Here is a 54367-nt window from a genome sequence, read left to right as displayed (position 1 = left end):
CGGCTGGGAGGCCTGGCGCTGGATGTTCCTCGTGGCGGTCGTCCCTGCCGCCGTCTACGGCATCCTCGCGCTGCGTATCCCCGAATCGCCCCGCTACCTCGCGGCCAACGGGCGCGACGACGAGGCACGCGCGGTCCTGACCAGCGTGCTCGGTCCCGACGAGGACGTCGACGACCGTCTCGTCCAGATCCACCGCAGCATCGCGATCGACGAGGCCAACGCGTCCCAGGGCTCGCTCCGCGGCAGCGCTCTGGGCCTCAAGCCGATCGTCTGGGTGGGCATCCTGCTGTCGGTCTTCCAGCAGTTCGTCGGCATCAACGTGATCTTCTACTACTCGACGACGCTGTGGCAGGCCGTCGGGTTCGACGAGAGCCAGGCGTTCCTGGTCTCCACCATCACCGCCGTCACGAACGTCGCGGTCACCTTCATCGCGATCGCCCTCATCGACAAGGTGGGCCGCCGTCCGCTGCTGCTGATCGGCTCCGCCGGCATGACGGTGTCGCTGGGCCTCATGGCCATCGCCTTCACGCAGGCCACCGGCTCCGGCAGCGACATCTCGCTCAGCGGGCCCTGGGGCGTGATCGCGCTGATCTGCGCCAACGCTTTCGTGGTCTTCTTCGGCGCCTCGTGGGGGCCGCTCGTGTGGGTGCTGCTCGGCGAGATGTTCCCCAACCGCATCCGGGCGGCAGCCCTCGGGGTCGCCGCGGCGATGCAGTGGATCGCCAACTTCGCCATCACCATGACGTTCCCGCCCATGCTGGCCACCTTCGGCGCCAGCGTGCCGTACCTCATGTACGCGGCCTTCGCGGCGCTGAGCTTCTTCTTCGTGCTGACGAAGGTGCCGGAGACCAAGGGCATGGAGCTCGAGGACATGGGCGAGAAGAGCCGCACCAAGGCCTGACCAGCATCGCGCCCTACGCAGCACGGCGTCGCCCCGTACCAGGGGGCGACGCCGTTCGCGTGTGCGACGGCGCGCCGAGCAGCCGCCGTGTCGTGTCGTGTCGCAGAGGTCACAGGGCCCGCCTCGAATCCGCCGCCCGAGAATCCTTGCATTCAGCAACCATCGAGATATAGTTGCTCTAAGCAATCAATCGCGAGGCATGATGACTTCCCACCTGAGCCGGACCTCGTCCGGTACCGAAGCACCCGCCGTCGCCCTGGTCTCCGCGCTCCAGAGTCTTTCGCGCGCCCAACGGGAGGCGGCGGCCCACATCGCCCAGGAGCTCGACTGGCCCCGGTCCGGCGTGACCGTGCTGCACCTGCTCACCAGGTGCGGCCCGGTCTCCCTGACGGACGTCGCGGCGCACCTGCGCATCGACCTCTCCGTCGCGAGCCGTCAGGTGAGCACGCTGGCCGACGCCGGATACGTCGTCCGCACCGTCGACGCCGAGGACCGCCGGGTCCGCACGGTCGAGCTGACCGAGGCCGGCCGGACGCTCGCGGCCGAAGCCTCCGGGGCGTACACGGGCCTGATCGACCGGGCGTTCGCCGCCTGGTCGCCCGAAGACGTCGCCGAGGCGACGCGCACGCTGAACCGCCTCACCGACACCATCAGTGCGGACACCACGCACCGGAGAACGCCCCAGAACCAGCAGGAGTTTGCATGACCAGCCCCAACACCCAGCCGCTCGTGGCAGAACCCGAACACCTCCAGGGCGAACCACCCGCCATGACCCACCCAGAGGTCCTCCGGGCACTGTCCGGGATCCTCCTCGGCATGTTCGTCTCGGTCCTGGCGATGTCGGTCGTGTCGTCGTCGCTGCCGAAGATCATCACCGACCTGGGTGGCAACCAGTCCGCCTTCACCTGGGTCGTGACGGCAACCCTGCTGACCTCGACGATCTCCACCCCGATCTGGGGCAAGCTCGCCGACCTCACCAACCGCAAGACGCTGATCCAGATCGCGCTGATCATCTCCGTGCTGTCCGCGGCTGCCGCGGGGTTCGCGCAGGACGCCGGCCAGCTCATCACGTTCCGTGCCTTCCAGGGGATCGGCGCCGGCGGCCTGCAGGCCCTGTCCGCGATCCTGATCGCCGACATCATCAGCCCGCGGCAGCGCGGCCGGTACATGGGCCTCATGGGCTCGATCATGGGTATCGGGATGGTCGGCGGCCCGGTCCTCGGCGGGTTCCTCACCGACGCCATCAACTGGCGCTGGAACTTCTTCGTGGGGCTGCCGTTCGCCGTCGCGTCGATCATCGTGCTGCAGATGACGCTCAAGCTGCCGAAGCGACCGCGCGGCACCGAGAAGCTGGACATCGCCGGTGCCTCGCTGATCTCCGTCGGAATCGCCGCCCTGCTCCTGTGGATCACGTTCGCAGGCACCGAGTTCGACTGGATCTCCTGGCAGACGGCGGCCCTGGCCGGTGGCGCCCTGGTGGTCCTCGCGATCGCCGTGCTCGTCGAGCTGCGGGTCAAGACCCCGCTCATCCCGATGTACCTGTTCAAGAACCGGACGCTGGTGCTCGCCGTCATCGGCTCGGTCGCCGTCGGCGTCGCGATGTTCGGTTCGTCGGTGTTCCTCAGCCAGTACATGCAGCTCTCCCGCGGCAAGACGCCTACGGAGTCCGGCCTGTACACCATCCCGATGGTCGTCGGCCTGTTCCTGTCGTCGACGGTCGGTGGACAGCTCATCTCGAAGACCGGCAGGTACAAGCCCTACATGATCGGCGGCGCGGTGTCCCTGACGGCCGGCCTGCTGCTCCTGTCGACGCTCGACTACCGCACCTCGTTCGTGCTCGTGTCGATCTACCTGTTCATCCTGGGCGCCGGGGTCGGCCTGCTGATGCAGAACATGGTGCTCGCCACGCAGAACACCCTGCACATCAAGGACTCGGGCAGCGGCACGTCCACGGTGACGTTCTTCCGGTCGCTCGGCGGTGCCATCGGTGTCTCGGCGCTCGGTGCCATCCTCGGGCACAGCGTGCAGGGCAGCCTGAAGGAGGGCATCACCGAGATCGCACCGCAGCTGGCGGAGCAGGGCATCGACCCGTCCGCGCTGCAGTCGGGGGGCGGCGCGCTGCCGGACCTGTCGGCGCTCCCGCCCATCCTGGTCGAGGTGATCGAGAAGGCCTACGCGAACGGCATCGCAGAGATCTTCCTCGCCGCGGTCCCGCTCGCCGTGATCGCACTGATCTGCGTGTGCCTCATCAAGGAGGTCCCTCTGGACCACCGTTCGGGGATCGATCAGCTCAAGGAGCTGGAACCCGCTGAGGCGTAAGTCCGCCTCCCGCCGGCGGCAGGCGGGGGATTTCGTGGCCCTGGGCTGTGTTCAGAGCGCTTGACGCGTCATCATGGGCCCATGCTTCCGAGTACAGGCAGGTCCAGCACGGACACGTCCGACGACCAGGTCCCCGGCAACGGTGCCGGGGACGAGGTGGTCGACGACAGCACGGCCGACCCAGGCCCGTTCGAGGGCCTGGAACGTGAGATCAGGTTGCTCATCCGCCGGGCCCAGTCGTCCGGCGCGTCGATCGCCCGGCGAGTCCATCCGGAGCTCGACGCCAGTGCCTACCCACTCCTCGCGCACATCGCCGAACGGCCCGGTGCACGCGGATCGGATCTCGCGACCTTCTTCGGTGTCGGGCGCGCCACCGTGTCACGACAGCTCAGCCGCCTGGCCGAGCTCGGCCTCGTCGAGCGCACCGTCGACCCGGAGGACAGCCGCGGCCAGCGCATCACGCTGACGCCCGACGGCGCCGCCCGGTTCGACCAGGCGCGCACCAGCCGGGTCGCCATGCTGGAGGGAGCCCTGGCCACCTGGGAGACGGAGGACGTCGCCCAGCTGGCCAGGCTCCTCAACCGCTACTCGACGGACATCGTGGCGTGGAAGCAGAGCGGTCGCTGAACCGGTCTGCCGATCCTCAGCTCTCCTCGAACGTGAGGCTCACCGAGTTCATGCAGAACCGGTCGCCGGTCGGCGTCTGCGGCGCGTCGTCGAAGACGTGCCCCAGGTGGGAGCCGCAGGCGGCGCAGCGCACCTCGGTGCGCACCATGCCGAGCGAACGGTCCTCGATCAGCTCGACGGAGTCGCCCGCGAGCGGGCTGTAGAACGACGGCCAGCCGCAGTGCGAGTCGAACTTGGTGTCCGACCGGAACAGCTCGGCCGAACACGCACGACACCGGTAGACGCCGGCGCGCTTCTCGTCGAGCAGCTCGCCCGTCCATGCCCGCTCGGTCCCCGCCTGCCGCAGCACGGCATATTCCTGGGACGAGAGCTGCTCACGCCACTCCTGGTCGGACTTCGAGATCTTGTACGTCATAAAGACACCTCCGCGCATACCAACCTTGTGCCGGTCCACAGTGTTCCCGTCCCGGGACGGGCCGGGAACGAGTCAGGCCCGCAGTTCACCGGAGTGACCTGCGGGCCTGACCTGTCGTACCGCTAGCTCGCGGCCGAGACGTTCGTGCCGGCGCCGCGTCCACGACCACCGCGCCGACGACGGCGGGGCGCTGCTGCGCCGTCCGTCCTCGGGAAGTGGTCAGCGGCCCGCGCGCTGCCGCCCGACGCCGGGCGACCGCCCCCGCGCTGCCCGGCAGCCTGACCCGTGCCCTGGCTGCGCGGCTGGCCCTGGCGACCGCCGCCGGCGCTCTGGCCGGCCTGGCTCGCGCCCTGGCCCGAGCCCTGGCCGCCGGAGCGCGAGCGCCCACCCTGCTTCCTGGGCTGACCCTGACGGCCCTGCGGCTGCGGGGCCGGCGGCACGTACTCCACGTACGGCGCGACCTCGCCGACCAGGCTGGTCACTGTCGCATCGCCGGGGCGGACGTCCTGGGGGCGGGCGGTGATCTTCGCCTTGCGGGTCAGGTCACGCACGTCGCCGCGCTCCTCCGGCAGCATGATGGTCACGACGTCGCCGCCGGACCCGGCGCGCGCCGTCCGCCCGGAGCGGTGGAGGTACGCCTTGTGCTCGGCGGGCGGGTCCACGTGCACAACGAGCTCGATGTCGTCCACGTGGATGCCGCGTGCGGCGATGTCCGTCGCCACCAGCACCCGGACGTCACCCGACGAGAACGCTGCGAGGTTACGCTCGCGCGCGCCCTGACCGAGGTTGCCGTGCAGGTCGACGGCGGGTACGCCCGCGGCGGTGAGCTGCTTGGCGAGCTTCTTCGCCTGGTGCTTGGTCCGCATGAACAGCACGCGGCGGCCGGTGCCCTGCGCGAGCTGGTGCACCACGTTCTTCTTCACGTCCTTGTCGGCCACGGCGAGGATGTGGTGGGTCATCAGCGGCGGCGGCGCGGCGGCGTCGTCCACCGAGTGGGTGACCGGCTGGTTCAGGTAGCGCTTGACGAGCACGTCGACGCCGTTGTCCAACGTCGCCGAGAACAGCAGGCGCTGGGTCCGCGAGGACGTACGGTCGAGGATGCGCTTCACGCCGGGCAGGAACCCGAGGTCGGCCATGTGGTCGGCCTCGTCGAGCACGGTGATCTCGACGTCGTCGAGCGCGAGGTGGCGCTGGCCGAGGAGGTCCTCGAGCCGGCCGGGGCAGGCGATGACGATGTCGACGCCCGCGTTGAGCGCGGTGACCTGGCGCGACTGCGCCACGCCGCCGAAGATCGTGGTGGTCTTCAGGCCGAGGGCTTGCGCCAGCGGCTCGATCGACGCGTCGATCTGGTTCGCGAGCTCACGAGTGGGAGCAAGGATCAGCGCGCGAGGGCGGCCCGCCGCACGGCGCTGCTGTCCCGACGCGGCGGACCGCGCCACGGACGTCGCGAGACGCGTCACGACCGGCAGGGCGAACGCGAGCGTCTTGCCGGAGCCGGTGCGGCCGCGGCCGAGCACGTCACGACCGGCGAGGGAGTCCGGCAGGGATGCCGTCTGGATAGGGAACGGCGAGGTGATGCCGCGGTCTGTCAAAACGCGCAGAACGGGCGCGGGCAGACCGAGGTCGGCAAAGGTAGTCAAAGGGATGGGCCTCTCGGGCTCGGTGGCGGCGCGTATCGCGCCGGTGGTCCGCCGTGCTCACACCGGCGGCTGGGGTGCTAACCCGGGCCGGGGCCACGACGTCGGGCAGCTAAAACCGCCCACGACCGCCCAGTCTCTCACGTCCGCCGGGACCGTGGCTGCGGCACACGTCACGTTCGGTGTGGTTCTATGTGGCGCATGATTCCCGCAGCGACCAGCTCCGCCGGACCGTTCGCCGCCATCGGCGACGTGCTCGGCACCATCTGGACCAACGCGGTCACCCCTGTCGAAGCACCGTCGCAGCTCATGGTGCTCGGCATGTGCGCGGTCGCCCTGGTCGTCGTGCTGTTCCGGCCCCTGTGGCACGTGACCCGGCACGTCATCACCATCGCCCACGAGGCGTCGCACGGCCTCGGCGCGCTGCTCACGGGCCGCAAGCTCGAGGGCATCCGGTTGCACTCCGACACCTCCGGCCTCACGGTGTCGCGCGGCAAGCCTCGCGGCCCCGGCATGGTCATCACGGCATTCGCCGGCTACGTGGGGCCAGGCATCATCGGCCTCGGTGCCGCGTGGCTCCTCAAGCTCGGCTACGCCGTCGGGCTGCTGTGGCTGCTCGTCGTCCTCCTCGCCCTGCTCCTCCTGCAGATCCGGAACTGGTTCGGGCTCTGGTCGATCCTGATCAGCGGTACCGCGCTCGTGTTCGTCACCTGGTTCCTCGAACCCACCGTGCAGAGCGCCGTCGCCTACGCCGTCACGTGGTTCCTCCTGCTCGGTGCCGTACGGCCCGTGTTCGAGCTGCAGGTGCAGCGCTCCCGTGGCCGGGCCCGGACGTCCGACGCTGACATGCTCGCCCGGCTGACCGGCGTCGCGGGCCTGTTCTGGGTGGCGATGTTCCTGCTGGTCACGCTGGGTGCGCTGGCGCTCGGCGGCGCGTGGATCCTCGGCGTCGCGCTGTAGCCTCCCGGGACGACGAAGCCCCCGAGATGCTGCCAGGCCGGCAGCGTCTCGGGGGCTCGTCGAATACGTCGGCGCCCGGTCAAGGACGCCAGGAGTCACGCCTTGGGCGTGAGCACGAAACCTGGGCCCTCGGCACCGGGGTCGGTGTCCAGGGTCAGCGTCTCCAGAGCAGGGGCCGCCTGCGCCTCGACGAACACGTTGGTGGCACCCGAGGCGTCGACGACCTGGTCGTCGGGCTGCGGGGCCGGAACCAGCGCGAGCTCGAAGTTGCCCGGCTGGCCGGACGCCTGCGCGATGCGCAGCCCGCCCTCGACCGGAACGCCAGCCTGCTGAGCGAGGTCCTGGACGGCCGTACGGGCATTGTCGGTCACGGTGAGCACGTTGAGCTCCTCACATTGGTTCTCCGCGGTCTCGTCCACCGAACCAAGCCCACCACCACACCGCAAGCGTGAGACGCATTTAGCCCGATATCTCCCGGTGGGTGAGACAGCGCGTGACAGGCAGCGGCAGAAGCCGTACGGTGCCCCGCTGGCCCAGACCTGCGGCGTCAACGGAGCGGACCGGTAGGCTTTCCTCTCGCGCCGCCCGCAAGCTGGGCACGCGGGCCTCTAGCTCAATTGGCAGAGCAGCGGACTTTTAATCCGCGGGTTCCGGGTTCGATCCCCGGGGGGCCCACATTCTTAGTGCCGTGACCAGCGCGTTTATCGGCGCGCTGACCGAGCGGGACGTACGACCGGCCAAGATGTGCGACGAGATGTGCGACGCCGCTATCCCGCTCATGCTGACTTCCCGACGTCGTCGCCGTCCGCTACCTGGGGAAACAGCCCATCCAACGGGCTCTGCACAGCACCCATGATCCGACGGCCCATGTACACGTCCTGCGTCATGGACGGGCGAGCGTGGCCGAGCTGATCCGCAATCGTGCGAGCACTCAGGCCTTGACCATCCATGAGCGTTGCGACCGTACGACGGGCCGTGTGGGACTTGACCCAGGCGAAGTCATCGCCCCGCACCTTGCGCAGCATTTTGCCCGTGTTCCCGACGTCGCGAAGTCGGCCGACCGAGTTCGGAAAGACCAGCGAGTCAGGCGCGATGTCGTTGTGCCTCCTGCGCAGCAGCTCCACACACCAGTCCGGCAGCCGCAGCGTCCGTTCCGAGGTCTCTGTCTTGACCTTGTCCCGGATGAGACCCAGCCCCCGGACCCTGGAGACCGTCCAGTCGATCTGCACCACGCGGTTGTCGAGGTCCACGTCCCGCCATTCGAGCGCCAGCGCCTCCCCGATCCGGACCCCCGTGGCCAGCAGGAACCGCATCAGGTCGGGCAGGTCGTTTCGCCGTGCGTACTCGCTTCCGTCGAGCAGAGCGAGGAACCGCAGCGCCTCTTCCTTCGTCAGCGCACGAGGTGGCTTACGTCGGCCTTGCTCCAGTCGCCCGACATCACGCACCGGGTTAGAGGGCAGAAGATCCCGGCGAGCCAGCATGCGGCATGTCCCGCTCAGGACCGAGCGAACCACCTTCGCCGTCGCAAACCCCTTGCGCTCATACAGGCCCGACAGGAAGACGTCCAGTCGTCCCGTAGTCAGCTCGGTGAACCGAAGCCGTCCGATCACCGGGAAGATCTCGACACGGGCGTAGCGCTCGTACTGGTCGTACGTTGCCCGCTTCCGACGCCCGTTGTCGGCCATGCTCCGGAACGACTTCAGCCAGACCCGCACAGCATCTTCCAGCGTGGCACCCGGCCCGAACGTGTCATCCGTACGCATCGCCGCATCGATGTTCCGAGTTGCCGCCTCACGAGCCGCCTTCTTCGTAGGCCCGACCCCGGAACCACGGCGACGGTCCCCGCTGTTGTTCCGGTAGTACTGGAACGCGCGGAAGCTCCCCGCCTTGCCCGTGTACTGGAACTCGCCACGCTCCCCCGGCTCCAGACGCCGGCTCATGACGCCATCCCGACCGGCAGGGCCGCGAACCAGGAGCGGACGTCCTCAGGCCGGTAGCGCACGTACTTGCCAATTCGGCGCGAGTCCGGCCCCTTGCCCTCCGACCGCCAGGCATACAGCGTTCCGACTGGCACGCCAAGGAATGCCGAGACGTCCTGCACCGACCACAACCGGTCAGTGATGCTCGTTGTGTTGCTGTTCATCAGTGATCCCTCCCCGTCAGGTCCTGTGTCATCCGGCGTGCCGCTGTGCTGCCTTCCACTGGGCGTATTCGCGGGCTCGAGCTGCGGCAGCCTCAGCGAGTTCCTTCTCGCCGTTGGTCGGCCAGCCGGTCCCGACGTAGGACCACGAGCCCTCGACAACGAGGGTTGTCTCTTCGTCGTCAGCCAGCAGCCGGCGTTCCAGGTCGGCCACGTCGAGCGGTTCGCCGGAGCGTTGGGCGTCGGCCTGGAGGCGGGCGAAGCGTGCCCGGGCGGTGCGTAGCCGGCCCAGGGTCACGGAATAGCGCCGGCTCTTGGTCGAGAAGTGGCCTCGGAAGCCGAGCATGTGCGCCCACTTGGCCAGCAGCCGGTACGGCGACTCAGCACACGTCCCGCACACGCACCCGTCCTCGTCCTCTTCCGGTTCCCAGCCGTCTATCCGGCAGGCGGTGGCGGCGCGGTCGGCCAGGCGCCGGCATTCCCGGGTCAGGCGGGACAGGTGCGGCCGGGGTGAGGCGGGGTCGACGTCGGTCGACTTCGTGGCGTACTTGGCGAGGTAGCCGGCGACCTGTTCGGGCACGAGGGTGTCGGAGGAGCGGGCGTCGTCGGTGGGGCTGTCCGGTAGGCCAGTGCGGACGGTCCGCGCGTCGAGCTGGGACCCGAAGGCCAGCTTGCGCGGCACGTCTGCACCATCGACCGGGGGAGCCTCCACGCTGACACCGCGTGCCGCCTTCTCGATCAGCCCAGCGAGGGTGACGCCGTTGATCGGGGCGGACGTGCCGGGACCGTCAGGGCCGTCGAGGCGGACCAGGGCGTGGAAGTGGATCAAGCCGCGGGCCTGGTACTCCCCGACCTTGGCGTACTGCACCGACGCCGACCGCTTCAGCTCCGAGTCCGTCAGCCCGAGGTAGCCGGCCAGGGCACGGCGCAGCGCGATCGTGAAGCGCCGCCAGAGCTCCGGGGCGTGCCACTGCCACACGACGGCGCTAGTCCAGTCGTAGCAGTCCCAGCACAGCGGCGACCCCACCACGGGGTCGGTTTCTGTGTGGGCGCGCATGCAGGACTTCGAGCGGCCGTGCTCGCAGGTCTTGGCGCGGTCGTAGGGGCGGCACATCCCGCCGGCCTTGTGTCCGTCCTTGGAGCGGATGCCGTGGACGTGCCCGAACGAGGGAGCGGTCAGGGTCGCGAACACGAGCGGGTTGTCCGCCACCGACTCGGGCACCGTCTTACCGCCGAGGAGGCCGGATCGGATCATCGCGAACGTGTCGCGGGCGTAGACGCGGGAGCAGGCCGGGCAGATGTCCTCGCGCCGGTTCCCGCACGGGCGATACAGGAGGCCCATGGGTGCGTCGTCAGACGAGTACTGCCCGACCACCTCACCGGTGGTGGTGTCGATCGTCATGGAGGAGCCGTGGAGCTTGACCGGGTGCGAGCAGTACCCGACCGCTGCGGCGGTGTCGGAGAAGGCTTGCAGGGCACCGCGGAAGGACCGGCCCCGAGCTGTCTGGGTAGCGAACCCCAGAGCACCGGGACCAACCTCCAACGGTGCGTGATCCCCGAACCCCGGGAACGCGCTCAGCGGTTCCGTGCTCATGCCGCAGTCCCGAGTTCGAGACCCGGCAGGGTGTCCTGCACTGTCGTGGGCTCGCGCCACGTGGTGCGGTCGTGGCCGGCCCAAAAGCCCGCCGTGGTCGTCGTGGTGGCCGCTTCGAGGGCGCAGGTGGCCAGGATCGGGCAGGAGGCACACACTCGGGCCATGAGCGCCCGGGCCAGGGGTGAGGCGTCCTCACCGATCCACGGCAGATCCTGGTTCTCCGGTCGGGCACACGCGGCGCCACGCATGGACTCCGGGGAGGCGATCATGCGTCGGCCCCCACAGCCAGACCAGGCAGGTCCAGGGCATCCTGAGCGATCGGACGGACCCGACCGAGGCGCGGGCGTCGAGCGACCGGAGCGGCACCGACCGGGGAGCGCTCCGGTTCGGCCGGCGGTGCCTCAGGGGCCGGCGTAGCGACGGGCGCGGCAGGTTTGAGGGCAGCCGGCGCAGGCTCCGGAGCGGCGTCGACCGCGACCGGCACGGGTGCAGGCTCCGGCAGCGCGGCCGGCACGTCTGCAACGACCAGCGACGCCAGGGCGTGCGTCGAGGTGAGCACCGACAGCGGGGCCAGTGCCACGAGCACGACGCCAACGATGGTGCGCAGCTCGGGGCCGACGTCGTAGGCGTGCGCGGCGTTCGCGCCGATGGACACGACCGTGAACCCGAACATCAGCGTCCAAGCCCACGCCGAGGACCGTCCACGGGCACGCAGCACCAGGGCCACGAGGCCGTAGACGAGCACGGAGGCATCGATGACGACGGGGACGAGGAACGCCAGACCCTCAGGCACTCGACCCCACAGCGCAGCATCTCGCAGCGACGCGAACGACAGGGCGAACGACGCCAGAGCGACAGCGAGCGTCAACACGACGGTGAACGCCAGGACGGGGCGGGAGTCGGCTGCGATCCGGACGGCGGTCCGGGCGGTGGGGCGGTTCATGACGAGACCTCCTCAGTGGATGCGGCCGGAGCCGGGCGGGGCGCACGCGGTGCGCGAGGCTTGCGAGGGGCGCGAGGCTTGCGCGGCCGGGGAGCCGGGTTGTCCTCGGACTTGCCGGCCGTGTTGGTGTTCCCTCGTCGAGCAGCCGCAGCAGTCCAGGCGTTGACCGCGTCAGCGTCCGACGTGGACAGGGCGCCGGAGGGGGCATGTGCGGGGCGGGGTGTGGCGAACCGTAGGGCGACGTCGCGGATCAGGTCGTCGGGCCAGTAGTCGAACCGCATCAGCTCCGGAGAGCCGTCTTCGCGCACGAGGTACGCGGTGCCCGGGTCGGGTTCCAGGATCGTGTGCGCCGGCGCAAGAGCCATCGCCGGGCCGAGCACCATGTCAGTTTCGATGTCGGAGTCGAGGCGCAGGGCGATCTTCTGCGGGTAGAGGTTGCGCTGTCCCACGGCGTCCTGGCGGGGGTTCTGCACACAGGCCAGGACGCAGATCCCGAGGGCGCGGCCCTGGGTCAGGACCTTGGACATCAGCCGGTCTGCCTCACGCCGGGTCTCGAAATCGCTGTAGGCCATGAGGTCGGCCAGCTCATCGATGACCAGCACGTGCAGCGGGTCACCCGGACGAGGCTCATGCAGCCGGGAACGGCCCCGCATGGCCTCCTTGCGCTTGTTCATGATGGCCACCAGCTCCCGCAGCACCCGGACCGCGTCGGTGGACTCGTAGGCGATGCGGGTAAACAGGGACCGGCCCATCTCCAGCTCGATCCCGCCCTTGAGGTCCAGGCCGGACAGCTCGACGCTCCCGGTGTGGACGGCCGGCGCGAGGCCACCGACGACGGACCACAGGACCGAGCCCTTACCGGAGCCGGTCGCCCCGACGACGAGGGTGTGCCGTCCCCGGACGACGAGCTGGGCGACCTGCCCGGACCGGGTACGCCCCACGATCAGCCCATCCGGCGATGCGGCCTCCAGACGCGGCAGGCCGGCGACGGAACCGGCGATGCGTGCCGTGGTGAACAGCCCCAGGTCCAGCACCCCAGGCTGCACGGTCGTGGTGGAGAAGCCGTGCGCCTTGTAGGTCGTGGTGATCGCGGGTGCGGCGCGGTGCAGGGTGTCCAGGGTCTGGCCGGCCAGGGTGTGGATCCGCAGGATGGTTGCGCCGGTCTCGTAGCGGATCTTGGACAGCTTCGGGATCAGGACCTCACCGCCGGGCTGGCGGTCACCGAGCCCGCAGGCTGTAGCGACCTTCGGCCACGCGGCAAGGACCTTGCGGCCATGCATGCGGACCAGGTAGCCGTGCGGGGTGACCATGGCCCACAGGCCGTGGACCAGGCCCGGGGACAGGAGCACCAGTGCCAGGAGGACGGGGCCGGTGACGCGGTCGCCGGGGAGTTCTGCGAGGGTGAGGATGCCCCACCAGCCGACCGTGACCACCGCGACGGCGAGCACGAAGAGGGCGTGCTTGGCCATCCACACGGTCAGGCCACGGGTGAACATCCAGTCCCGGTAGGCGATCCACGCGGCGGTCCGCCACGCCTTCCCGGACCACCCCGCACGCCCCACCGTGGCGGTACGGAGCGCGGTACGAGCCGAGACGACCCGGGTATCCAGGGTGGCCCGTAGGCCGGTCAGGGTCGGGGTGTTCATCGCTCCTCCTTGTCGGTGGCGGCGCGGTAGGCGTCCTGAGCCGTCCCGGTCGCCTCATGGATGGCCCGCGCGGCGACACGCAACGCCTCGGCCAGCTCGCCAAGGCCGGTCTCCCCGGCCCACGCCTGCATCCGGCGGACCATGCCGTGCGTCTCTTCCAGGTCCTGACCCATCTGCGAGATCAGGCCCGGGTGTCCTTCTCGGTGATCCGTCGCGTGAACATCAGCGGGTGCCTTCGCTCTCAGCCTTGATGCGGCGGGCCAGGTCCTCGCGGACCTCAGCGATCCGGGCGCGCAGGGCCTGCAGGTGCTCGAAGACCTCGTCGTGAGCGTTGGTGTACCGGCTCAGGTCCTCCAGCGGCCACCTCGCGATCAGGACATCGTTGTCCGCGCCGTTCAGCCGGGAGTTGGCCGCCTCCAGCGCATCAATAGCGCGCAGGTTGACCTGCCGGGTCGTCTCGTCCAGTGCCATCAGTTCTCTCCTTCGCTCTCGCGCCGTAGTGCCTGGCGCAGCCGCAGATGGAAGTCACGCAGTTGTGAGCCGACCTGGAACGCTTCTGTGGACAGGTCGTCGTACAGGGGCGTGGCCATGTCCAGCGAGATCATGTGGGCCTGGACCAGATGCCAGTCCCCGTCCGCACGCTCTGCCGCGCCGACCGCGTCGTGAAGTGCCTCGACGATTCCGTCCTGGATCCGCCACGGCCTCTCGCCGGCCATCAGTGCTCGCCCTCGCTTTCGGCGATCAGGCGACGCGACACGTCCTCACGCGCCGCACGGACACGGGCAGCGACCGCACGCAGCTCCTCCAGGGCCGGGTCATGAGCGTTCGTGTACCGGCTCAGGCCCTCCAAAGGGTCGATCGCCAGGCCCACGTCGGAGTTCGCTTCGCGGAGCCAGTGGGTGGCCTCTTCCAGCGCGTCGATTGCGCGCTTGTTGACCTGCCGGGTCGTCTCATCCAGTGCCATCAGCTCTGTCCCTTCCCATGACGCCCGACCCAGCGGCCGGACTCGTCGTAGAACTCGGGCCGTTCCGCCCGGTGCGCGACCGAGGCCGCGAGACTGATCTCCGTGTGCAGGGACTCGGCACCCTGGTACAGGCGCTGGGCCTGATCCGACCCGCCCAGGACGCCGGCACGGTCGAGGGTCCGGGCGGCACCGTCCAGGCCGTTGACGGCCGCGAACAGGTACTCGGCTGCCGCCGCCAGGAGCTGCGCCCGGGACATCAGGCCGCCCCCTGCCCGTCAGACGGGGCAGTCTCGGACCAGTCGTCGTACGTGGGGCGGTGCGGCAGCCCACCTAGCGCCAGCGGGGCCGACAGGAACACCGGCACGTTGCCGGACGTGCCCGACCACGACGAGAAGCCTTCGTCTCGGGACGAGCGGCCGCCGTAGCCGGGAAGCGGCTCCAGGTCTTCACGCACGTCGAGGCCGAGCAGGTGCGCGACCGTCTCGCCGTGCATGGTGTCGGTGACCGTCACGTAAAGCCGCTTCGACGCCGGCCGCACGGAGTCAGCTATCCAGTTGACCGACTCGACCCGGTCATCCCCGACCAGCTCCGCGACGTAGGCCGCGAACCGCAGTGCGTCCCCCGCCGAGGGGACGGAAACCGAAGCCCCCGCCCCCACGGAGTCAGTGGCAGCCATGATCAGGCAGCCTTACCAGCGTCGGGACGCGCGGGCGTGGCCACGTCAGCCTTGCCCGGGGCGCAGATGTCATCGGCCTTGTACGACCACGCCAGACGCGGCCGGTTGCCGTTGTCGTCCACGTACGGCAGCGCCGTCAGACCGACGAACTCGATAAACCGCATCGTCATCGAGCCCATCCCCGGCACCGTCACCTCCACGGGCGAGGGCGGCACCGGCTGCACCCGTGCGGCGATCTTCACCGAGACGCCGGCCTCGTTCTTGCCCGCCTCCTCGTCACGGTCGGTCACCACCACCTGCCACAGCGGCAGGCCCGTCTCCTTGTCGAGCTGCTGCGGACGCGACCCGTCCTCACGCTTCGGAGCGTTGAAGTCCGCCACCGGCTGGACCTCACCCTTCATCTCCACACCGGCCGGGAACACGTCCGAGTGGTTCACCGCGAACCGTCGCTGCATCGCCATGATCTTCTCCTCTTGTCATCAGGTCCTCATTAGGACCTTGTGGAACCAGGAGAACACGCCTGCGGGTCGTGGTCAAGTCCTCATGAGGACGTAGAGTGGTGTAGGTACACACGCGTAGGGCTACACACACAGGCGTGTGGCTTGGCACTAGGCGTCAACAAGGAGAGATTCGAGATGGCAGACGGCGGCTCGCGCGCGAAGAAGTACCACCAGATCGCAGACGCGATCCGCGCACAGATCAGGGCCGGAGACCTGCCCGTGGGCAGCAGGCTGCCCGCAGAGACCGCGATCGCAGCGGACCACAACACGAGCGTCCCGACCGTCCGGCAGGCGATGGGCGTACTCCGGGCCGAAGGGCTCATCGAGTCGCGGCACGGCGTCGGTACGTTCGTCCGCGAGACGCAGCGGTTCGAGCGTCGGTCACGTCACCGGTACGGGGCGGCCCGTGCCCGCGCCGGCCTGATGAACAACACGTTCCGGCACGACATCGTCGGCGCAGGTCCGGAGCCGGCCCCCGAGCGCATCGCATCCGCAATGGGCATCGCGGCAGGGACCGAAGTGATCGTGCGTCGCCGCGACCTGTACGACGATAAGAACGAGCTGCAAGAGATCGGCGCGTCCTACCTACCGGCCGACTTCGCGGCAGGTACGTACCTCGCAGTCCCGAAGGTGGTGCCCAAGGCCCTTTTCCGCTGTGTCGAGGAGATCACCGGACGGCGATACGCCTACGCACTCGACCACTGGATAGCGCGCCCAGCAGCTGTCGAGGAAGCAGAGGCGTTCGGGCTCCCACTCGGCGCCTACGTCGTGCACATCGTCCACACTGCGACCGACGAGAACGGCGACGCGCTCGAAGTCTCCGAAAGCATCTGGCCCGCTGACCGGCTCGCGTTCATCGATGAGTACGACATCCCGGCCGAGGCCGACCCCGACGCCCTGAAGTCGGACATCTGATGGCCGACTACAGCGCGCTCTACGCCGACCACGACACCATGACGAACCACTGGTGGTGGCGTCCGGGCTGGCAGGTCGGAACCAGGTTCTACGCCTGGCACATCACCCAGGACGACCAGCCCGAGGTGCTCGACCTCGCGCGCCGGTACCGAGCCGCCGTGAGCACAATCGGCACCCTCGATCCGATCCCGGACGAGTGGCTGCACATGACCTTGCAAGGCATCGGCCACGTCGAGGACATCAACGTCGCGGCCCTCGACTACGTGACCATCCGCGTTGCCGAGCGGCTGCAGACGCTTGCGCCGATCACGACGTCATACCAGCGCGCTCACATTGCGGGCGAAGCCCTGATCCTGCCGCCGGCCGATCCTGAGGCGTTCGCCGAGGTACGCCGCGCCATCCGAGCCGGCATCACCGACGCACTCGGAGAATGCCCGGAATCCGAGGACGGGTTCCGAGCTCACGTCTCAGTGGCGTACAGCAAGGCGGACGCCGATGCTGCTCGGATCCGCGCGGCACTCGACCGAGCGGAGCCGACGGCGCCGTCGACCGCGACGTACACGCAGGTCTCACTGATCCGCATGCACCGAGACCACCGGATGTACGAGTGGGACACCATCCGTGCCGTCCCCCTCAGTGGCTCATAGGCCGAGGGCGCGCGGGAACCCAAAAGCCGCAGCCGCCGCTGTGATGATCGTGCACGAGTCTGCGAGCAAGCCCAGAAGAATCGAAACGTTCATCTGACTACCTCCGATCTCCAATCTGGCTTCCTTGAGTACTGCGGAGAAGCGATCGAAGAGCAACAGGGTCATGATTGCGGCGACTGCGGCCAGTGAACCCGTGGGTCATTTGCGCGAAGCGCTCGGCAATACCTTAGGGCGTCGCTGGGGGAGCGTGTGCGGTCCCAGCGGGTGATCTCTCGCCCGTGAGGACTTTCTTTACTGGCTCAAGGCGCGCCGCCGGCGCGCTGGGCCGTCCGGCCGGCGGGGCCCCGCGATGGGGCCCCGCGCGCCGGGCCGCAAGCGGCCCTCTGCGCACCCCACCGCACCCCGCCGCCTCCCGGCCCCAGGCATGACAAAACGGTCTCGACACCAGTAGTCGAGACCGTCACTCATTCGCCAACTAGCAACTCATCGCGAGTCCCGGGCACGAGCAAGCTGCCAGATCCGATCGAACGCTTCCCGATCCACCACCTCGATCACGAACTCCGGATTTGCCCCGATCTCCTCTGGAGCCGGCACCGGCACCGTCCCCAGTCCGGTACTGCCCGACTCGTGCTCGTCATCGGCCCAAGCCAGACGCCCGTCAGCGAACTGGTCGACCTTCCGCACCTCCCACCCATCGACAACGTGAGCCCAGAGGACTACCGGGTACTCCGGGCTGTCGTGGAGCCACTGCACACGCTGGAAGTAGCCGATCGTCATCCCGCAATCCTCCCGAACCTGATGCCTCCGGCGGGCACCGCGAGAATCAAGAGGATCGAGGGACCGCGGTGCCCCTGCTCCTCCGTCATCCATTGGCTTGACCGGGACCCTGACACCGAACCCGCCGGCAGTGCAACAGGTCCCGCCGGCCAGGAGCACCACCACACCTCGATCTGGACGGGCGGGACCTGTTGCACTGCCAGCAGAACCGATGTCCGAGACGTGCCCCGCGCCAACGGATGACGGAGGATCAGGGACCCCGAGCTGGGAGCATGACTGGGACACAGGCCCGCACAGACAGCCGATCCGGTGTGCGATGTTGTGTGCGACGTAGGCCCGAGGCAACCCCGAACGACCAGGAACACCGCGACGGGTCCAGGCCCCAGAAGTCCTCACGGACGGCACTTCCCTCTTCTCCGCGGGTTCCGGGTTCGATCCCCGGGGGGCCCACCATCACCCCAGGTCAGGAGCAGTTCCCGGCCGGACGTGCCCGGCAGTCAGCCACGCCATCTTCTGCGTCGGACGCCATAGTCCGCGGAATCAGCCCGGATAGGTGGAGCATGGCGTTCCCCGCAGACGATGGCGTGCCTGGTATGTGACTACTTGCGGCGGCCTGCCTGGATCACCGGCAGCCCGACCAGCAGCCTGTCCGACCAGGACCAAGGCCTCCACAGGCAGTTTGCCGCTCATCCTCCCGCACGCCCGTCCCGACAGCACGTCCACGGAACGAGCACCATCGCCCAGGCCTCGACCGGTACCGTGGACGCCCACCCGACGCTGAGGGGCTCACATGGCACAGCTCGATCGCCGCACATTTCTGGCAGGCGCTGCCGTCGTCGCGTTCGACCCGGTGACATCGCACTGGCTCACCAGCTTCCCGGAGAACACCGCGGCGATCCAGATCCCGCACCTCGACGGCGAGCTCGTCACGGACGAGCAGTCCCTCACCGAGGCTGCCACCGACTACGGGCACCTGGCCCATCGGCGCCCGCGAGCAGTGCTGCGGCCGGGCTCGGTCCGCGACGTCGTCGCCGTCGTGCGCTTCGCGAACGAGCACCGCCTCACGGTGGCCGCACGCGGCGAGGGCCACTCGACGTTCGGGCAGGCACAGACCGACGGCGGTGTAGTGATCGATTGCCGCACGCTCGCCGCGATCCACGAGATCACGCCGGACCGAGCGGTGGTCGACGCAGGTGTGCAGTGGCTCGACCTGATCCGTACCGCGCTGGCTTCAGGGGTCGCGCCGCCCGTCAGCACGGACTACCTCGGCCTGTCGGTGGGCGGCACCCTGAGCGTCGGCGGCATCGGCGGAGCCTCCCAGCACTTCGGTCTGCTCGTGGACAACGTGCTCGAGCTGGAGGTCGTCACCGGCGAGGGCCGCCTCGTGACCTGCTCCGTCGACCAGGAGCGCGACCTGTTCGAGACGGTGCTCGGGGGGCTGGGCCAGTTCGCCGTCATCGTGCGTGCCACGGTCCGGCTCGTCACCGCGCCCACGATGGCCCGCGTCTACACGCTGACGTACCCGCGGGTCACCGACCTGACGGCCGCCCAGCGCACCGTCCTTGCCGACGGCCGGTTCGACTACCTGGAGGGCCAGCTCGTCCCGACGGACGACGACGGCTTCGTCTTCGTCCTGGAGGGCGGGGCGTGGTTCACCAGCGAGCCGCCCGACGACGACGTCCTGCTGGCCGGCCTCACCCCGTCGGGTGTGGACGTCGTCGACGTCACCTATTTCGAGTGGCTGAACCGCATCTACGAGACCGTGGAGCAGATCGAGGCGCTCCGGCTGCCCAGCCCCTGGCTGAACGTCCTCGTCCCGGACGCGGCCACGGACGAGATCGTGACGGAGCTCCTCACGACGCTCACTCCGGCCGACGCCGGCGGCGTCGCGCTGCTCTACCCGACCACCAGGTCCCTGATCACGCGGCCCCAGGTGATGGTCCCTGAGGGCCCGGTGTTCTTCCTGCTCGCGCTGCTGCGCGCGGTGAGCCCGCCCGACGACGCCGAGGCGGAGCGCCTCATCGCCGAGAACGACGCGCTGTACGCCCGGGTCCGTGCCGCAGGCGGCACCAGCTACCCGGTCAACGCACTGCACCTGAGCCCGGCCGACTGGCGCGACCACTACGCCGACCGCTGGCCGGTGGTACGCAGCGCCAAGGCCCGGTACGACCCGCGCCACGTGCTCACGCCGGGCCAGGGCATCTTCGAGCCCGTCAGCAGAGCTTCCGGAACTCCTTGAGACCCTCGACCGTCGAGGCGACGTCGAGCTCGACCTCTGCTCCCGTCGCGAGGTCGAGCTCCTCCTGAAGCTGCAGGAACGGCACCCGGATCTGCTCGACCGGGCTCTTGAACTCCTCGGGCACGCGCGACTCGAGCCGCCCGAGCTCCATCGCCATCGCGTGCATCTGGTCGGCGGACGTGCCGTCGAGCCCGTCGCTCGCACCGACGAGCGCCGTGCCGATGCGTTCCTCGAGCGTCTTGTCGCCCTTGACGTACATGGCGGCGCACGCCTGGTTCGCGTCAAGGGGCGCGTCGGGATCGGGCTGGGCGGACGTCGTGGCGCTCGCGCCGGCCGACGGCGGCGCGCTTGCTCCGGCGTCCGCCTCGCCGCCTCCTGAGCAACCGGCGAGCACGACGAGCGTGGCGGCGGCAGCGAGAGCCGTGCGGGCCCGGCGGCGGGCCGAGGCGGAGGTGAGAGGTCGGGCCATGCCGCACATGAAACCACCCGGCACCAAGAATCCGCGCATCGGATGGGTTTCGCACGAGTGGCCGACACGGCGCTCCCGGGGCCGGGCGGTGAACTGTCCCGGAACAGTCCCGGAATTCGTGCGCCGACCCTGGGAAGGGTCACGCCGTCGGCCTAGCGTGGTAGCAGCACCGCAGACCCGGAGGTCAGCATGACCGTCGCTCGTCCAGCAGTCATCGCCCACCGCGGGTACTCCGCGGTCGCCCCGCAGAACACGCTTGCCGCGGTCGAGGCCGCCTGCCGAGCGGGCGCGGACGCCGTCGAGATCGATCTGCAGCCCACCGCCGACGGCGTGGGCGCCGTGATCCACGACGAGACGGTCGACGCCACCACCGACGGCACCGGCAAGGTCTCCGCACTGACGTCGGTCGAGGTGCTCGGGCTGGACGCCGGCTCGCGCTTCGCTCCCGCGTTCTCGGGACAGCACGTTCCGACCCTCGCCGACGTGCTCGGCGTGCTCGCCCGGCACCCGGACACGGATCTGCTGCTCGAGCTCAAGGGCTCGTGGAGCACAGAGCAGGTCGAGCGGGTGACGGCCACGATCGCCGGGGCGGGGTTCGACAACAGGGTGCTGGTGCAGAGCTTCTGGCCCGGCACGGTCGCCACGGTCCGCGACGTCGCCCCGCACCTGCCCGGCGGGCTGCTCGTCTCGTTCGACCCGCCCGGACTGCTGCGTCTGTGCGAGCGGCTCCGCGTCGTCGCCTGCAACCCGTCGGTCTCGACGGTCGCCGGCAGCCCGCGGCTGGTGTCGCGCCTGCACGCAGCGGGCCTGCGCGTCATGTCCTGGACGGCGAACGACCCTGCGGCGTGGACCACCCTCGTCTCGACGGACGACGGCGCGGGCGTCGACGCCGTCATCACCGACCGCCCCGAGCGGCTCGCCGGCTGGCTGACCGGCCGCACCGACCGTCCGGTGGCCCCGCCGCTGCCGGGCCGCGGCGGGATCCGGCTGCGCCGGCGCCGGGCTCCCGCTCAGCGGGTCGTCGCGGGCACTGCCTGACCTTCTATGTCCGGTGCAGCCAGCCGTGCAGGCGGCGGGTCACCCACGGAAGCACCCAGTAGGCCATGATCGGCGTCAGGATCAGCGTCGAGATCAGCACCTTGAGCACGAGCGCCACGTCGTCCCACCCTGGCACCAAGTAGGTGAACAGGGCGGTGAAGAGCAGGTTCACCGGGAAGAACCCCAGCCAGATGCTCGTCGCCTGCTTCCACCGGGGCGGCACCACGGCGGCCGCGACGTCGGCGGGCTCGTCGGTACGGGACGGGTCGTCGAACCAGCCCTCGATGCCCGTCCGCTGCTGGTACCGCAGCTCCTCGACGAGGCCAGTGCCCTGCGCCAGCCACTCGCGGCGCTCGGCCGACTGCTCCCAGGCGGCGAGCCGGTCGGCATCGGCGAAGCGGTAGAGCATGTGCCAGTGGCTGGATCCCTCCGCGGCGCGGATCCAGCCCGAGCCGAGAAACCCGTCCCAGCGGTTGGCGAGGTTGACGCCCGACTGCACCCAGCTGGTGACCTCGGGGATGTGCTCGGGACGGACGATGCGGTGGATGGACACGGTGACGGACTGTCCGGCGGGGGTGGGCACGGATCCGTTCGCGGCCGGTTCGTGATGGGCCATGCCCGAAGTCTCACGCATGGCCTCGTGACCCTCAATGTGAGCGCGCACACCCCAGGTTGTCGCCCCTTCACCACTACCCCACGATCTGCGCCCACCAATTGTGAGACACGCCTCCGCGGAGGGGGTTTCCTAACACTTGGACGTGTGTCCAGCATTGAATGTTGCCGCAGAGAACCACCCCCCAGTGCCTTCGCGCCGGTTCTCTGCGGCAATCGCCATGACCCCCGCGACCCCGTCGCGCGCCGTGGCCTGACAGCAGCCGGCGCATCTCGTCACCGTCCGTTCGAGGGAATCAGCCCTCACGGTGATGCCGTGCCCAGCCGCAGAACGGAAGCTCAGCGTGCCCCAGACGCCGAACCCCGTCGCGCCCCGCACGGCGCGCTTTGTCCCCGCCCCCGAGTGTCAGGAGCGTCCTTGACGCGCGGCGACCACGCCTCTGCCCCCCGTCGCACGCGACGCCCGGGCACACGCGGGGCACATGCCGCCGTCGCAGTGCAGGCTCCCCACTCGATGGTCCGCCGTTCATCCTTCGCGATCGCAGCGGCGCTCACCTCCGTCGCGCTGACCACCACAGCGGCGGTCAGCGTCACCGGGAACAACGGCGCCTCCGCCGGTGCCCCAGGCACAGCGGCCGCCGCCGAACGGTCCACGCAGCCGGGCGGCGTAGCCGTCGGCAGCGCGGTCGTCACCGACCCTGAGGTGCGCTCCGCCTCCGAGAAGGCGGACGCCGTCCTGACGGATGCCGCCTACGTAACCAGCGAGGGCGACCTCAACACCAAGAACCGCAAGCGGGTCCGAGCAGCCGCCGAGGACCTGCGGACGATGCTGGACAAGGCTCGCGATGCCGCCGGCACCACGGTCGCAGAGGCCCGGCCTGCCACGGCCGCCTCCCGGACCGTCGAGCGCATCTCGCTCAGCGAGCGGGCAGCGGCCGGCGCGGAGAAGACAGCGGATGCTCCTGGGTCGACCCCGGAGGCAGCAGCCACCGAGCCGACCAACCTGGCCGGTGCTGCCACTGGCGCCACCGCGATCAGCGAGCAGGACACCACTGACCTCCCCATCCTCGACACCCCGCTCGCGGAATCGGTCGACGTGACCGCCGACGCGAAGGAGGCGGATGCAAAGGAGGCGGACGCGAAGTCCGACCCGAAGGATGCGGACGCCACGTCCGGCGCGAGGACGGCAGCCGCCACGGCAGCGCCGTCGGCAGCCGCCATCGAGAAGGTGACGACGTCGCTCCAGCGACTCATCACCAAGGCAGACGGCGACGCGGTCGTGTCCGTCAAGGCGGGCCCGACACCCGCGGAGATCGCCGCCGCGAAGGAAGCCGCAGAAGAGCGGCGCGAGGCCCGTGCGGCCCGGGCCGCCGAGCGCGAGGCGGAGAAGGCGAGGCAAGCCGCCGCTGCCCGGGCCGCCGAGGCGAAGGAGATGGCCAAGGCCGCGAAGAGCTACGGCAACGGCCAGATCCCGTCGAACGTGCTCTGCGACCTGAGCTGGGCGCAGAGCGAGCAGCTGCGGTGCGACGCCGCGGCGTCGCTCGAGGACCTGAACGGCGCCTTCCGTGCGGCGTTCGGCCGAAACCTGGACCTGACCGACGGGTACCGCTCCTACGGGGAGCAGGTTTCTGTCGCCGCGACCAAGGGCGCCCTTGCCGCGGTGCCCGGCACCTCGAACCACGGGCTCGGCCAGGCGGTCGACCTGTCCGGCGGCATCGAGTCGTTCGGCACGGCCGAGCACACCTGGATGGTCGACAACGCCGGGAAGCACGGCTGGAAGCTGCCGGGCTGGGCCCAGGCCGGCGGCAGCAAGCCGGAGGCCTGGCACTGGGAGTACGGCACCTCGTACTGACCCTCGTGCCATGCGGCCGGCCCCGTGAAGCACTGCTTCGCGGGGCCGGCCTCGTCACGCCCAGCCGAGCTCGTGCAGCCGGTCGTCGTCGATGCCGAAGTGGTGGGCGATCTCGTGGACCACGGTCACGGCCACCTCCTCGACGACGTCCTCCCGGGTCTCGCAGAACGCGAGCGTCGGGTTGCGGAAGATCGTGATGCGGTCCGGCAGCGCCCCCGCGGCCCACATGTGGTCACGCTCGGTGAGCGGCACGCCCTCGTAGAGCCCCAGCAGATCTGGGTCGTCCGCTGGCGCGTCGTCCTCGACGAGCACCACCACGTTGTCCATCTGCGCCGCAAGGTCGGCCGGAACGAGGTCCAGTCCCTCGCTGACAGCCGTCTCGAAGTCCTCGCGCGTCATCTCCACCACGCGCCCATCATCCCTGACGCGGGCCTGCTGAGGACTGTCGCGCAGACCACTCCTCGGACTGTCCAGCAGAGCCGCAAACCGTCTGTAGACTTGCCAGGTCCCAGCCCCCATCGTCTAGCGGCCTAGGACCCCGCCCTTTCACGGCGGTAGCACGGGTTCGAATCCCGTTGGGGGTACGCAAGGGCTCGTCAGAGCCACGTTTTGACTGCTGTGACGGGGGTCATCCCCACGGAGTCCGAATCTGATTTCAGATTCGGGCCTGCGGTGGGTTAAGATCCTCACGGTTCGAAAGAACCCCCCGGTCGCGGGTAGCGTCCAAGGCCCTGTAGCGCAGCTGGTTAGCGCGCCGCCCTGTCACGGCGGAGGTCGCGGGTTCAAGTCCCGTCAGGGTCGCGCGAGAGGCGCCCGGATGGTCGGTCTCGACTATCCGGGCGTTCGCGCTAGGGCTCTGTAGCTCAGTTGGTAGAGCGTTCGACTGAAAATCGAAAGGTCACCGGATCGACGCCGGTCGGAGCCACAGCAAAAAGGATCGCAGGATCCTGCGATCTCGATGGGCCGCACTTCTTCGGAAGTGCGGCCCATCGGCGTTTCCGGTGCCTGCACGGCCACCCGGGTAACGGGGCGCTCCCCTGGCAGCCCCGAGCATCACCCGTAGGTACTGCCCAGGTAATTCCTTCCAGCATTTGCGCATTTACGATCGCTCCCCTTCATCTTATTTCCTCGGTGCCACGCCGCCCCAGGAATTGCCCCATGCGCTCTTGGCCTGTTGAGTTGTCTTCAGCGGCACAGGCCGAACCGGCGGCACGGGAGGGCAAATGATCGAGGACGTCAAGATCGACAGCCAGACGGAGGCACCACGTGGCGCCCCGGCGGCCGCGCCTGAACCCACGAAGCCCGCGTCACTGGGCAAGCTCGTGGAGCAGATCTCCGAGCAGGCGTCCCGGCTCGTGCGCGCGGAGATCGCGCTCGCAAAGGCCGAGCTCTCCGAGAAGGCCAAGAAGTCCGGCATCGGCGTCGGGCTGCTCATCTTCGCACTCCTGATCCTGGCCTACGCGGCCGGCGTGCTGCTCCTGGCGGCCGTGTACGGCCTGGGGACGGTGTGGCCGCTCTGGCTGTCCGCGCTCGCGATCGGCGGCTTCATGCTGCTCGTCACGATCATTCTCGCGCTGGTGGGCGTGCAGCTGTTGAAGAAGGGCACCACCAAGCCGGAGAGCGTCCAGCGCGTGAAGGACGATATCTCGTCGATCAAGGAGGGGATGCACCGATGAGCACTCCGACACCGCCACCCAGCAGCCACGAGCTCGAGGCCGAGGTACTCCGCACCCGTGCGGACCTCGCTGCGGCCATCGACCAGCTGACGACCCGCCTGAGCCCGGGCTACCAGGCCTCCCGCATCGCGCACGAGGCCAAGCAGGCCGCTAGCGACGCCGGTGCGATGGCGACCGGGGCTTTCGGGAACAAGAACGGCCCGGCGCAAGATCCGCGCCGGGCCCGCAACGCCAAAGCCCTGATAGGAGCCACGATCGGCCTAGTGGTCCTCGGTACGGCGGTTGCCGTGACCGCTGTGCTCAGGCGCGCGCGGGGCTGAGCTGGGGGGCAGCACCCGGCGCGCCTTCGTCCTGCTTGCCGACCAATCCGTCAACGACGTCCGACTAGTTGTCAGAGTCGCCCGAGCTGTCCGCTGCCGCACCGAGCAGCGCCCGAACCTCGGACTCCTTGTAGCGGCGGTGACCGCCAAGTGTCCGGATCGACGAGAGCTTTCCCGCTTTTGCCCAACGCGTTACTGTCTTTGGGTCAACACGGAACAAGCTCGCTACCTCGGCAGGCGTGAGCAGGACCTCGGATTCTCCGTGGATGGACATCCCCGCACCTCCTCCGGAACGGTGCCGGCCTGGCCGTACCAGGCGGTTGACGACACCCGCTCTTGCACCATTGTTAGCAGCAAACGGGATTTAGGCGACTTGGGGACGCGGTTTATTTCCTCACTTTCTCCGCTGCTCGCCACGCGCGCCCGTTTCGGGCGAGTCTCGGACACGTGCGACACGCCGACGGCACTATCCACCGTCCAGGCATGGGCGCTCACCGCGCTTCCCCTGCACGCGTCCAGCAGAGCTCCGCACATCGGCCAGGCCTCGGCAAAGCACCGGAGAAGGCTGCCCTGGACAGGTGACCTGGCGGCGCCGCAGCCGGTAGCGCCCACCCGGCCGAGGCGCGCCCACTATCTCGTTATGGCAAACTGGTCGTCACGTTACAACCAAGTACTCAACCATGTCCGCATGTGGTGACGAACTCGGAGCGATCCGAATGTCACATCAGAGGATGGGACGAATCACGCCCACGGACTGGAAGAAACGCCGTACCAGCATGTAACGTTGGAACCTGGACAGACGAAACGCCACGGGGCCGCACGTCTATGCACGGTGCCGCCCCGCTCCTACGTAGAGGGGGTCGGAGCCATGGGCCGCGGCCGTCAGAAGGCAAAGCAGACCAAGGTTGCTCGCGCGCTGAAGTACTACAGCCCGGACACCAATTATCACGCCCTCGAGCAGGAACTCACGGGGGACTCTCGCACGGATGTGGCGACACAGTCGCGGTGGGACTCCCCGGAGGACGAGGAGTACGACAACAGGTACTCCGACTGGGCAGAGCAGGACGGCAACACGCGCTGAGGGTGCCGGCGCGTTTGCGCCGGCCCCGCGCCCGGTCCTCGGCCAGGTCCTGCCACCGCGTCAGTTGCGGTAGTCGTTCACCAGCCGGACCGCACCACCAGACACACCCTTCGTGCCTGCGACGAGGTCTTCGCGCGCCGCAGCCGGGTCCAGGGTGTCGACGCTCCCCAGCGTCCACGCAGGCACGCCCAGCGTGGACAGCCTGGCGAGCGCCGCGTCTGCGCCGTCGGCACCGACCACCGCCACCATGCCGACCCCGAGATTCAGGGTGTTCTCCAGGTCGCGGTCCGGCACACCACCGAGGTCCCGCACCATGCGGAACACGGCCGGCACGTCCCAGGAGGCACGGTCGACCGTGGCCACCATGCCGGCGGGCAGGACCCGCGCCAGGTTGGCGGCAAGCCCACCACCGGTCACGTGGGTGAACGCGTGCACCTGTGCCGCCTCGTCGGCGGCCAGCGCCAGGCAGTCCGCCGCATAGACGCGCGTCGGCTCCAGCAGCTCTTCCCCCAGCGCCCGCCCCAGGTCGTCCACGTGCCGGTCCAGAGCCCAGCCTGCGTGCTTGATCACGGCACGTACCAGGGAGTACCCGTTGGAGTGCAGCCCGCTGGACGCCATCGCGATCAGCACGTCGCCGGGCCGCACCCGGTCAGGGCCCAGCACCTTGTCGGCCTCCACGATGCCCGTCGCGGCCCCGGCGACGTCGTACTCGTCCGGCTCCAGCAGACCCGGGTGCTCGGCGGTCTCGCCACCCACGAGGGCGGTGTCCGCCACCTCGCACGCCTGCGCGATGCCGCGCACGATATCTGCGATCCGCTCGGGCACCACCTTGCCGGTGGCGATGTAGTCGGTCATGAACAACGGCTTGGCGCCCATCACGACGATGTCGTCCACGACCATGCCGACCAGGTCGAACCCGATCGTGTCGTGCTTGTCCATCGCCTGCGCGATAGCCACCTTGGTACCGACGCCGTCGGTCGACGTCGCCAGCAGCGGCGCACGGTAGCCCTGGAAGGCCGACAGGTCGTAGAGGCCGGCAAACCCGCCCACGCCGCCGAGCACGGCAGGACCCTGCGTGCGGCGCACGGCGTCCTTCATGAGCTCGACGGCCTTGTCGCCCGCCTCGGTGTCGACGCCGGCGGCGGCGTACGTCAGGCCTTCGGATGTCACTGGTGCTCCAGGGAGTGGTCGGTGCAGGTGTCGCAGGAGGTCGTCACGGATGGTCGAGGGCGGTCGAGCCGCCGGTGCGGACAGAGAGCTGCTTGAGCCCGTCCTCCGGCTGGCCCAGCGGAAGCTCCGCCTGCTCGAGGAGGTGCTTGCCGAGCTGGTCGTCCGGGGGCAGCTCGATCGGGTACTTGCCCGTGAAGCACGCCGCGCAGAGCTGCGAGCTGGGCTGCTCCGTCGCGGCGATCATGCCTTCGGTGGAGATGTAGCCGAGGCTGTCGACGCCGAGCGACTGGCCGATCTCCTCCACGCCGAGGCCGTTGGCGATGAGCTCCGCGCGCGACGCGAAGTCGATGCCGTAGAAGCACGGCCACTTGATCGGCGGCGACGAGATGCGCACGTGCACCTCCGCCGCGCCGGCCTCACGCAGCATGCGCACGAGGGCGCGCTGGGTGTTGCCGCGCACGATCGAATCGTCGACGACCACCAGGCGCTTGCCCTTGATCACCTCGCGCAGCGGGTTGAGCTTCAGCCGGATGCCGAGCTGGCGCAGGGTGTCGGACGGCTGGATGAAGGTACGGCCGACGTAGGCGTTCTTCGTGAGCCCCTGTCCGAACGGGATACCCGACTCCGCGGCGTACCCGACGGCGGCCGGCGTACCGGACTCCGGCGTCGGGATCACCAGGTCGGCCTCGACGGGCTGCTCGCGGGCAAGGGTGCGTCCCATCTCGACGCGCGCCGAGTGCACCGAGCGGCCGTTGATGGTGTTGTCAGGGCGGGCCAGATAGACGTACTCGAAGACGCACGCGGCCCGCTCCGTCGGAGCGAAGCGTGCCGAGCGCATGCCGTCGGCGTCGATGCAGATGAGCTCGCCCGGCTCGACGTCGCGCACGTAGGAGGCGCCGACGATGTCCAGGGCGGGGGTCTCGCTGGCCACGACCCAGCCGCGGTCGAGCCGACCGAGCACGAGCGGGCGCACGCCCTGGGGGTCACGCGCCGCGTACAGGGTGTTCTCGTCCATGAAGACCAGGGAGAAGGCGCCGCGCAGGCGCGGTAGCACCTCCATCGCGGTGGCCTCGAGCGTGTGATCCGCGTCACCAGCGAACAGGGCGGTGATGAGGGCGGTGTCGGTGGTGTTGCCGCGCGCGAGCTCACCCCGGCGCTGCGCGCCGTAGCGCTCGGCCACGAGGTTGACCAGGTCAGCAGAGTTGGTCAGGTTGCCGTTGTGGCCGAGGGCCACGGTGCCCGACGCCGTCGCGCCGAGCGTGGGCTGTGCGTTCTCCCACGTCACGCCACCGGTGGTCGAGTACCGACAGTGCCCGACGGCGATGTGGCCGGTCAGGGCGTTCAGGGCCGTCTCGTCGAAGACCTGGGAAACGAGTCCCATGTCCTTGTAGACGAGGATCTGCTCACCGTTGCTGGTGGCGATGCCCGCGGACTCCTGCCCGCGGTGCTGTAGTGCGTACAGGCCGAAGTACGCAAGCTTGGCGACCTCCTCGCCGGGTGCCCAGACCCCGAAGACGCCACATGCGTCCTGAGGGCCCTTCTCGCCGGGCATGAGGTCGTGGTTGAGGCGGCCATCTCCGCGCAGAGGCATGTTCCGAGTATCCCATGCGACCGGATCGACGACGTCAGCCCGGTCTGTGACCTCTGTGTCAGCGGCCGCGCAGGCTCCGGCGGTCCGCGATCACCGCGAACAGGCCGGCCAGCAGGGTCGTCACCATCGTGACGAACGCGGTCAGCACCGTCACGTACACGCCGGCCTTCATCATTCCCGAGCCGGCGGGCGTGTTCACGAGGTAGAGCGACAGCGCGAGCCCGAGAACGATCCCGACCAGGGCACCCGTCCAGAAGAACGCCTTGTACCGCGGGGCCCTGCGCACGCTCGTCGGATCGATGACGTCGCGCACCTCCACGTCGTCGGAGGAGCCGCTCGATGTCTGGGTTTCACTCACGAAACCAGGGTACGCGCCGCCCGTCGCCGAAGAAGAACTCGTGCGACGCAGAACTGCAGCACACCCGTGCCGGGTGCGCTGCAGTTCCGTCTCGCCCAGTTCTCCGTCGGCGTGCGTGGCTACTTCACCAGCTTCCAGGGGCTGTGCCGCCAGGCGCCCGGGATCTGGAGGATGGTCGGACGCGACGCCACGTAGACCTCGCCCTTGTACGAGACGGTGTCTCCCCACCAGTACAGCCTCCACGGCTGCCAGGCGGGCGCCTCCGGCTCCTGGGGAGCCGCTTCCTCCACGGTCAGCGGCAGCCGGGCCGTCGTGCCCGACGGCGACGCCTGCACCAGGAGCTGGTACGCACCAGGAGCCGTGTCGGCCGGCACGGTGACCGAGGCCGACGTAGCGCCGTCGGCGACCGTGCCGGTGCCGAGCGAGACCCCGTCCCCTGCCGCGCCACCCGTCGGCACGAGGAAGGTCTCGACCGCCGTGTTGCGCGGCGCACCGAGCGATGTCAGGTCGAGGCCGGACAGGCCGACCTCGGTCGAGGCGCCCGCCTCGACGGTGCCTGGCAGCGCATCGGCCACCGTGCGCGTACGGGCGAAGCTCGGCGTGATCGGCGACGCGGTCTCGAGGTAGTCGATCCAGGCCTCGCGGTCCACCAGGCCGGAGTCGCGGCCGTCGGTGCCCTCGGTGAAGACCCGGAAGTTGTCACCACCCGAGATCAGGAACGAGAACGTCGCGATGCGGTACTCGGCGGCCGGGTCGACCGGCACGCCGTCGATGGCGATCGACGAGACGTTGTCACCGGGCGTCGCGTTCGGGTCGGCAGTGGCCACGGTGTAGGACACGTTGTCCGACAGCCCCAGCGCGAGGAACGGGCGCGACGGGCGGTTGCCGTTCGCGTCCGTCTGCCACTGCTCCTCGAGCAGCGTGTCGAGCTGTGCGCCCGTCAGCGTGATCGTCCACAGGTTGTTGACGAACGGCAGCACCGCATTGGCCTCGGCGTAGGTGATGACGCCGTCCTCGCCGTGGTACAGCTCGTTGCGCAGGCCACCAGGGTTCACGACGCCGATGTCGGCGCCGCCCCGCTCGTCGCTCGCGAGGGAGTCGCGCAGCGAGTTCGCCACGAGGTTGCCGAGCGCCGACTCCGACGCGCGATCGCCCCGCTCGCCGCCCGTGTAGCCGCCGTCCGTGTAGGTGCCGCCGGAGAATGCCGTCGTGACGTCGGCGGTCACCTTGCCGATCGGCTGGCCGCCGATCTCCTCGGCCTCGGCCAGTGCGGCGTCGACGATCGCGTCGACCTCGGCGACCACCGGATAGGTGGCGATCAGCTCGTCAGCCGGGGTCTCGACCCGCTGCACGTTCTCGACGGCGTAGCCGGTGACGTCGAACGACTCCGTGTCCACGGTGAGCGAGACGTGGCCGAGGAACTCCCCGTAGTTGCCGGTCTGGATGATCGGGCGGGTCTCCCCCTGCGTGCCAGGGACGGGGGCGTCCCACGCGTACTGCTTGTGCGTGTGGCCGGTGAAGATGGCCGCGACCCGCGGATCGGTGCCCTGCACCAGGTCGGCGAACGGGCCGCCGGCCGCGATCTCCTCCTCCAGCGTCGCGCCGTCGGGCGTACCCGCACCGGCGCCGTCGTGCGCGAGGGCAACGACCACGTCGGCCTCGCCGTTCGCGGCGTCGCCGTCGAGCAGCTCGTCGGTGACGCGGTTGATCGCCTCGACCGGGTCGCCGAACGCAAGACCCTCGATGCCCGACGGCGTGACCAGCGTGGGCGTCTCCTGCGTGACGACGCCGACGAAGCCGACGTCGACGCCGCCCACCGGCACCACCTGGTACTCGGGCAGCGCGGCCTCGCCGGTTGCCTCGTCGTAGACGTTGGCGCCCAGGTGGTCCCAGTCGGCGGCGTCGGTGACGCGGCCGGTGAGGTCGGCCATGCCCTGGTCGAACTCGTGGTTGCCGACCGCCGAGGTCTTCAGGCCCAGCGCGTTCAGCACGTCGATGGTCGGCTGGTCCTGCTGCAGCGCGGACGCGAACAGGGAGGCGCCGATGTTGTCGCCGGCCGAGATGAAGGCCGTGCCCTCGGGGTTCTGCGCCCGCAGCTCCTCCACGGTGCCCGCGAAGTTCACCGTGTTCTCGTCGATGCGGCCGTGGAAGTCGTTGATCGCCACGAGGTCGAGGTCGACCGTGCCGGGCTCCGTCGTCCCACCGAGGTCGAGGCCGACCAGGACGGGGTCGTGGTCGGAGGACCGGAACGGGGACTCGTCGTAGAGGATCGACGCGTTGTAGTTGTGTCTGCTGTACTCGTTCGCGATCGGCTCGTACGCGTTGATGTTCCAGATGTCGGTGCCGGTCACGAGCTCCGCCGCGGCGGGGGACGCGAGCACGTGGTCGAGCGAGCCGACCATGCCACCGAAGTTGTAGGAGTACTCCCCCGTGGCGGCGCCAAGGTCGGTGTAGCCGGCGTCGGTCAGGACCTTGATGGGGTCCTCCTGCTCGTACGCGTTGAAGTCGCCCACCAGCAGGACGTTCTCCGTGCCGGCCGCGGCGGCCTGCGCCTCGGCAAAGCTCACGAGCGCGGTCGCCTGGCGGGTCCTCGACTCGTTCGAGGAGCCCTGACCGTCGCCCTGGTCCGGGTCGCCCGGCCACGGGCCGGCCGAGCCCTTCGACTTGAAGTGGTTGGCGATCACGACGACGTCGTCGCCGGCGTCGGTCGCGCCGTCGGCGGGCTGGAAGGTCTGCGCCAGCGGCTGGCGGGCGTTCTGGAACGCCTCGTCCCCGACCAGGATGGTCGAGCCGCCCACCGGCTCGGCGGTGGCCGTCCGGTAGATGAACGCGTTGCGGATGACGTCCTCCGCGTCGGGCACCTCGGCGGGGGAGGCCGCGTAGGCCCACGTACCGGCACCTTCCGCGGCGTTCAGGGCGTCCACGAGGTCGCTCAGCGCCTGGTCGCGCGAGCCACCGAACGCGGCGGTGTTCTCGATCTCCAGGAGTGCCACCACGTCGGCGTCGAGTGCCGAGATCGCGGCGACGATCTTGACCTGCTGGCGCTGCAGGTCCTCCTCCTCGGCCGCGCCGCGCGCGTCGCAGCCGCCGCGGACCGTCACGGGGTCGCCGTCACGGTCGGTGTAGTAGGTGCAGCCCGTGAGCTCGTCGCCGGTGGTGCTGAAGTAGTTCAGCACGTTGAACGTGGCGACCTCGAGGTCACCACCCACCTCGGCGGGGGCGTCCTCGCGCGTGTTCTCGAACGTGGCCGGCTGGACCGTCTCCGCGACCTCGGGGGTCAGCTGCGTCAGCGGCTGGAAGCCCCACGCGTCGTAGCGGTAGTCCAGGATCACCGGCGTGGTGAACGTGACCGCTGCGCCCACGCGCAGCGGCTCACCACCGGTCAGGTAGGGGAGGGGCTTGGACTTGTTCGCCGTCGAGTTGTAGTTCAGCGACGATCCGTCGTCGAGCAGCACAGCGCGCGCCGCGTTGTCCGCGATCTGCGCGTCGTACTCCGCCGACAGCGGCCGGCCGACGGTGGTGGGCTGCACCAGCGGGCTGTCACCCGCGGCGAGCCCCACGGAGCCGTAGTAGTTGGTGTCATAGTTGTCCGTCACGGTGAAGTCGCCCTGCGGCGCGAGGAGCATGCCCTCGAGCGCCTCGCGCTCGGCCGCGGTGGCCGGCCAGGCGGTCGCCGTCGGCGTGACCGTCGCGGGCTCGTCCAGGACGGTCCAGCCGCCCGACGACGGGGTGAGCTCGGTCAGCCCGTTGAACTCGGAGACCTCGCCGGTCACCTCCACATGGTCGCCGGCAGACAGGTCCGCTGCGGCCGCTGCCGAGAACACGAAGATGCCGTCCGACGCGCCGGGTGTCGGGTCCTCGTCGCCGCCCGTGCCAGCGGTCTGCAGGTACAGGCCGTTGAACCCGCCGGTCGCATAGACGGCGGTGACGACGCCACGGGTCGTCACCGTCTCGCCCACGAGCGGCGAGGCGTCGCCGGTGCCCTGGATCTCGGCGATCGGGGTGACCTCGCCGGGCTCGACCGGCTCCGACGGCGTGGGGCTGGGCTCGGGCTCGGAGCCCTCGCCGCTGGTGGGGGTCACCTCGGTGGTGAACACGAAGTCCGCCGAGTTGTCCCCCGTGTCGTCGGTGCGCTCCAGCGACCCGACCACGCCGGTGCCCCGGCCGGCCGGTCCCTGAGCGGTCTCGAACGTGTCAGCGGTGCCGTAGCCGAGCAGGTCGACGACGCCAGCTGCGCCCTCGACCGGCACGGCACCCTTGGCGAGCGTGACAGCGGTGGCCTGCGACGCGAGCGCGACCACGCCGGCCGTGCCGCTCAGGTTGAGGCCACCCACGGCGTCGGGAGTGGGGAGCGGCTCGCCGTTGGCCGCGTTCGAGGCGCCCTGCACCAGGTAGTGGCCGCCGGCGGCGATGGTGCCGCTCAGTGCGGTGACCCCGGAGAACGACGAGCCCGTCGCAGACTTGTACTGGACCGACCAGCCGTCGACGCTGACCGGCTCGTCCGTCGGGTTGTACAGCTCCACGAACTTGTTCCGGTACGGCTGGCCGGAGCTTCCGCCGACGAGGTAGGCCTCGCTGATGACGACGTGCCCGGAGTCCGGGCCGTCCTCGGTGGCCAGGGGCGCGGCGAAGGCTGCCGTCGCCGGCATGGCGAGCGCTGCGGAGAGTGCCACCGCGACTGCGGCCCTCCCACGGGATCGGGGGTGCGGTCGCGGGGACCGGAGCGTGCTGGGTCTCACGCTGACTCCTTCTGCAATAGCCGACCGTGGGCCGGGGTGGAGTGCACTGCTGCTGGACGTCTTGTCGGCTGCATCGCTGCGGCCGGGCGCGCATCGGTTGCGCAGGCGGTCCGGCACGAGCCGCACCAACCAATCACTGCCTCGTGAACCAGCGGTTACAGCCGGGCACCCGCCGGGAGAACTGGCGTCCCCGCACCGGGTGAACCTGTCCGCAGCCGAGCCACGGGACCGACGCCGAGGCTAGCGGGTGTCAGAGACATCCGTTACCTGGCACACGCCGGATGCGCCCGGTTCACCCTGGTACGACCGGCGGTTCCGGCTCGCCGTGGGCACCGGCCGCCGCCCGGCGTCCTGCCGTCAGCGGCAGCAGGTGGGAGATGTCGGAACGCTCGCCCGATGCGCGCACCCGCCCGTCCGCGACGGCGTCCGCCCACGTGACAGCGCCCGTGACCAGGCCGAGCCACGTGTCGGGGTCGGTCTCGACGACGTTCGGCGGCGTCCCGCGCGTGTGTCGCGGCCCGGCGACCGCCTGGACCGCACCGGACGGGGGCACGCGCACCTCCACGGAGTTACCGGGAGCGTGGTCCGCGAGCTCCTCCAGCATGTACCGGACGGCGGTGGTCACGTCGCGACGCTCCGCACCGCCCCGTACCCATGCGGCGACCGCGGTCCGTCCGGCCGCGGGATCCGTCCTGCGCCGCGGGGGCACTACCGCACCGCCAGGACGTCGTGAGCTGCGTCGATCATGGAGCCAGTATCGCGGACCGTCGGATCAGTAGCGGTAGACCTCCGTCGTCTGTCCCTCGACCGCGAGCAGGTCGGCTGCCACCACCATCGGCAGCTCGAGCGACGCCACGGCCGGGTACTCCGCCACCTGCACCACGTCGAGGAGGCTGTCCCGCCGGACCGCAGGCACCGGCTGCGACGTCGGTGCGAGCCGCCGAGGCGATGTCGCAGGGGTCGAGTGGCGCGGCCACGGCTGCGACAGCGGAACCTCGTCCCGGACCTGAGGCCGCACGGGCCGCCGGACCGGCGGGTAGCCGACGTCGCGCCCCAGGTGCTGGGCGGCCGACGTCGGGGCAGAGCCCGGCGCGGCGCCGTCCGGCAGCGGCTGCGGGGCCGGCGAGGGCGGCGGCCCCGGCCGGGGTGTCGGGCGCGGCCCTGGGCTGGGGCTCGGCTGGGGCCGGGGCTCGGGCTCCGGCTGCGGCTCGGGCTGTGGCTCGGGTTGTGGCTCGGGTTGCGGCTCCGGCCAGGGCTGGGGGTCCGGCTGCGGCTCGGGCGAGGGCTGGGGAAACGGCTCAGGAACCGTCCCGGCCCCCGGTCCGGGCGTGGCCCGCAGCACCCGACCGTGCGCGGGGACCGGCCCGTCGCCGGGAGCGGCGAACGGCGCGGGAGCGGCCGCCCGCCGTGCCACGCCTGCGGCCGAACGCGGTCCCGTCGTGGAGCGTCGCCCGCCACCGTCCCCTGTGCCGGACCGGCCCGTCGCCACCCCGGCTTCCGTTTCCCGGTCGACCGTTCGGCCACCGGGCAGCGTGAACATGACGCGACGCTCGGACACGTCCGCCTCGGCGAGCGTGACCCGCACCTCTTCGCCCAGCGGGAGCCGCCGACCGGTGACGCGCGCGCGAACTGCCGGATCACGCAGCACAATCTGGCCGCGCTGCTCCTCCTTGGTGTCGTCCTCGACGTCGACCACCACGCCGGCGAACTCCTCGCCCAGGCGGTCGGCCAGGAGCGACGCCTCCACGATGTCGACGCACTCACGCTCGAACGACGAGGCCCGGCGGCCGGTCTCTGCCATGACGGACGGCAGGGCGGGCAGGGCCTCCAGCACCCACGGGGGCACTGCCGTGCCCGCGGAGATCGCGAGGCAGACCTCGGTCGCGTACCGGTCCACCAGACGCCGCAGCGGCGCGGTGACGTGCGCGTAGTCCGCGGCGATGGCGGCGTGCCGGGTGTTCTCGGGGGCCGGCAGCGGGGCACCGTCGGGCCCGGTCATGCCGAACGCGACGTACCCGGCGCCACGGAACAGCGTCGTCGCCTCGTTGAGGAACGCAGCGTGCTCCGGGATCCGCGAGACGAGCGTCGGCACCAGTCGCGCGTACGGGAGGCTGTCGGGCCAGTCGATGCCGAGCGCGCGGGCCGTGCGGTGCAGGCGTGCCACGTCGCGAGGGTCGGCCTCCGGAAGAGTGCGCAGGATGCCGACACCCGCCTCACGCATGAGGTGTGCTGCCGCGATGCCGGTGAGCAGGGAGATCTGGGCGTTCCACTCCTCGACCGGCAGGTTGCGCCGGAACGAGAGCGCGAACGTGCCGTCCTCGCCACGCTCCACCTCCTGCTCCGGCACCTCCAGCGAGACACCGCCGCGCGCCGCCTCGAGCGACTGGCGCAGCCGCCCGACGTCGGCCAGCAGCTGCAGGGACTCGCTCGCCGTGCCCGCGTCGAGGCCGGACTGCACCTCCGCGTAGGTGAGTCGCTCACGGCTGCGGACCATTACCCGCTCCAGCGAGGCGCCGGTGATGATGCCGCGCGCGTCCAGGGTGACCGTCCAGAGCACGGCCGGGCGGTCCACCTCCGGCAGGAGGCTGGCCGCGCCCTCGGACAGGATCTTGGGGTGCAGCGGCGTCCGGGCGTCGGGCCCGTAGACGGTCATGCCACGCTTGCGTACCTCCGCGTCGACGGCGCCGCCTGGCGTCACGAAGGCGCCCAGGTCCGCGATCGCGTAGTGCACCACGTAGCCCTCGCCCGACTGTTCCACGTGAACCGCCTGGTCCAGGTCCATGGAGCCGGGCGGGTCGATGGTGACGAACTCGATGTCGCGGCGGTCGGCCCGGCCGGCGGAGTGGTCCTGTTCGGCGGCCGCCCCGGCTTCCTCGAGAACATCTTGCGGGAACATCGCGGGCAGGCCGACCTCGGCGCGGAGCGCGGCGAGGGCGCTGCTCACATCGTCGGGGGCGGCGGGCGCGAGGCGCATCTGACGAGTCGGCACAACTGCGAAGATAGGCCGGTTCCGCGCTCCCCGCGCGGCGTCGCTGTGCTATTCCACGACGACGGTGGCCATCAGCGCCCGGTGATCCGTGCCCGGAACCTGCATGGAGACGACGTCGGAGACGGGCATGTCCTTCTCCACCACGACGTGGTCCAGCGCGAACAGCGCGGGTACCTGGCGGCCCTCCGGCCAGGTCACGGCGGGTCCGGCGCCCCACTCGCGGGTGGCGTCCGCGAACCGCGAGCCGAGCAGGTCACGGAAGCCTGCGTGGTCGTGGGTGGCATTGAAGTCGCCGGCCAGGATCTGCGGTGTGTCGTCCCCGTGGGCGTGTTTCGTGAGCTCGACGAGCTCCGTGCGCCACGTCGTGATCTCCGTCGGCATCGGCGGGTGCGGGTGCACCACGGTGACGCGCACCTCGGTGCTTCCGGCGCTGACCAGGGCCGACGGCATCGCGAAGCTCGTGCCGCGCAGCTGGTCCTCGTCCGTGAGCGGCGTGGACGCCCAGAGGCCGCTCCCCCCAGGGCCGTCGTCGGCGGGCACCGTGAAGCTGTGGGCCAGCAGGTCGTCGAGGCCCGCGTCCGTGAGCGCCTGCTCGAAGTCGGGGGTCAGCTCCTGGACGGCGAGCACCTCGACGTGCTGCGACTCCACGAGGCCGACCACGGTCTCGGCGTCGGCCCGCCCGTACAGCGCGTTGATCGTCATGACCCGCAGCGTGCCGGGGTCAGCGGGGTCCGCCGCCGTCGACGTGTCCGGCGGCACGAAGAAGGGCGCCATCCAGTACACGTAGCCGGCCATCGAGGTCGCGAGCAGCAGCGTCAGGACCCAGCGGCGGGAGAAGAGCGCGACGATCAGCAGCGGGAGCGTCAGCAGCGTCGCCCAGGGCGTGAACGCCACGAGGTGCGGCAGAGGCACCACGTTGTCGAACGGGAGGGCCCTGGCCAGCGCCACGACCAGCAAGGGGATCGCGATGATCCAGAGCACTACCGAGATCAAACCATGGACAAATCGCACCCCCGGACCCTACCGGCTGGACACCCACGCGGATGACGCCCGACATGCCCGCGGGTGAGTCGCAGGTGATCGGTAATTGGTCAGGTATTCGGCAACTCGGGTTGCCGAATACCTGACCAATTGCCGATCATCCCGTCAAGGGACCTCCGGGTCAGCCGAAGATACGCGGGAGGGTTCCCTCGTGGGCCTCCCGGGCCTCGGCCAGCGGGATCTCGAACTGGCCCTCGATCACCACGGCGTCGCCGCCCGTGGTGCCGAGGCGCAGCACCGGCACGCCGGCGTCCTCGGCGAGGTGGGTCAGCTCGCCCTCGTGCTCCGGGTCGACCGCGACGATCACGCGCCCGGTCGACTCGGCGAACAGAGCCACGAACGGGTCCACCTTGTCCCTGCCGGTCACGCCCTCGAGCGCCACAGAGGCCCCGACGCCGAAGCGTAGCGACGCCTCGATCAGCGCCTGGACCAGGCCGCCCTCGGACAGGTCGTGCGCCGCGGCGGCAAGCCCGGTGGTGCGCGCCTCCACCAGCGCTGAGGCCAGTGCCTTCTCTGCGGCCAGGTCGACGCGCGGCGGCAGGCCGCCGAGGTGCGAGTGCACGACGTCGGCCCAGGCCGAACCGTCGAGCTCGTCCCGCGTGGTGCCGAGCAGGAGGAGCGAGAGCCCCTCTGTCTGCCAGCCGGAGGACAGCGCGGTGCTGACGTCGTCGAGCACACCGAGCACGCCCACCACGGGGGTGGGGTGGATCGACGAGTCGATCTGGCCGGGCTCGCCGGTGCCGTTGTAGAGCGAGACGTTGCCGCCCGTGACCGGCACGCCGAGCTCCTGGCAGGCGTCGGCCAGACCCTCGATCGCCTCGACGAGCTGCCACATCGAGTCCGGGTGCTCGGGGGACCCGAAGTTGAGGCAGTCCGTCACGGCCAGGGGCTTGGCGCCCGACGTGGCGACGTTGCGGTACGCCTCCGCCAGCGCCAGCGCGGCACCGGTCCGGGGGTCGAGCTTGCCGTACCGGCCGTTGGCGTCGGTCGCGAGCGCGACGCCGAGCCCCGTGGACTCGTCGACCCGGATCACGCCGCTGTCGTCGGGCTGGGCGAGCGCTGTGTTGCCCTGGACGAAGCGGTCGTACTGGTTGGTGACCCAGGTCTTGGACGCGAGGTTGGGCGAGGCCAGCAGCCGCAGCGCCGTCTCCCGCAGCTCGGGACCGGACGCCGGCCTGGCGAGGCCCGCCGCCGTCGTCGTGTCCGCCTGCAGGCTGTCCTGCCAGGCCGGGCGCTCGTAGGGGCGGTGGTACACGGGCCCCTCGTGCGCGACGGTCTTGGGGTCGACGTCCACGATCCGCTGGCCGTGGTGGTCGATCGTGAGGCGGCCGGAGCCGTTGACCTCGCCGATGACGGCGGTCTCGACCTCCCACTTCTTGGTGATCGCGAGGAAGGCGTCGAGCTGGTCGGGCCGTACGACGGCCATCATGCGCTCCTGCGACTCCGACATGAGGATCTCGCCGGCGTTCAGCGTGGGGTCCCGCAGCAGGACGTCGTCGAGCTCGACGTGCATGCCGCCGTCCCCGTTGGAGGCGAGCTCGGAGGTGGCACAGGAGATGCCTGCGGCGCCGAGGTCCTGGATGCCCTCGACGACCTTCGCCGAGAACAGCTCGAGGCAGCACTCGATGAGCACCTTCTCCATGAACGGGTCGCCCACCTGCACGCTCGGGCGCTTCGCGGGGACGCCGTCCTCGAACGTCTCGGACGCGAGGATCGAGGCGCCGCCGATGCCGTCGCCGCCCGTGCGGGCGCCGAACAGCACCACCTTGTTGCCGAGGCCGGTGGCGTTGGCGAGGTGGATGTCCTCGTGCCTGAGCACGCCGAGGCAGAGGGCGTTGACGAGCGGGTTGCCCTGGTAGGAGCCGTCGAAGACAAGCTCGCCACCGATGTTCGGCAGTCCGAGGGAGTTGCCGTAGCCGCCCACTCCGGAGACGACGCCGTGCACGACGCGCGCCGTGTCGGGGTGGTCGACGGCGCCGAAGCGCAGCTGGTCCATGACCGCCACGGGGCGCGCGCCCATCGAGATGATGTCGCGGACGATGCCGCCCACCCCGGTCGCGGCGCCCTGGTAGGGCTCGACGAACGAGGGGTGGTTGTGCGACTCGACCTTGAAGGTGACTGCCCAGCCGTCGCCGATGTCGACGACGCCTGCGTTCTCACCGATACCGACGAGGAGGTGCTCCTTCATCTCGTCGGTGACCTTCTCGCCGAACTTGCTCAGGTGCACCTTCGACGACTTGTAGGAGCAGTGTTCGCTCCACATCACGGAGTACATCGCGAGCTCGGCCGCGGTGGGGCGGCGGCCCAGGATGTCCTTGATGCGCTGGTACTCGTCCTCCTTGAGTCCGAGCTCACCGTACGGCTGCACCTCATCAGGGGTGGCCGCTGCGGTCTCCACCGTGTCCAGGTTCGGAACGGCGGGGTTCGGGCGGGAGGGTGCCTGGGACGCGGGCGCGGTCATGTAGTTCCTCGCGAGCGGGGTAGGTTTCTGGGCGCCGAAGCGCGCGGCCAGTCTACGACGCGTCACGGAGCGGGGCGGTCCCGGACCCCACGACGTGCATACGCACAGGTCATGGAGGTGACCTGTGCGTATGACACCTCGTGGGACGCGTCAGAGCTGGGAGTCGTAGACGCGGACGTAGTCGACGACCATCTGCTGCGGGAACTGCGTGGTTCCGTCCGGATATCCCGGCCAGTTGCCACCGACCGCGACGTTCAGGAGGAAGAAGAACGGCTGGTCGTAGACCCAGGGGTTGCCGCCGGTGTCGGCGGTGGTGCGTGTCTGGTAGACGTTGCCGTCCACCGACCAGCTGATCCGGCCGGGCTCCCAGTCGATGGCGAAGGTGTGGAAGTCGTCGGCGAACGACCAGCCCTGTGGGTGCGTGTAGGCGGCGCCGATCCCTGCACCCCCGGAGTAGCCGGGCCCGTGCAGGGTCCCGTGCACCATGTGGGGCTCGTACCCGACGTTCTCCATGATGTCGATCTCGCCGGAGTCCGGCCACGGGACGCCGTTGCCGATCTGGCCGCCGAGCATCCAGAAGGCGGGCCAGATGCCCTGGCCGCGTGGGATCTTGATCCGGGCCTCGAGGTGCCCGAACTTCGGCTGCACCTTGCCCTGTGTGGTCAGGCGCGCCGAGGTGTAGCCGCCGTTGCCGTCCTGGCGGGCGGTGATGACGAGGTTCCCGTTCCCGTCGAGCGCCGAGTTCTCCCGCGAGCTGGTGTAGTTCTGCAGCTCGTTGTTGCCCCAGCCGCCCGCGCCGGTCTCCAGGTTCCAGGTGGCGGGGTTCGGGGCGCTGCCCGCGGCGCCGTCGAACTCGTCCGACCAGGTCAGCGCGCCGACGGCGGCAGAGGCGCCCGGCGCCGACGAGGCAGACCCCGAGTCGGGTACGTGGGGGACCGCCGCGGCGGCGGCGAGCGAGGCGGACAGGACGAACGTCATCGCGGCGGCAGCCGTGACGGTGGTGCGGATCGTGCGGTGTCTGGTGCTACGCATCGGACGCTCCTTCGCGAACGTGTGTCGCCCGCCGCACAGGCTGCGGGCCGGGCCTTCGGTCGATCCACCGGCCGGTGCCCAGCGACGCTACTTTTCACCCGGTCGGTGGAACAAGATCGTGAAAACACGTAGTCAGAGCCGTCCGGCACCGTTCAGGCCTGCTGAACAATCAGCCAGTGATACGCGATGGACGTACAGGGTTGCTCCGGTCGACGATGACCGCATGCCCCTGCGCCACTCGCTCCTGGCCGTGCTCGTCATGGTCATCTGGGGCACCAACTTCCTCGCCATCGACGTCGGCGTGGACGACATGCCGCCGGCGCTCTTCGTCGCAGTCCGCTTTGTCGTGGTGCTGATCCCCGCGATCTTCCTGGTTCCCCGCCCTGCGGCTCCCCTGAAGGACGTGCTCCTGGTGGGCGTGTTCCTCAGCCTCGGCCAGTTCGCCCTCATGTACACCGCGCTGTGGCTGGACATGCCGCCGGGACTGGCGTCGCTCGTGCTCCAGGCGCAGGTGGTCCTGACCGTCCTGTTCGCGAGCGTCGCCCTCCGCGAGCGCCCGACGCCGCCGCAGCTGGTCGGTGTCCTGCTGGGTGCGGTGGGGCTGGTGATCGTCGGGCTGGGCCGGTCGGTGGCGACGCCAGGGTTCGCCTTCCTGCTCACCCTGGCGGCCGCGGCGTCGTGGGCGACCGGCAACGTGATCGTGCGTCGGCTGGGCGCAGCGACGCAGCTCAAGGGGACGGGGTCGAGCCCGTTGGCCGGTCTGTCCATGACCGTGTGGTCAGGGCTCGTGGTTCCCGTACCGATGCTCGCCCTGGCTGTCGCGCTGGACAGCCCGGCCGCCGTCGGGCACGCGCTCACCCACCCCACGTGGGCGGTGGTGCTCTCCACCCTCTACACGGCGTGGCTGGCGAGCCTCGTGGGCTACGGCGTGTGGAACACCCTGCTGGCCCGCTACCCGGCGAGCGCCGTGGTGCCGTTCACGATGCTGGTGCCGGTGGTGGGCATGAGCGCCGCCTGGCTGGTGCTCGACGAGGTGCCCAACGCGGCAGAGGCCGGCGGCGGCCTGCTGCTCCTGCTGGGTGTGGCGATCACGGCAGGGCTGCTGCGGTGGCCGGGCGGTCCGCGCTACCGCTCCAGCACGTAGCAGAGCAGGTCCACGCCGGGCACCGGTGCCCAGTCCCGGCCCGGGTCGCGGACGAAGCCGAGCCGCTCGTAGAGGCGGTGCGAACCCGTGGCGACGGTCTGGGTGGAGAGGACGATCCGCCGTGCGCCGACGGCGCGCGTGACGCACTCGCGCATCAGCGCGGTCCCTGCTCCCCTGCCCTGGGCGTCCGGCGCGACGCCGAGCATGCGGATCTCCGCCTCACCGTCCTTGGCGATGTCGGCCATCGGGCCGCCGTGCGGCACGAACGTCACGCCGCCCACGACCACGCCGGCGTCCAGCGCGACGATGATCTCCGCCGCGGCGGCGCGGCTCTCGACATCGCGCAGGACGTCGGCGTAGAAGCCCGCGTCGGGAGCGTCGAGCTGCCCGTCCGCGTAGAACGCCGCCGCGACGATCTTGCCGACCGTCTCGTACTCGGCCGGCGCAGCGTCCCGCACCTCGATGGCCCGTCCCTCGTTTCTCATACGACCACGGTAGGCCGCGCCTCTGACGCTCTCCCGGACGGTCTCGGCGAGCGCGGGCGCACCCGCCCCCAGGGCTTGTGCACGGACAGCACGGTGGCGGCCGCGAGCACGGTGAGCGACACCGCGGGCGGGAACACGAGGTTCGAGAGGTCGGCCACCGGGACCTCGCCTGCCTCGATCGCGACGCCGGCGGCGCCGACCTCAGCCATGCCCGGCTGCAGCGCGACGACGATCAGGACGCACAGCACCACGTTCATGACGAGCTTGACGGCCACCCACCAGTAGCGGACCAGGCCCCACCTGGTCGCGAGCCCGAGCAACAGGCCCGAGGCGAGGCAGACCAGCCCCGAGACGAGCATGGGGGCCACGACGAACTCGGCGAGGGCGCGCAGGGCGAGCCCCCGGGCGGCGTCCGAACCGCCAAGGCCCACCCCGACGAGCACGGCGACCAGCACGTCGATACCGATCCACGCCCCGGACGAGACGATGTGCGCGGTCAGCACGGCCTTGCGTGCACGCGGTGCCAGCTTCATGGCGAGACCTCCTTCGCACGACCGGACGCCCCGGATCGGGCCGGGCGCCGCACCACGAGCACGATGCCCGCGACGAGCACCGCCAGCCCGCCGGCGACGCGCAGCGCCGTACCCGCTCCGAGCAGCGGCTCGGCGAACCCGAGGTTGCCCAGGCTCCCGGTGACGATCACGCCGGCGGCCTCGGCGAGCGCGACGACAACGGCCACGACCGCCGGCCAGGTCCGGGTGCGGAACACGGCGAGCAGCACCGCCGCGACGAGCATCAGCACGACGGCCGGCGGCACGACCGGCGCCGGTGCCCCACCCGCTCGGGCCACGTAGATACCGACCGTCGCCATGACGAGCCCGGCGATCGCGACTCCCCTGAGATTCATGATCCTGTCCCTCCTCGGGCGCCGGGCGGCGCCCCCGTGTCCCAGCGTCCTGGCCGTGGCGTGCTGCGGGATCGGCCCTGCGGCGACACTCGTCCTGCGCCGTCCGACGTCGGTGGGCAGCTCGGTCTACGCCCCGTGCCGTACGCCGAGGTACGGCGTGCAGGGGGTGACGCCCGGTCCGACGTCGGCCACAGTGGGGCTGGAGGTGGGACACATGGGGAAGCTGCGCCTTGTCGACGTGGGTGTGACCGCTGCACTGACGGCGCTCACGCTGGTCTCGCTGCCGTTCCTGGGCGGGGCGTACGGAGTGCGCCCGATCGACGGGCCGGCGTACGTGCTGGCGGTCACGGCGGCGGTGGGGACACTGGCCCGTACCCGCTGGCCGGTGCTCGCGCTGGGCGTGGTCACCGTCGCCACGGTCACCTACCTGCTGCTCGACTACCCGTACGGCCCGGTGATGGTCTGCCTGGTGGTGGCGGTCTACTCCCTGGCCCGGAACCGTCCGCTGCGCCCCGCTCTGCTGTACGCAGCGGCGACGCTGGCGCTGCTCCTCGTGCACGTCTTCACGCATCCGGCGGCGCTCGGGTTGCCGCAGGGGCTGATCCCTGCGGGCGCCATCGTGATGGTGCCGTTCAGCATCGGCGTCGCCCGGCGGATGTGGCACGCGGCCCGTTCGGCCGAGCGGGACGCGGCGGAGCAGCAGGCGCGCGACGACGAGCGGCTGCAGCTCGCGCACGAGGTGCACGACGTCGTCGGGCACGGGCTGGCCGCCATCCAGATGCAGGCCGACATCGCGCTCCATCTGGGCACGCCGCGCGACGCGTCCACCGCCCTTGAGGCCATCTCGAAGGCCGCGAACGAGGCCCTGACCGAGCTGCGGACCACCCTCGCGGAGATCCGGCCCGGTTCGGCCGCCCGCTCGGTCCCCGAGCGCGCGCCGACGGCCGGGCTCGCCAACCTGGACGCGCTGGCTCAGCGGGTGCGCTCCGCTGGCGTCTCCGTGGACCTCGCGGTCAGCGGCACGCCCAGGCCGCTGCCCGACGCCGTCGACCTCGCCGCCTACCGTGTGCTCCAGGAGTCGCTGACGAACGTGGTCAAGCACGGTGCCGGTTCGGCGGCGCGCGTCGAGGTCGTGTACGAGCCGGACGGCGTCCGGCTGGCAGTCCGCAACCCGCGCTCACCGGACGACTCCTTCATCGCCGGCTTCGGTATCACCGGGATGCGGCACCGCGTCGAGTCCCTGGGCGGGCGGCTCGACGCAGGGCCCGTCGACGAGTCTTTCGAGGTGCGGGCAGCCCTGCCCGCCGGAGGTGTCGCATGATCTCGGTGCTGCTCGTGGACGACCAGGACCTGGTCCGGATGGGCCTGCGCGCCCTCATCTCCGGGGAGGAGGACACCACTGTCGCCGGGGAGGCCGCCGACGGCATCGCCGCGGTGGCGGAGGCCCGCCGCCTGAAGCCCGACGTGGTCCTCATGGATATCCGGATGCCGGGCATCGACGGTATCGAGGCGACACGCCGCATCGCCGAGGACCCCGACCTCACCGCCACCCGCGTGGTGGTGCTCACGACGTTCGAGCACGACCAGTACGTCGTGGACGGTCTGCGCGCCGGCGCCAGCGGGTTCCTCCTCAAGAACACGCCGCCCGCGGACCTCGTCGCAGCGATCCGTACGGTGCACGACGGCGGCGCGCTGCTCGCGCCGTCGGCCACCCGCACCCTGATCCGGGAGTTCACCTCCGCGTCGCCACGTTCGCTCCGGCCACACCCGCGCATCGGGGACCTCACCGATCGTGAGCACGAGGTCGTCTGCCTGGTGGCGCAGGGCATGAGCAACCACGAGATCGCCGAGCACCTCGTACTGAGCCCTGCCACGGCCCGGACGCACGTGTCGCGCGCGATGATCAAGCTCTCCGCCCGCGACCGCGCCCAGCTGGTGGTGTTCGCGTACCAGTCGGGGCTGGCCTGAGCCGGCGCCCGCTACTGAGTCGCCGCGCAACAAAGATGTCACCGGGGGGTTCCCGACGTTTACCCGATAGTGGTTTCATTCGGACATGAAGCTGCTTCGAACTTTTCCGAAGGTTTCCTTCGAGTTCGGGCTCGCCTCATGGCAGTGGCTGGGGCTCAGCGAGCAGAATCCGCGCTTCGCTACCTGTTTCGGCGACATCTTCCTCGAGTCGCTGGACGGATGGTGGTTCCTGGACACTGTCGAGGGCACGCTCGAGCTGCGCTGGACCTCCGCGGTCACCATGTACACCGAGCTGGAGTCCGCAGAAGGCCGCGCCACCTACCTGATGGACGACCTGGTCCGCGACGCCCGGAGCCGTGGCATCCACCTCGGCGAGGACGAGGTCTACACCTTCAACCCGCACCCCGCCCTCGGCGGTGAGCTGGGGGTGGACGGCCTCAGCGCCATGCGCTTCGAGCTCGCGGTCAACTGGGTGGGCCAGATGCACGACCAGGTGCTCCACAGCCCCGGCGAGATCAGCCTCCCGCCGATGCCCGATGACGGTCGCCGCGCACCGGCACGCCAGGTCACGGCGGCCTGGGATGCTGCGTGGGCGGACGACGAGACCTTCGACGTGCCGTTCGAGCAGTACCTGGCCACCACCACCTTCGCAGCCGTCTCCGCGCCGAAGGAGCACAACGACCACGGCTACCCGCCGCCCGCGCCGCCGCACGACGAACCGGCCGAGCCGGACCACGTCCCGTACGCCGCACAGCGGTATCGCACCCCGAGGCACGGCGTCGCGAGCTACGACGCTCCCGCCGGCCCGGAGCAACCCGTCCCGACGCCGCCCTGGCCGGGACAGGACCGGTCCGCCTCGCTCTGGTCCGGGCAGACGCCCGGCCAGACCGACGCAGCGCAGCCGTGGCCGGCGACGAGCCACGCCCCCGAGCCCGTGGCGCCACCCGAGGGCTACGACACGTCGTTCGACCCGCCCTACCCAGCGCTCCCCGAGCAGACTGCGCCGGGTGTGGCCGATCAGCAGCCCGCCGTGCCGTACGACCGACAGGACTGGCTCCCGTCCAGCAGCGCCCCGGGTGCCGCCATCCCGGCCGAGCAGACCCACGGCCTGCCGGGCTGGGGCAGCCCGGCCTGGGGCAGTCCGACGTGGGGCAGCCCGGCCTGGGGCGGCCAGGCGCCGGCGGTCGCGGCGGGCGGCAGCCCGCACCAGGCGGGTCGCACCGACGACCCGTTCACCGCGTGGGACGACCTGTGGGGGAAGCGCTGAGCTGCTGACGCCTCGCGGACGCCGCCTGACGGACGACCGGAACGCCCGTCGGCCGTTCCGGACGCAGCCGACGCTCGCGCTCCGTACGCGCGACCAGGCTCAGCTCGCCAGGGGTCGTGGTGCGCGCACGCTTGAGCAGACGGGTCTCCAGCGCCACCCGGTTGCCCCGCCGCAGGCCGTCGGTGTAGCCGAGGATCGTCTGCGCGTGCGCGTGGGTGATGTGCCCGCCACGCAGCGCCGCAAGCGTCCGCGGATGCTCGTGCACCAGCGCACGGGACTCCTCGATGAGCGCGACCGCCGCTCCCTCCGGTACCCGCAGTGCTTTGGCCAGCTGCTCGACGAGCTCTGGCGCCAGCCCCGTGAGATCGTCCGCCTCTGCCTCGGGGGTGTCGAACAGCTCGGGCCGGCCGGCCACCCATTCCCGGACCGATTCCATGAGCACCGCACGCGACGCCGCGAGCGAGGCAAGGAGCGCGTCGACCGCCGCAACGGCGTCGACCGCCTCCGTGAGATTCGCGAAACCGCTCGCGAACCCGGACTCGCGCGGTGCGGCTGCACCACGCGCGGACTGGCCCGGCACGTTGGCGGGACCCTGTGTCACCAGCTCCATGTTCGAACGCATGTTCTAAACATAGGGGCTGTCGCCGACACGCGCCACCCAACACTCCGCTCCGCACGCCCGCCCCGCACAATGGGGCTGTGCCGATCCGACGCGCCGCTACGGCGCCCCTCGCCGCGTGCGCCGCACTGGCGGTGCTCCTCACCGTGAGCGGCTGCGGCCTGGCCGACAGGGCCACGAGAGCGGACGACCCGAGCCAGGAGCCCACGCCCACCGCAGGACGGTCGTCGGCTGCCCCGGAGCAGTCGGAGCCGTCGGCCGCCGGTCGGCCCGAGCTGCGCACCAGCACGGTCACGCTCGACGAGGTCGTCCTCCGCGTCGACTCGCGAGAGGCCGCCGTCGTCGCGGCGGACGTCGACGTCCCGGGCCTGCGAACGGTCACGCTCAGCCTTGCCCCCGGCGGGTCGGCGGACCTGACGCTCACGTCGCCGGGCACGCTCGACGTCGACCCGGACGGCAGCATCGCCGTGCTCGACGACGGCGGTACGCCCGTCGCGGCGATCGGCCCGCCCGCGCCGCCGTCGGACGCAGAGGACGATGCGCCCCGCATCGAGGTCAGCGACACCGACGCCACCCACGCCCGGGTGGAGGTGGACGACCGGGTCCGGTCGGCGCAAGGGTCGGGATCCGGCGGGAAGGCGGCCCCGGCCGGGCCGGTCGAGGTCACGTTCGTGGTCGGCACGCACGCGATCGAGAGCACGACCTGGGGGGAGAACGAGGGCGGACGCTCGCTCGCCGTCGACCCGACGGACTGGGTGCGACACGCGGGCGAGGCGGGGCTCGACCTGATCCGCGCCCAGCTCGTGGCCGCGGAGCCGGAAGCGGACAGCGACACCATGGAGCACCAGCTCGTGTGCCACGCGGTCGGTGCGCCCGACAAGAACACGTGGAACCTCGAGCCCTGGCGGCCCGACGTCGGACTGATCCTCACCGCCGGTGCGCACTGCAACCCGGTGTGAGACCAGCTCGTCCCGAGCCACCACGACCCGAGCCGTGACCGAGTCGTGACCATCAGCGGTGCGATTCAAGGTGCGAGGCCGCGCCGGTTGGGGTTTCCTGGAAGCGACGGCGGGGCAGGCTCGCCACACAAACTGATGAGCCCCAGCTCAGCCGGACCTCAGCTCATGGCGTCGTGCGCACCCAGAACGCACGCCCGCCATCCGCGGGTGCCCAGCTTCCACGGGAGTTCCCCCTGGGGTCAGGCATAGCTCCTCGGAGATACCTTGGCAGGGAGGCTCCTGATGACCCGTGTACTTGTTCTTGGATCCATCATCGCCGTCGGTTGCGGCGCACTGCTCGGATTCACAGTGGCTTACCAGCTCCTACCACTCACCGTGCTCGCCGTCCTCCTCGGACTGGCGGGCATTTTTCTTGTCGTGCGGGCAACCCCTGAACCGGTGGCGGAGCCAGGCGCGCCCGTGACGCTCGGTGGACCGCTCGCACGTCCCGTCGAGAACGAGGAGTCTGCCGACGAGCCCGTACCGGCTCCCGTGCAGCAGCTCCCCGTCCCCGTCGTCGCCGCGGTGCCCGACGCCGCGTGACCGGTGCCGTCAGGCCGACTTCGCCTGCTGCTTGCGCAGCTCCTTCTCGCTGACCGGTGCCGTACCGCTCGCGCGGAGCTCGCGGTAGTAGGCGCGCGCCTCGTCCTGGCGCACCTTCTCCGAGCCGTCGGCGATCGGGGCACGCAGGTGCTCCTGGCTGAAGCCCCAGCCGTCGACGACGTCGAGCACGTCCGGGCGCAGCTCCTTGAGGAGCTGGTCGATCGTCGACGCGACGGCCTTCGCGCGCCCTGCCGAGATGCGGCCGTTGGTCAGGTGCCAGTCGAGGTGACGCTCGATGGTGGTGAGGCCGTAGATGTCGCGGAGCAGGGTCAGCATCTTGCGCGTACCGGCGTGGGGCATCGTGCCGATGGCCTTCGTGAACGCGTCCCAGCGCACCAGCTCTGCCCACGCCGCCGCGGACCCGATGAGGCGCACCTGGTTGTCGTCGAAGATCTCCTGCGCACGGATCGAGTCCGCCTTGAGCGCCGGGCGCATGCCCAGCGCGGTGGCCGCGACCATGCCCTCGTAGCGGCCGGCGATCAGCTCACGCTGCACGTCGGCGTCCAGCAGCCGACCCGCTGCGCGCGTGCCGGCGCCGTCGGCCACCGTCTGGCCGAGCCGCTTCAGCGGGATCCTGTGCAGCAGAGCGTCCTTTGCCTGCTCCGCGACGATGCCCGCGACGCCGGCGGGGGACTTGGCCGCCCGGGCCATCTTCTTCCCGTAGTCACCCACCAGGCGCTTGGCCGCGAGCTGCAGGAGCACGTGGTTGTCGCCCTCGAACGTCGCGTAGACGTCGAGGTCCGCGCGCAGGCCGGTGAAGCGGTTCTCCGCGAGGAAGCCGGCGCCGCCGCACGCCTCCCTGCACTCCTGCAGGGTGTCGAGCGAGTACCAGGTGGAGGTCGCCTTGAGGGCTGCCGCCGTCGTCTCGAGGTCCTCGCGCATGGCCGGGGTGTCCTCGCGGCCCGAGAACACCGCGTCGAACAGGTCGAGCAGCTCGTCGTGCGCGAAGTGCATCGCGTACGCCTCCGCGATGCGGGGGAAAAGGCGGCGGCGGTGCGTCGCGTAGTCGAGCAGCGTCAGCTCGTCGGCACCGGCGGCCGGCGAGAACTGGCGCCGCTGCTCGGCGTACTTCGTAGCGATCGCGAGGCCGATCTTCGCGGCGGTGATCGCCGCGCCGTCGAGCGAGACCCGGCCCTGGACCAGGGCGCCCAGCATGGTGAAGAAGCGGCGGCCCGGGCTGTCGATCGAGGAGGTGTAGGTGCCGTCCGGCGCCACCTGGCCGTAGCGGGCGAGGAGGTCCTGTCGCGGCACGCGCACGTCCGTGAAGTGCAGCTTGCCGTTGTCGATGCCGTTCAGGCCGCCCTTCTGACCGTCGTCCTCGCCACCGATACCCGGCAGGAACTCCATGGTCTCCGGGTCGCGGATCGGCACGTAGAAGCAGTGCACGCCGTGGTCGACGCCGTTGGTGATGAGCTGCGCGAACACCGTCGCGGCCACGCCGTGGCGCGCCGCGTTGCCGAGGTACTGCTTCCACGCCCCGCGGAACGGGGTGTTGATGACGAACTCCTCGGTGTCCGGGTCGTACGTCGCGGTCGTGCCGATGGAGGCGACGTCCGAGCCGTGCCCCGTCTCGGTCATCGCGAACGCGCCAGGGACGCTCAGGTCCATCGCCCCGGGGAGCAGGCGGTCCTGCTGCTCCTCTGTGCCGAGGTGGAGGATCGCTGCACCGAACAGACCCCACTGCACGCCTGCCTTGATCTGCAGCGACGGGTCGGCGGCGACGAGCTCCTCGAAGCCCACCAGGTTGGCGCCGCCTGCCTGGCCGCCGCCCCCGAGCCGCTCGGGGAAGGCCCGCAGGACCTGGCCGAAGGGCACCATCTGCCGCATCTGGGCGAGAGCGATCTCGCGGTGCTCCTCCTTGGTGATCCCCTCCTGCTTCCAGAGCTCGGGGTGCGCCGCCACCATGCGGCGCGCCTCTGCGCGCTCCTCCGACCAGCGGCCGAGCAGCATCTGCTGCAGAGCGGGTACGTCCACACGGCTGCCCGACGTCGGACGGGGCGCCACGGGCTGTGGCACAGCGCCCTCGGTGGCCGTGGAAGTGGTCACGGGCTCGGAGGTGGTCGTCATCGGTTCTCCTCGGTGTTCGGCCGGTGGGCCAGGTGCTGGGTGTCGGGAGGGTGGGTCAGGTCAGGCGGTCACGGACGCGGAGCCGGGGCGGTTGTGGTGCAGTACGCCGACCGGTCCGGTCCAGAGCCAGAGCGTCACGCGCTCGGTCAGCTCCTCACGGGTGAGGGGTCTGGCCTCGGTGTTGCGGTGGCCGAGCCACCACTCGCCGGAGCCGCGCACGAAGCCAACGGCACCGGCAGCCCAGGCGGCGGCGTCGGCCTGCGGCACGTCGGTGGCTCGCGCGAACGGCTCGGCGACGAGCTCGATCACCGAGTCGAGGTACGCACCGAGCGGGTGCAGGTCCACGGGTGTGGTCGGCACGGCGGCGTCGGTGGTGTCCTCAGCGGCCGTGACCCGCCGGCCACGACGGCCGCTCTCGATCGGGGCGGGCTCGTTGCCGCCGATGGCGGTCCGGGTGACGAACCAGTACACGTTGGGCGAGCTCTCGATCATCTCGAGGTAGACCCGCACCATCTCGCGCAATGCCATCTCAGGGCTGTCCGCGCGCTGCGCGGCGGCGCGCAGCGCGTCGTGCATCTGCATCACCACGGTCTCCGCGACGGCGAGCCGCAGGCCCGCCTTGTCGTCGAAGTACCGGTAGACGATGGACTTGGACGTACCGGCCGCAGCGGCGATCTCGTCCATCGAGACCGCAGGCCCAAGGCGGTGCACGGCCTTGCGCGCCGCACGGACGAGCTCTGCCCGACGGGCGGTGCGGTGGTCGTCCCAGCGGGTCGAACGACCGTCGACTCCGATGCTCATCGCTCCGCCTCCCCACCTTGACTCGCTAGAGGTCTTGTGATTCGTCTCACGAGACTGAGAGTATCAGGTACTGTGAGTCCTGGGCACCACCCCGGGGCGATCCGGGCCGCCGCCCTTGTCGGCCTCGAGAGGTCAGCCTCGAGAGGCTCGACCGACGAAGCCACCTGCCCGACGACGAAGTGAGAAGGAACAGCGACGTGTCCACTACACCCTCCCCCGTCCCGTCCACGCGCGAGGCCGTCATCATCGGCGGCAACCGCATCCCGTTCTCCCGCGCCGGCAAGAAGTACGTCCGGACCAGCAACCAGGACATGTTCACCACAGCGCTGGAGGGCCTCGTCGCCCGGTTCGGCCTGCAGGGCGAACGCCTGGGCGAGGTAGCGGGCGGCGCGGTGCTCAAGCACAGCAAGAACTTCAACCTGATCCGCGAGTCGGTGCTCGGCTCCTCCCTCGCGCCCACCACCCCTGCCTACGACGTGCAGCAGGCCTGCGCAACGGGCCTCGAGGCCGCCATCGCGGTGACCAACAAGATCAAGCTGGGCCAGATCGAGTCCGCGATCGCCGGCGGCACGGACACCGTGTCGGACGCGCCGATCGTCGTCAGCGACCGGCTGCGCGCCGCCCTGCTCGAGCTCAACCATGCGAAGACGACCGGCGCGAAGCTCAAGGCGCTGTCGGCGATCCGACCCAAGGACCTGGCCCCGGTAGCGCCCGGCACCGGTGAGCCGCGCACCCACCTCTCCATGGGCGAGCACCAGGCGATCACCACTGCCAAGTGGGGCATCTCGCGCGAGGCCCAGGACGAGATCGCGTACAACTCGCACCAGAACCTCGCCCGCGCCTGGGAGTCCGGCTTCTTCGACGACCTGGTCACCCCGTTCAAGGGCCTGACCCGCGACGACAACCTGCGCCCCGACACGTCGCTGGAGAAGCTCGCGAAGCTCAAGCCGGTCTTCGGCGCAGGGCTCGGTCAGCCGGCCACGATGACGGCGGGCAACTCCACGCCGCTGACCGACGGCGCCTCCGCCGTCCTGTTCTCCTCCCGCGCCTGGGCCGAGGAGCGCGACCTGCCGGTCCTCGCGAAGTTCGTGGACGCCGAGACGGCGGCCGTCGACTTCGTGCACGGCCACGAAGGGCTGCTCATGGCACCGGCCGCCGCGGTGCCGCGGCTGCTGGCCC

56 protein-coding genes and 4 tRNA genes (2 of these 60 only partly in view) are annotated in these 54367 nt (G+C 70.6%); 24 read left to right on the top strand and 36 right to left on the bottom strand.

Annotation, left to right across the window (positions count from 1 at the left end; genetic code table 11):
• The 4 genes from ACFS27_RS12585 to ACFS27_RS12570 form a co-directional block, all read left to right on the top strand.
• Positions 1-901, top strand: the 3' portion of a protein-coding gene (locus tag ACFS27_RS12585; protein WP_377183410.1) for a sugar porter family MFS transporter. The gene continues 542 nt to the left of window position 1, outside the view; 901 of the gene's 1443 nt are visible here — the last part of the coding sequence; its start codon lies beyond the left edge, outside the window; its stop codon occupies positions 899-901.
• Between the two features lie 202 nt (positions 902-1103).
• Positions 1104-1607 (top strand): MarR family winged helix-turn-helix transcriptional regulator, encoded by a 504-nt coding sequence (locus tag ACFS27_RS12580; protein WP_377183408.1) that lies wholly within the window; start codon positions 1104-1106, stop codon positions 1605-1607.
• Positions 1604-3220, top strand: coding sequence for an MDR family MFS transporter (locus ACFS27_RS12575; protein ID WP_377183406.1), 1617 nt, complete (start codon positions 1604-1606; stop codon positions 3218-3220). Before ACFS27_RS12580 ends, ACFS27_RS12575 begins: the two co-directional genes overlap by 4 nt.
• Positions 3221-3301: 81 nt before the next feature.
• The gene (locus ACFS27_RS12570) at positions 3302-3847 is read left to right on the top strand and encodes a MarR family winged helix-turn-helix transcriptional regulator (RefSeq protein WP_377183405.1); all 546 of its coding nucleotides are present in this window, start codon (positions 3302-3304) and stop codon (positions 3845-3847) included.
• A gap of 16 nt (positions 3848-3863) precedes the next feature.
• On the opposite strand, the gene msrB is transcribed toward ACFS27_RS12570, so the two are convergent.
• Positions 3864-4262: a peptide-methionine (R)-S-oxide reductase MsrB gene (gene msrB, locus ACFS27_RS12565; protein WP_377183403.1), complete on the bottom strand. Its 399-nt coding sequence runs from the start codon at positions 4260-4262 to the stop codon at positions 3864-3866.
• A gap of 122 nt (positions 4263-4384) precedes the next feature.
• Positions 4385-5902 carry a DEAD/DEAH box helicase gene (locus tag ACFS27_RS12560; protein WP_377183400.1) on the bottom strand — a complete coding sequence of 506 codons (1518 nt, stop codon included), beginning with the start codon at positions 5900-5902 and terminating at the stop codon, positions 4385-4387.
• A gap of 189 nt (positions 5903-6091) precedes the next feature.
• On the opposite strand from ACFS27_RS12560, the gene ACFS27_RS12555 reads away from it, so the two are divergent.
• Positions 6092-6859 carry a M50 family metallopeptidase gene (locus ACFS27_RS12555; RefSeq protein ID WP_377183398.1) on the top strand — a complete coding sequence of 256 codons (768 nt, stop codon included), beginning with the start codon at positions 6092-6094 and terminating at the stop codon, positions 6857-6859.
• 95 nt (positions 6860-6954) lie between these two features.
• Here ACFS27_RS12555 and ACFS27_RS12550 read toward each other — a convergent pair whose 3' ends face one another.
• A complete protein-coding gene (locus ACFS27_RS12550) occupies positions 6955-7239 on the bottom strand; it encodes an iron-sulfur cluster biosynthesis family protein (RefSeq protein ID WP_129782914.1) in 285 nt (94 codons plus the stop codon).
• Between the two features lie 222 nt (positions 7240-7461).
• Between ACFS27_RS12550 and ACFS27_RS12545 the strand changes: the two genes are divergently transcribed.
• Positions 7462-7534: transfer RNA gene (locus ACFS27_RS12545), tRNA-Lys, on the top strand.
• 101 nt (positions 7535-7635) lie between these two features.
• On the opposite strand, the gene ACFS27_RS12540 is transcribed toward ACFS27_RS12545, so the two are convergent.
• The 13 genes from ACFS27_RS12540 to ACFS27_RS12480 all read right to left on the bottom strand — a co-directional run bounded on the left by ACFS27_RS12540 (position 7636) and on the right by ACFS27_RS12480 (position 15283).
• Complete coding sequence (locus ACFS27_RS12540) at positions 7636-8622, bottom strand: tyrosine-type recombinase/integrase (protein WP_377183396.1); 987 nt, start codon at positions 8620-8622, stop codon at positions 7636-7638.
• Between the two features lie 173 nt (positions 8623-8795).
• Entirely contained in the window at positions 8796-9002 is a 207-nt protein-coding gene (locus ACFS27_RS12535) for a helix-turn-helix transcriptional regulator (protein ID WP_377183394.1), read from the bottom strand.
• A 28-nt stretch (positions 9003-9030) separates the two neighbouring features.
• Positions 9031-10593 (bottom strand): replication initiator, encoded by a 1563-nt coding sequence (locus ACFS27_RS12530; RefSeq protein WP_377183392.1) that lies wholly within the window; start codon positions 10591-10593, stop codon positions 9031-9033.
• Positions 10590-10862, bottom strand: coding sequence for a WhiB family transcriptional regulator (locus ACFS27_RS12525; protein WP_377183390.1), 273 nt, complete (start codon positions 10860-10862; stop codon positions 10590-10592). The genes ACFS27_RS12530 and ACFS27_RS12525 overlap by 4 nt, the downstream gene beginning before the upstream one ends.
• Complete coding sequence (locus ACFS27_RS12520; protein WP_377183388.1) at positions 10859-11536, bottom strand: DUF2637 domain-containing protein; 678 nt, start codon at positions 11534-11536, stop codon at positions 10859-10861. The genes ACFS27_RS12525 and ACFS27_RS12520 overlap by 4 nt, the downstream gene beginning before the upstream one ends.
• On the bottom strand, positions 11533-13182 hold the full coding sequence (locus tag ACFS27_RS12515) for an FtsK/SpoIIIE domain-containing protein (RefSeq protein WP_377183386.1): 1650 nt from the start codon (positions 13180-13182) through the stop codon (positions 11533-11535). Before ACFS27_RS12515 ends, ACFS27_RS12520 begins: the two co-directional genes overlap by 4 nt.
• Positions 13179-13355 (bottom strand): hypothetical protein, encoded by a 177-nt coding sequence (locus ACFS27_RS12510; RefSeq protein WP_377183384.1) that lies wholly within the window; start codon positions 13353-13355, stop codon positions 13179-13181. Before ACFS27_RS12510 ends, ACFS27_RS12515 begins: the two co-directional genes overlap by 4 nt.
• Positions 13356-13404: 49 nt before the next feature.
• Positions 13405-13653, bottom strand: coding sequence for a hypothetical protein (locus ACFS27_RS12505; protein WP_377183382.1), 249 nt, complete (start codon positions 13651-13653; stop codon positions 13405-13407).
• The gene (locus ACFS27_RS12500) at positions 13653-13898 is read right to left on the bottom strand and encodes a hypothetical protein (protein WP_377183380.1); all 246 of its coding nucleotides are present in this window, start codon (positions 13896-13898) and stop codon (positions 13653-13655) included. Before ACFS27_RS12500 ends, ACFS27_RS12505 begins: the two co-directional genes overlap by 1 nt.
• A complete protein-coding gene (locus ACFS27_RS12495) occupies positions 13898-14146 on the bottom strand; it encodes a hypothetical protein (RefSeq protein WP_377183378.1) in 249 nt (82 codons plus the stop codon). The genes ACFS27_RS12500 and ACFS27_RS12495 overlap by 1 nt, the downstream gene beginning before the upstream one ends.
• Positions 14146-14403: a hypothetical protein gene (locus ACFS27_RS12490; RefSeq protein ID WP_377183376.1), complete on the bottom strand. Its 258-nt coding sequence runs from the start codon at positions 14401-14403 to the stop codon at positions 14146-14148. The genes ACFS27_RS12495 and ACFS27_RS12490 overlap by 1 nt, the downstream gene beginning before the upstream one ends.
• Complete coding sequence (locus ACFS27_RS12485) at positions 14403-14822, bottom strand: hypothetical protein (protein ID WP_377183374.1); 420 nt, start codon at positions 14820-14822, stop codon at positions 14403-14405. The genes ACFS27_RS12490 and ACFS27_RS12485 overlap by 1 nt, the downstream gene beginning before the upstream one ends.
• Before the next feature lie 2 nt (positions 14823-14824).
• Positions 14825-15283 (bottom strand): plasmid replication, integration and excision activator, encoded by a 459-nt coding sequence (locus ACFS27_RS12480; RefSeq protein WP_377183372.1) that lies wholly within the window; start codon positions 15281-15283, stop codon positions 14825-14827.
• A gap of 174 nt (positions 15284-15457) precedes the next feature.
• Between ACFS27_RS12480 and ACFS27_RS12475 the strand changes: the two genes are divergently transcribed.
• Positions 15458-16237: a GntR family transcriptional regulator gene (locus ACFS27_RS12475; RefSeq protein ID WP_377183370.1), complete on the top strand. Its 780-nt coding sequence runs from the start codon at positions 15458-15460 to the stop codon at positions 16235-16237.
• Positions 16237-16884, top strand: a complete 648-nt coding sequence (locus ACFS27_RS12470) for a 2'-5' RNA ligase family protein (protein WP_377183368.1) — start codon at positions 16237-16239, stop codon at positions 16882-16884. Before ACFS27_RS12475 ends, ACFS27_RS12470 begins: the two co-directional genes overlap by 1 nt.
• Before the next feature lie 483 nt (positions 16885-17367).
• Here ACFS27_RS12470 and ACFS27_RS12465 read toward each other — a convergent pair whose 3' ends face one another.
• Positions 17368-17661 (bottom strand): DUF6881 domain-containing protein, encoded by a 294-nt coding sequence (locus ACFS27_RS12465; RefSeq protein ID WP_377183366.1) that lies wholly within the window; start codon positions 17659-17661, stop codon positions 17368-17370.
• A 790-nt stretch (positions 17662-18451) separates the two neighbouring features.
• Between ACFS27_RS12465 and ACFS27_RS12460 the strand changes: the two genes are divergently transcribed.
• Positions 18452-19900 carry an FAD-binding protein gene (locus ACFS27_RS12460; protein WP_377183364.1) on the top strand — a complete coding sequence of 483 codons (1449 nt, stop codon included), beginning with the start codon at positions 18452-18454 and terminating at the stop codon, positions 19898-19900.
• Here ACFS27_RS12460 and ACFS27_RS12455 read toward each other — a convergent pair.
• Positions 19875-20369 (bottom strand): hypothetical protein, encoded by a 495-nt coding sequence (locus ACFS27_RS12455; RefSeq protein ID WP_377183362.1) that lies wholly within the window; start codon positions 20367-20369, stop codon positions 19875-19877. The genes ACFS27_RS12460 and ACFS27_RS12455 overlap by 26 nt on opposite strands.
• Positions 20370-20558: 189 nt before the next feature.
• Between ACFS27_RS12455 and ACFS27_RS12450 the strand changes: the two genes are divergently transcribed.
• Positions 20559-21407, top strand: coding sequence for a glycerophosphodiester phosphodiesterase (locus tag ACFS27_RS12450; protein ID WP_377183360.1), 849 nt, complete (start codon positions 20559-20561; stop codon positions 21405-21407).
• Positions 21408-21411: 4 nt separating this feature from the next.
• On the opposite strand, the gene ACFS27_RS12445 is transcribed toward ACFS27_RS12450, so the two are convergent.
• Positions 21412-22023 (bottom strand): antibiotic biosynthesis monooxygenase, encoded by a 612-nt coding sequence (locus tag ACFS27_RS12445; RefSeq protein ID WP_377183358.1) that lies wholly within the window; start codon positions 22021-22023, stop codon positions 21412-21414.
• 510 nt (positions 22024-22533) lie between these two features.
• Here ACFS27_RS12445 and ACFS27_RS12440 point away from each other — a divergent pair.
• The gene (locus ACFS27_RS12440; RefSeq protein WP_377183356.1) at positions 22534-23871 is read left to right on the top strand and encodes a M15 family metallopeptidase; all 1338 of its coding nucleotides are present in this window, start codon (positions 22534-22536) and stop codon (positions 23869-23871) included.
• 54 nt (positions 23872-23925) lie between these two features.
• Here the strand turns inward: ACFS27_RS12440 and ACFS27_RS12435 are convergent, their stop codons facing one another.
• Complete coding sequence (locus tag ACFS27_RS12435; RefSeq protein ID WP_377183708.1) at positions 23926-24270, bottom strand: metallopeptidase family protein; 345 nt, start codon at positions 24268-24270, stop codon at positions 23926-23928.
• Positions 24271-24382: 112 nt separating this feature from the next.
• Between ACFS27_RS12435 and ACFS27_RS12430 the strand changes: the two genes are divergently transcribed.
• The 5 genes from ACFS27_RS12430 (at position 24383) to ACFS27_RS12410 (ending at position 25867) form a co-directional block, all read left to right on the top strand.
• Positions 24383-24455: transfer RNA gene (locus tag ACFS27_RS12430), tRNA-Glu, on the top strand.
• A gap of 143 nt (positions 24456-24598) precedes the next feature.
• Positions 24599-24672 (top strand) — tRNA-Asp (locus ACFS27_RS12425).
• Positions 24673-24723: 51 nt separating this feature from the next.
• Positions 24724-24796 (top strand) — tRNA-Phe (locus tag ACFS27_RS12420).
• 298 nt (positions 24797-25094) lie between these two features.
• Positions 25095-25547, top strand: coding sequence for a phage holin family protein (locus ACFS27_RS12415; RefSeq protein WP_377183354.1), 453 nt, complete (start codon positions 25095-25097; stop codon positions 25545-25547).
• Positions 25544-25867: a DUF3618 domain-containing protein gene (locus ACFS27_RS12410; protein ID WP_377183352.1), complete on the top strand. Its 324-nt coding sequence runs from the start codon at positions 25544-25546 to the stop codon at positions 25865-25867. The genes ACFS27_RS12415 and ACFS27_RS12410 overlap by 4 nt, the downstream gene beginning before the upstream one ends.
• A 64-nt stretch (positions 25868-25931) precedes the next feature.
• On the opposite strand, the gene ACFS27_RS12405 is transcribed toward ACFS27_RS12410, so the two are convergent.
• Positions 25932-26141 (bottom strand): BldC family transcriptional regulator, encoded by a 210-nt coding sequence (locus tag ACFS27_RS12405; protein WP_108495333.1) that lies wholly within the window; start codon positions 26139-26141, stop codon positions 25932-25934.
• 594 nt (positions 26142-26735) lie between these two features.
• On the opposite strand from ACFS27_RS12405, the gene ACFS27_RS12400 reads away from it, so the two are divergent.
• On the top strand, positions 26736-26948 hold the full coding sequence (locus ACFS27_RS12400) for a DUF3073 domain-containing protein (protein ID WP_357470164.1): 213 nt from the start codon (positions 26736-26738) through the stop codon (positions 26946-26948).
• Positions 26949-27008: 60 nt separating this feature from the next.
• Here the strand turns inward: ACFS27_RS12400 and purM are convergent, their stop codons facing one another.
• From purM to ACFS27_RS12355, 9 genes are all read right to left on the bottom strand, one after another.
• Positions 27009-28118, bottom strand: a complete 1110-nt coding sequence (gene purM / locus ACFS27_RS12395) for a phosphoribosylformylglycinamidine cyclo-ligase (RefSeq protein WP_377183350.1) — start codon at positions 28116-28118, stop codon at positions 27009-27011.
• A gap of 43 nt (positions 28119-28161) precedes the next feature.
• A complete protein-coding gene (gene purF / locus ACFS27_RS12390; RefSeq protein WP_377183348.1) occupies positions 28162-29709 on the bottom strand; it encodes an amidophosphoribosyltransferase in 1548 nt (515 codons plus the stop codon).
• 58 nt (positions 29710-29767) lie between these two features.
• Complete coding sequence (locus tag ACFS27_RS12385) at positions 29768-30067, bottom strand: hypothetical protein (protein ID WP_377183346.1); 300 nt, start codon at positions 30065-30067, stop codon at positions 29768-29770.
• 119 nt (positions 30068-30186) lie between these two features.
• Positions 30187-34716, bottom strand: coding sequence for an ExeM/NucH family extracellular endonuclease (locus tag ACFS27_RS12380; protein ID WP_377183706.1), 4530 nt, complete (start codon positions 34714-34716; stop codon positions 30187-30189).
• Positions 34717-35098: 382 nt separating this feature from the next.
• Positions 35099-35515, bottom strand: coding sequence for a sterol carrier family protein (locus ACFS27_RS12375; RefSeq protein WP_377183344.1), 417 nt, complete (start codon positions 35513-35515; stop codon positions 35099-35101).
• Positions 35516-35578: 63 nt separating this feature from the next.
• A complete protein-coding gene (locus ACFS27_RS12370; protein ID WP_377183342.1) occupies positions 35579-37795 on the bottom strand; it encodes an RNB domain-containing ribonuclease in 2217 nt (738 codons plus the stop codon).
• A 48-nt stretch (positions 37796-37843) separates the two neighbouring features.
• On the bottom strand, positions 37844-38776 hold the full coding sequence (locus tag ACFS27_RS12365) for an endonuclease/exonuclease/phosphatase family protein (RefSeq protein WP_377183340.1): 933 nt from the start codon (positions 38774-38776) through the stop codon (positions 37844-37846).
• 181 nt (positions 38777-38957) lie between these two features.
• The gene (gene purL, locus ACFS27_RS12360; RefSeq protein WP_377183338.1) at positions 38958-41297 is read right to left on the bottom strand and encodes a phosphoribosylformylglycinamidine synthase subunit PurL; all 2340 of its coding nucleotides are present in this window, start codon (positions 41295-41297) and stop codon (positions 38958-38960) included.
• A 150-nt stretch (positions 41298-41447) separates the two neighbouring features.
• Positions 41448-42329 carry a glycoside hydrolase family 16 protein gene (locus ACFS27_RS12355; RefSeq protein ID WP_377183336.1) on the bottom strand — a complete coding sequence of 294 codons (882 nt, stop codon included), beginning with the start codon at positions 42327-42329 and terminating at the stop codon, positions 41448-41450.
• 223 nt (positions 42330-42552) lie between these two features.
• Between ACFS27_RS12355 and ACFS27_RS12350 the strand changes: the two genes are divergently transcribed.
• Positions 42553-43473, top strand: a complete 921-nt coding sequence (locus ACFS27_RS12350) for an EamA family transporter (protein ID WP_377183334.1) — start codon at positions 42553-42555, stop codon at positions 43471-43473.
• Here the strand turns inward: ACFS27_RS12350 and ACFS27_RS12345 are convergent.
• From ACFS27_RS12345 to ACFS27_RS12335, 3 genes are read right to left on the bottom strand one after another with little or no spacing between them, the layout of a single operon-like run.
• The gene (locus ACFS27_RS12345) at positions 43455-43958 is read right to left on the bottom strand and encodes a GNAT family N-acetyltransferase (protein ID WP_377183332.1); all 504 of its coding nucleotides are present in this window, start codon (positions 43956-43958) and stop codon (positions 43455-43457) included. The two genes, ACFS27_RS12350 and ACFS27_RS12345, sit on opposite strands and share 19 nt — an antisense overlap.
• Positions 43955-44491 carry a hypothetical protein gene (locus ACFS27_RS12340; protein ID WP_377183330.1) on the bottom strand — a complete coding sequence of 179 codons (537 nt, stop codon included), beginning with the start codon at positions 44489-44491 and terminating at the stop codon, positions 43955-43957. Before ACFS27_RS12340 ends, ACFS27_RS12345 begins: the two co-directional genes overlap by 4 nt.
• Positions 44488-44865 carry a hypothetical protein gene (locus tag ACFS27_RS12335; protein WP_377183328.1) on the bottom strand — a complete coding sequence of 126 codons (378 nt, stop codon included), beginning with the start codon at positions 44863-44865 and terminating at the stop codon, positions 44488-44490. Before ACFS27_RS12335 ends, ACFS27_RS12340 begins: the two co-directional genes overlap by 4 nt.
• Here ACFS27_RS12335 and ACFS27_RS12330 point away from each other — a divergent pair.
• The 3 genes from ACFS27_RS12330 (at position 44864) to ACFS27_RS12320 (ending at position 48100) form a co-directional block, all read left to right on the top strand.
• Positions 44864-46186 (top strand): sensor histidine kinase, encoded by a 1323-nt coding sequence (locus ACFS27_RS12330; RefSeq protein ID WP_377183326.1) that lies wholly within the window; start codon positions 44864-44866, stop codon positions 46184-46186. The genes ACFS27_RS12335 and ACFS27_RS12330 overlap by 2 nt on opposite strands.
• Positions 46183-46833 carry a response regulator gene (locus ACFS27_RS12325; protein ID WP_377183324.1) on the top strand — a complete coding sequence of 217 codons (651 nt, stop codon included), beginning with the start codon at positions 46183-46185 and terminating at the stop codon, positions 46831-46833. The genes ACFS27_RS12330 and ACFS27_RS12325 overlap by 4 nt, the downstream gene beginning before the upstream one ends.
• An 85-nt stretch (positions 46834-46918) precedes the next feature.
• A complete protein-coding gene (locus ACFS27_RS12320) occupies positions 46919-48100 on the top strand; it encodes a T6SS immunity protein Tdi1 domain-containing protein (protein ID WP_377183322.1) in 1182 nt (393 codons plus the stop codon).
• Here ACFS27_RS12320 and ACFS27_RS12315 read toward each other — a convergent pair.
• A complete protein-coding gene (locus ACFS27_RS12315) occupies positions 48066-48722 on the bottom strand; it encodes a DUF222 domain-containing protein (RefSeq protein ID WP_377183319.1) in 657 nt (218 codons plus the stop codon). The genes ACFS27_RS12320 and ACFS27_RS12315 overlap by 35 nt on opposite strands.
• Positions 48723-48799: 77 nt before the next feature.
• Here ACFS27_RS12315 and ACFS27_RS12310 point away from each other — a divergent pair, with 77 nt between their 5' ends.
• Together ACFS27_RS12310 and ACFS27_RS12305 are read left to right on the top strand one after the other, a co-directional pair.
• Positions 48800-49678 carry a DUF2599 domain-containing protein gene (locus ACFS27_RS12310; protein ID WP_377183317.1) on the top strand — a complete coding sequence of 293 codons (879 nt, stop codon included), beginning with the start codon at positions 48800-48802 and terminating at the stop codon, positions 49676-49678.
• Positions 49679-49960: 282 nt separating this feature from the next.
• Entirely contained in the window at positions 49961-50260 is a 300-nt protein-coding gene (locus ACFS27_RS12305) for a hypothetical protein (protein WP_377183315.1), read from the top strand.
• 9 nt (positions 50261-50269) lie between these two features.
• Here the strand turns inward: ACFS27_RS12305 and ACFS27_RS12300 are convergent, their stop codons facing one another.
• Together ACFS27_RS12300 and ACFS27_RS12295 are read right to left on the bottom strand one after the other, a co-directional pair.
• Complete coding sequence (locus tag ACFS27_RS12300) at positions 50270-52387, bottom strand: acyl-CoA dehydrogenase family protein (protein WP_377183313.1); 2118 nt, start codon at positions 52385-52387, stop codon at positions 50270-50272.
• A gap of 60 nt (positions 52388-52447) precedes the next feature.
• Complete coding sequence (locus ACFS27_RS12295) at positions 52448-53188, bottom strand: TetR/AcrR family transcriptional regulator (protein WP_377183311.1); 741 nt, start codon at positions 53186-53188, stop codon at positions 52448-52450.
• Positions 53189-53385: 197 nt separating this feature from the next.
• Between ACFS27_RS12295 and ACFS27_RS12290 the strand changes: the two genes are divergently transcribed.
• On the top strand, positions 53386-54367 hold the 5' portion of the coding sequence (locus tag ACFS27_RS12290) for an acetyl-CoA C-acetyltransferase (protein ID WP_377183309.1). 341 nt of this gene lie beyond the right edge of the window; only the first 982 of its 1323 coding nucleotides appear in the window; it begins with the start codon at positions 53386-53388; its stop codon lies off the right edge, out of view.

The organism is Promicromonospora vindobonensis, from assembly GCF_042685865.1.
In the GTDB taxonomy this organism is placed as follows: domain Bacteria; phylum Actinomycetota; class Actinomycetes; order Actinomycetales; family Cellulomonadaceae; genus Promicromonospora; species Promicromonospora vindobonensis.
Note: the sequence above shows the minus strand (reverse complement) of the source record. Positions and strands in the feature narration are given on the sequence as shown.

Coding starts and splice junctions, on each gene's coding strand:
- ACFS27_RS12485 (WP_377183374.1), bottom strand. CDS start 14,822: ATGGCTGCCACTGACTCCGTGGGGGCGGGGGCTTCGGTTTCCGTCCCC.
- ACFS27_RS12435 (WP_377183708.1), bottom strand. CDS start 24,270: ATGACGCGCGAGGACTTCGAGACGGCTGTCAGCGAGGGACTGGACCTC.
- ACFS27_RS12340 (WP_377183330.1), bottom strand. CDS start 44,491: ATGAAGCTGGCACCGCGTGCACGCAAGGCCGTGCTGACCGCGCACATC.
- ACFS27_RS12405 (WP_108495333.1), bottom strand. CDS start 26,141: ATGTCCATCCACGGAGAATCCGAGGTCCTGCTCACGCCTGCCGAGGTA.
- ACFS27_RS12475 (WP_377183370.1), top strand. CDS start 15,458: ATGGCAGACGGCGGCTCGCGCGCGAAGAAGTACCACCAGATCGCAGAC.
- ACFS27_RS12555 (WP_377183398.1), top strand. CDS start 6,092: ATGTGGCGCATGATTCCCGCAGCGACCAGCTCCGCCGGACCGTTCGCC.
- ACFS27_RS12450 (WP_377183360.1), top strand. CDS start 20,559: ATGACCGTCGCTCGTCCAGCAGTCATCGCCCACCGCGGGTACTCCGCG.
- ACFS27_RS12300 (WP_377183313.1), bottom strand. CDS start 52,387: ATGACGACCACCTCCGAGCCCGTGACCACTTCCACGGCCACCGAGGGC.
- ACFS27_RS12515 (WP_377183386.1), bottom strand. CDS start 13,182: ATGAACACCCCGACCCTGACCGGCCTACGGGCCACCCTGGATACCCGG.
- ACFS27_RS12580 (WP_377183408.1), top strand. CDS start 1,104: ATGACTTCCCACCTGAGCCGGACCTCGTCCGGTACCGAAGCACCCGCC.
- ACFS27_RS12525 (WP_377183390.1), bottom strand. CDS start 10,862: ATGATCGCCTCCCCGGAGTCCATGCGTGGCGCCGCGTGTGCCCGACCG.
- ACFS27_RS12510 (WP_377183384.1), bottom strand. CDS start 13,355: ATGGGTCAGGACCTGGAAGAGACGCACGGCATGGTCCGCCGGATGCAG.
- ACFS27_RS12400 (WP_357470164.1), top strand. CDS start 26,736: ATGGGCCGCGGCCGTCAGAAGGCAAAGCAGACCAAGGTTGCTCGCGCG.
- ACFS27_RS12325 (WP_377183324.1), top strand. CDS start 46,183: ATGATCTCGGTGCTGCTCGTGGACGACCAGGACCTGGTCCGGATGGGC.
- ACFS27_RS12490 (WP_377183376.1), bottom strand. CDS start 14,403: ATGTCCCGGGCGCAGCTCCTGGCGGCGGCAGCCGAGTACCTGTTCGCG.
- ACFS27_RS12460 (WP_377183364.1), top strand. CDS start 18,452: ATGGCACAGCTCGATCGCCGCACATTTCTGGCAGGCGCTGCCGTCGTC.
- ACFS27_RS12470 (WP_377183368.1), top strand. CDS start 16,237: ATGGCCGACTACAGCGCGCTCTACGCCGACCACGACACCATGACGAAC.
- ACFS27_RS12305 (WP_377183315.1), top strand. CDS start 49,961: ATGACCCGTGTACTTGTTCTTGGATCCATCATCGCCGTCGGTTGCGGC.
- ACFS27_RS12570 (WP_377183405.1), top strand. CDS start 3,302: ATGCTTCCGAGTACAGGCAGGTCCAGCACGGACACGTCCGACGACCAG.
- ACFS27_RS12540 (WP_377183396.1), bottom strand. CDS start 8,622: ATGCGTACGGATGACACGTTCGGGCCGGGTGCCACGCTGGAAGATGCT.
- ACFS27_RS12350 (WP_377183334.1), top strand. CDS start 42,553: ATGCCCCTGCGCCACTCGCTCCTGGCCGTGCTCGTCATGGTCATCTGG.
- ACFS27_RS12410 (WP_377183352.1), top strand. CDS start 25,544: ATGAGCACTCCGACACCGCCACCCAGCAGCCACGAGCTCGAGGCCGAG.
- ACFS27_RS12535 (WP_377183394.1), bottom strand. CDS start 9,002: ATGAACAGCAACACAACGAGCATCACTGACCGGTTGTGGTCGGTGCAG.
- ACFS27_RS12520 (WP_377183388.1), bottom strand. CDS start 11,536: ATGAACCGCCCCACCGCCCGGACCGCCGTCCGGATCGCAGCCGACTCC.
- ACFS27_RS12345 (WP_377183332.1), bottom strand. CDS start 43,958: ATGAGAAACGAGGGACGGGCCATCGAGGTGCGGGACGCTGCGCCGGCC.
- ACFS27_RS12500 (WP_377183380.1), bottom strand. CDS start 13,898: ATGGCCGGCGAGAGGCCGTGGCGGATCCAGGACGGAATCGTCGAGGCA.
- ACFS27_RS12495 (WP_377183378.1), bottom strand. CDS start 14,146: ATGGCACTGGATGAGACGACCCGGCAGGTCAACAAGCGCGCAATCGAC.
- ACFS27_RS12455 (WP_377183362.1), bottom strand. CDS start 20,369: ATGGCCCGACCTCTCACCTCCGCCTCGGCCCGCCGCCGGGCCCGCACG.
- ACFS27_RS12330 (WP_377183326.1), top strand. CDS start 44,864: ATGATCCTGTCCCTCCTCGGGCGCCGGGCGGCGCCCCCGTGTCCCAGC.
- ACFS27_RS12440 (WP_377183356.1), top strand. CDS start 22,534: ATGGTCCGCCGTTCATCCTTCGCGATCGCAGCGGCGCTCACCTCCGTC.
- purF (WP_377183348.1), bottom strand. CDS start 29,709: ATGCCTCTGCGCGGAGATGGCCGCCTCAACCACGACCTCATGCCCGGC.
- ACFS27_RS12505 (WP_377183382.1), bottom strand. CDS start 13,653: ATGGCACTGGACGAGACGACCCGGCAGGTCAACCTGCGCGCTATTGAT.
- ACFS27_RS12380 (WP_377183706.1), bottom strand. CDS start 34,716: ATGCCGGCGACGGCAGCCTTCGCCGCGCCCCTGGCCACCGAGGACGGC.
- ACFS27_RS12445 (WP_377183358.1), bottom strand. CDS start 22,023: ATGGCCCATCACGAACCGGCCGCGAACGGATCCGTGCCCACCCCCGCC.
- ACFS27_RS12530 (WP_377183392.1), bottom strand. CDS start 10,593: ATGAGCACGGAACCGCTGAGCGCGTTCCCGGGGTTCGGGGATCACGCA.
- ACFS27_RS12415 (WP_377183354.1), top strand. CDS start 25,095: ATGATCGAGGACGTCAAGATCGACAGCCAGACGGAGGCACCACGTGGC.
- ACFS27_RS12575 (WP_377183406.1), top strand. CDS start 1,604: ATGACCAGCCCCAACACCCAGCCGCTCGTGGCAGAACCCGAACACCTC.
- ACFS27_RS12320 (WP_377183322.1), top strand. CDS start 46,919: ATGAAGCTGCTTCGAACTTTTCCGAAGGTTTCCTTCGAGTTCGGGCTC.
- ACFS27_RS12465 (WP_377183366.1), bottom strand. CDS start 17,661: ATGACGATCGGCTACTTCCAGCGTGTGCAGTGGCTCCACGACAGCCCG.
- ACFS27_RS12355 (WP_377183336.1), bottom strand. CDS start 42,329: ATGCGTAGCACCAGACACCGCACGATCCGCACCACCGTCACGGCTGCC.
- ACFS27_RS12315 (WP_377183319.1), bottom strand. CDS start 48,722: ATGCGTTCGAACATGGAGCTGGTGACACAGGGTCCCGCCAACGTGCCG.
- ACFS27_RS12295 (WP_377183311.1), bottom strand. CDS start 53,188: ATGAGCATCGGAGTCGACGGTCGTTCGACCCGCTGGGACGACCACCGC.
- msrB (WP_377183403.1), bottom strand. CDS start 4,262: ATGACGTACAAGATCTCGAAGTCCGACCAGGAGTGGCGTGAGCAGCTC.
- ACFS27_RS12480 (WP_377183372.1), bottom strand. CDS start 15,283: ATGGCGATGCAGCGACGGTTCGCGGTGAACCACTCGGACGTGTTCCCG.
- ACFS27_RS12335 (WP_377183328.1), bottom strand. CDS start 44,865: ATGAATCTCAGGGGAGTCGCGATCGCCGGGCTCGTCATGGCGACGGTC.
- purL (WP_377183338.1), bottom strand. CDS start 41,297: ATGACCGCGCCCGCGTCCCAGGCACCCTCCCGCCCGAACCCCGCCGTT.